The organism is Microbispora bryophytorum (assembly GCF_043197435.1).
Lineage (GTDB): Bacteria > Actinomycetota > Actinomycetes > Streptosporangiales > Streptosporangiaceae > Microbispora > Microbispora bryophytorum.
On the sequence record NZ_JBICTF010000008.1, the window covers coordinates 283573 to 324788 of the forward strand.

Consider the following 41216-nt stretch of genomic DNA (forward strand, 5'->3'; position numbering starts at 1 on the left):
AGGAGGCCCTGCTCGCGATCGCGGGAATCGGACGCGTCAAACTTGAGCGGTACGGCGACGTGGTCATCGAGCTCTGCCGCGGCGCCGATAGTGTTACCGACGAGTAATATCCGCGTGCGCTGGAGGCCCCCGTGAACTCGGCCCTGAAGGAGCTGCTGGACCTGCTCGACCTCGAACCGATCGAGCTCGACATCTTCCGGGGGCGCAGCCCGGAGGAGCGCTTCCAGCGGGTCTTCGGCGGCCAGGTGGCGGCGCAGGCGCTCGTGGCGGCCGGCCGTACGGTGCCGTCCGACCGCATGGTCCACTCGCTGCACGCCTACTTCATCCGGCCGGGGGACCCGGCCGTCCCGATCGTCTACAACGTCGATCGGGTGCGCGACGGGCGGTCGTTCACCACCCGGCGCATCACGGCCATCCAGCACGGCAAGGCGATCTTCTCGATGTCGGCGTCGTTCCACGTCCAGGAGCCGGGGGTGAGCCACCAGGCCGCGCGCATGCCGCGGGTGCCGGACCCCGAGACCCTGCCGACCTTCCAGGAGCGGATGTTCGACGTCGTGGGCGAGGAGCCGGGCTGGCGCGAGCTGCTGGCCAAGCCGCGCCCGGTGGACGCGCGATATGTGAACGCGCTGACGTGGGAGGCCGCCCACGACCCCGCCCTAGTCACCCCCGAGAACAACGTCTGGTTCCGGTACGACGCCGACCTGCCCGACGACCCGCTGCTGCACGTCGTGCTCGCGGCCTACGCCAGCGACTTCACGCTGGTGGACACCGTGCTGCTGGCCCACGGGCTCGCCTGGGGGTCCTCGGCGGTGTCCGGCGCGTCGCTGGACCACGCGATGTGGTTCCACCGGCCCTTCCGGGCCGACGAATGGCTGCTGTACGCCCAGGAGTCGCCCTGGTCGGGGGAGGCGCGCGGGCTGGCCCGCGGGCAGATGTTCACCGCCGCCGGCGAACTCGTCGTTTCCGTGGTCCAGGAGTGCCTCATCCGGGTGTCGCCCGCGTTGCATCCCGATGTCACGAAGTCGTGAAAATCGCAGGTAGAAAATAGGTTGCCCGCCCTGCTGCGGCGGTTTAGGGTCTTGGACAAGTCAGCCGGACGCTCGGGTCCGGCGCGAGCGAATTGAGATGGAGGTGAGTCCAGTGAGGAACATGACGACGTCCCGCACGCTGTGGCTCGCCTCCGCATGCCCGGCCGCCACTGTCACGCCGACGCGGAAACTGCGGCGTGACGAGGCCGCTCCTGCCCAGGCTCTGGTCACCGGAGTCGCGGGCTCGGCCGCCTTCGGCGTGCTCGCCCGTACGGCCCGCCACGGCAACCCCGCTCACCGCCCGGTTTATGTGAACCGGCCGATGAGTGATGAGCAGATCCGCACCGCCGCTCGCGGCGGTGCGCAGGGTCCGCACCACGCCTGGAGAGAACCAGTCATACCCTGACCGGTCTCCACCTCCAGGCCGCGGATCCACACCAGGATCCGCGGCCTTCTTGTTTGTCGGCCACGAATCCACACCCCGCAACGAGGACACCCAGACCAATCCATTCGAAGAGGTGACGCAGATGGCGGCCCCGGTCATGGACCTGATCGAAGCCGAGATCCCCTGCCGTACCGAGCCCGACCTGTGGTTCGCCGAGTCCCCCGAGGACGTGGAGTTCGCCAAGGCGCTCTGCGGCGGCTGCCCGATCCAGAAGGCCTGCCTGGCCCGCGCGCTGGAGCGCGAGGAGCCGTGGGGCGTCTGGGGCGGGGAGCTCATCCTGCGGGGGGTCGTCGTGCCCCGCAAGCGCCCCCGCGGGCGCCCGCGCAAGTCCCCCGTCGCTGCCTGACCAGCAACCACAGCAATTCCGGAAGGAACCGATCCAGATGAGCATCTCCCCGATCACCGCCCTGTATCTGCATCAAGAACTGGCGCATGAGCGAATACGAACCCTCCACCGAGAGGCGGCTGAGGAGCGGCTGGCCGGCCGGATCAGGAGCGTGCAGAGGGCACGCCGGCAGGCCGAGCGCGCGTCCCGGCGGCTGACTTCCGCGCTGGCGCGAATGTGACGCGAGCCTGACGCGCCACCAATGGTGTGATCCGATGACGAAGGCCCGGGCCGGTGAACGGCCCGGGCCTTCGGCCGTTCTCGTGAAGGCCGTTCTCGTGTGGCCGGTCTCGTATGGCTGTGCTCGTAAAAAGGAGATCACCGAACGCACAGAAGATCGCCTGTCGCGGGAGCCGGAGAGGATCACGGGGTATGAGCCGGGCGCCGCCGGGGTTTGCGGGCCACGGGCGGCGCTGAAGCGATGCGCGAGCGGTGGGTGGGACTTGGATGGGCGACCGGGCGTCAGGCGCGCTTGATCTCGTGGCGGCTGTGCGACGGCTCGCCGTCACCGCGCTCGTCATCGGACTGTGGGGTTCGGTCGTGCCGGGGGCCGAGGCCGCGGCGATTCCCGGGGCGTTCCGGGTGGCCCGCCATGGCAGCGGTCATGGCAACGGGCACGGCGGCGGAGCGACCCAGGTCACCGGGGGCACCAACACCTCGAACTCGCCCACGATCAAAAGCCCGCCCAAGCAGATATCGGCGGGCCGGCGCAACGTGAACGCCCCCGCGGCCAACAGCGCCGTCACGTTCGTGGGCGTCCAGCAGGTGTCGAGCGTCAGCGTCTTCACCAACACCCTCAACGGCAACTGCAAGAGAGGGATCAACCGCTGCGTCATCAACCAGAATCTCCGGACGGTCGAGAGCAGGGGCGGCGGCCGGTAGCCCCCGCCGATAGCCCGCCGGCAGCTCGCGGCGGGCCGGCTCAGGTCAGGGCGAGCGCGCTGTCTTCCGACTCGCCCGTCTCGTCGGCGAAGCCGGGAACCCAGCGCACCGCCTCGTCGCGGAAGCGGGCGGTGGCGCCGAGCTGGCACAGCACGCCGACGCCGGCCGCGTGCACGCGGTGGACCAGCACGTACGACGCGGGCAGGTTGAGCTGGCGGACCACGTTGTTCGGCCGCAGATCGGCCACGGTCGCCGCCTGCTCCCGCAGCCACTCCCTGCTGAAGGCGAACTCCTCGACCCGGGTCGGCTCGACGTACGGCGCGAGGAAGGCCCGCAGGGCGTCGACGTCGACCTCGATGTGCGGGCGGATGAACCCCTCCGCGCGCAGCCCGCGCACGACCGCGTCCATGTCGCCCTGGTTGAAGATGCGCGTGAGCCTGCCGAAGGCGACGGGGTAGCCGTCGGGCATGCGGTTGACCGCCCCGAAGTCCAGCACGCCGAGCCGCCCGTCCTCCGTCAGCCAGAAGTTGCCGGGGTGGGGGTCGGCGTGCAGCATCCCGACCCGGGCCGGGGAGCAGAACAGGAAGCGGACGAGCAGCAGGCCGGCGTGGTTGCGCTCCTCCTGCGTGCCGTCGGCGATGATCCTGGAGAGCGGGGTGCCCGTCATCCACTCGGAGACGAGGATCTGCTCGTTGGCCGCGATCACGGCGGGCACGTGGAAGTCCGGGTCGTCGCGGAACTCCTCGGCGAACGCGTGCTGGGCCTCGGCCTCCTTGAGGTAGTCGAGTTCCTCGGACACCCGCTCCTTCAGCTCCGCCAGCACTGACTTGATGTCCAGACCGGGCAGCAGCGCGCCGAAGAGCTTGCCGAGCCGCGCGAGCTGGTTGAAGTCGGAGATCAGGGCCTTGCCCGCCCCCGGATACTGGATCTTCACGGCGACCGGGCGGCCGTCGTGCCACACGGCGCGGTGCACCTGCCCGATGGACGCCGCGGCGCTCGGCCGGTCGTCGAACTCCAGGAAGTTCTCCCGCCAGTCGTCGCCCAGCTGCTCGGTCAGGACCCGGTGGACGGTGGCGGCCGGAAGCGGCGGCGCGGCGTCCTGCAGGCGGGTCAGCGTCGCCCGGTACGGCCCGGCGATCTCGGGCGGCAGCGCGGCTTCGAAGATCGACAGGGCCTGCCCGAGCTTCATGGCCCCGCCCTTGAGCTCGCCGAGCACCTTGAAGACCTGGTCGGCCGTGCGCTGCTGGATCTCCTGGGCGACGAGCTCCGCGGAGGCGCCACCGATTCGCCTGCCCAGTCCGAGCGCGGTGCGGCCGGCGAACCCGAGAGGGAGTGTCGCGAGCTTTGCCGAGCGGGTCACGGCACGGTGGGGAAGGTCACTCACATCACCCATTGTCGGCGATGAAGGGTGCTTTCGACCACAATTTCCGATCGGGTGACCGCTCGGGCTCCGGCGGTGGCGAGCCCTCCGGGGGAATAGGCCGTCTATGAGATTGGTCACACGGCCACCGCTGCGACGGGAGCGTCCGCCGCTGAGAGGCGTGATCGCGAGGCAGGGTCACGCCGCCTGACCGGGAGCGCGCGGCGCGACCGCGGCGCCGATCGGGTCGCTCCGGACGCAGCCGCAGTCGGGATGCGGCGTGCAGGCCCGGTGCCGCCAGCGCCATCCGGGCGACACTTCCAGCAGGCCGTCGGGCACGCGTCCCTCGTCGAGGTAGGCCAGAGCCTGACCGGCCGCCTGCGCGGCGACCAGGCAGGACAGCACCACGTCGCAGGCGATCTCGCCCGCCGGATAACCCCCGAGCCGGGCGCCCACGAGTGGCCAGGAAGGGTCCCGGTCGCGGCGGGTGAGATCGAGGCAGCGCAGGCAGGGGGTGAACCCCGGGACCACGAAGGGCCCCACCGAGCCGTGTCCCTCGAAGGCGCAGACCAGCAGGTGCGCAACGCCCTCGGCGACGATCTCGTGGACCAGCGTTGCGTCGAGGGGGTCGGCGGGCGCGAGGATCACGAGGTCGGGGCGCAGCCCGCCGTCGGACAGGCGGGAGGCGGCCCGTCCGGGCCAGGCGTTGACGGCGGGGAAGATCCGCCGGGCCGCGAGCACGGCGGCCTCCTCGCGGGTCATCCCGGCCTCCGCGCGGCCGAGCCCGCCGGGGGCCACGTCGCCCGCGGTGGCCGTGCCGGGATCGACCACGCAGATGTGGCCCACCCCGGCCGCGGCGAGCAGGGTGACTATCCGGGCGCCGACCCGGCCGGCGCCGTACACGCGGACCCTGGCCGTCCTGCGCGCCGACAGGGCGCCCATGCCGCCGTCGGCGGAGGTCAGCGACAGCCTGTCCAGATCGGGGCGGAGGCGGTCGCGCTCGGCCATCGGCAGATCGGCGAGGGGTTCCGGCCGGACCGCGGCGTCCTCGATGAGGCCGTGCGCGGCGAGCCGGGCGACCACCTCCCGGGCGGAGGCCTCGTCGAGACCGCTGCCGGCCACCGCCTGCCCGAGGGTGCGGGTGCCGTCCAGGCCGTCGATCAGGCGGCGTACGGGCGGCTCGACGCCGGTGAGCACGACGGCCCGCAGCGGATGGACGCCGAACTGCAGCGTGCGGCCGTCTCGTTCGACCCGGCGCAGCACGGGCTTGAGGCGAGGTCTCATAATGGCCAGACCTTGCCATACGCAGGGAATGCCCGGCGTCGGAACCAGCGGGGCTGTGGATAATTACCGGGGTGATCGTGGTCGGTGAATATCCGCAACCCCGTAGTTTTCACGCCCGCAAGGTCACGTTCGCCCGATTGACCAGGGAGAACGTGTACCACCCCCTGTGGAATTCGGCGCGTGTCGGCTACCTTTCATATGTGCCCCCCGAGACAGTCGAGGTTCGTCGGAGCGCACGACGGCGGCGAACCGTTTCCGCGTACCGCGATGGAGACAAGACCATCGTGTTGCTTCCGGCTGGTTTGAGCACGACCGACGAGGAGCAATGGGTACGCCGCATGCTTGACCGCCTTGCGGCCAAGGAGCAGCGAAGACGCCCGAGCGACGACGACCTGCTCGAGCGGGCGGCGGAGCTGTCGGCGCGCTACCTGGACGGAAAGGCCGAGCCGGCCAGTGTGCGCTGGGTGGAGAACCAGCTCCACAGGTGGGGCTCGTGCACCCCCGACCAGGGCACGATCAGGCTGTCGACCCGGCTGCGGGGCATGCCGGCCTGGGTCGTCGACTATGTCATCATGCACGAGCTCGTCCACCTGCTCGTGCCGAGTCACGGCCCGCGGTTCTGGGCCCTCGTGGAGCGCTACCCTCGGGCGGAACGTGCCAGGGGCTTCCTGGAGGGCTTCTCGATGGCCGCCAACGGCTCCCCGGAGGAGTGTTGACCCGGATCGCCGCGGTGCTGGTCACGCCGGATATGGCGCAGGCGGCTCCGCCCGGCGTGGACCGGGCCGAGTTCCTGACGGCGATGGCCGAGGACACCTACGAGATGGTCGCAGGGCTCGAACTCGTGCGCCCGGTGATCCTGTCGGCCGGCGTGCCGGGGCTCGAGGACATCGCCTGGCCGGGCACGCCCGTCCTGTCGATCGCCTCGCCCGCCGACGCCTTCGCCGCGCTGCCTCCGGAGGAGGAGGGCGTGATCGTCAGCGCCGACGCCCCCGATCTGCCGCCGCTGCTGATCGGGAAGCTCTTCCGGGAGCTCGGGCGGGCGCACCTCGCGGTCTGCCCGGCCGAGGGCGGCGGCGCCGTCGCCGTGGCGGCGCGCCTGCCGGTCCCCGAGTGGGCCGCGCCCGACTTCGACGAGCCCGACGTCGTCGCGGCGCTGCGCCGCAGGGCGCCGGGTCCCCGCATGGTCGCCACCGGTCCCGGCTGGCACCGGCTCAGGAAACCGCAGGACGTGGCCCGCCTCGACCCCGGCCTTGAGGGCTGGGACAACACCCGCGCTCTGCTGACCTGAGCCCCGCTCTCAGGGTCACACGGCGCAGGGGTCACGGGCGCAGGGGTCACACGGCGCAGGGTCACCGGCTCCGGGGCAGGCGAAGCTCGGCGAACAACGCCCGGTGGTCGCTACCCGGGACGTTGTGAACGCTTGTGCTCACCGCCGCCGCCCGCCGGTCGTACAGCACGTGATCGATGGTGATCAGCGGCGGGTAGCGCCTGTTGGCCGGCCAGGTGGTGGTCAGACCGTCGCCGGTCGCGTCGGCCGCGTCCGCGTAGCCCCGCCCGAGCGCCGCGCGCAGGTCCGCGTGATCGAGGCTCGCGTTGAAGTCGCCGGCCAGAACGCGTACGACGCCGGGCGACGCGGCCGGGAGCGCCGCCAGCTCAGCGGCCCACTGGACCACGTCATGACCGTTCCGCGGGGCGAGGGTGTGCACGTCGACGATCTCCACGGGCGGACCGGACGGCAGGGTGAGCCGGGCCCTCGGCATGTTGTGGCCGCCCTCGGGCGCGAAGTCGGGCGCCCCGAGCAGGGGGTGACGGGCGTAGATCCCGCTGCCCGAGGGGCCGGGCCCGTCCTCCAGGTGCCGGTACGGCAGCAGTCTTGCCACGCCCGCCGCGTCCAGCGCCTCCACGGCCCCGGGGGTGAGCTCCTGGGTGCTGAGCACATCCGGTTCCAGCCTGCGTACGAGGTCCACCACGGTCGCGGCGTCGCCCGCGCCGAAGCGGAGGTTGACCGTGAGGATCCGCAGCGACGGCCCGGTGGCCGTGGGGGCCGAGCCGGCCGCGCGGGGCAGCACCACCGCCGCCAGGATGGCCGACGCGACCACCGCCACCGCGATCACGGCCGCGCGGCGGGCGGCCAGCGCGATCAGCACCGCCAGAAGCGACGCGGCCGCGACGTACGGCGTGGCCGTCATCAGCGCGACGCCCACTCCCCAGAGGTGAGCGGCGCCGTCGGCCCCGGCGAGCCGGGCCGCCGCCCAGAGCGCGAACGGCGCCGCCGTGATCCACGCCGAAAGCGGGGAGACCCGGAGCCGGCGGCGCGGGGGAGAGACGATCTCGCCACCCACGTCGACCTCGGCCATGAACTCGACCGTAGCCGAGCCGGCCGAACCCGCCGTGCGACCAGGCCGGAAGGGGCCGGGGACCCGCGCTACCGCGGCAACGAACCCAACCCGGCGTCGCGCGCCCGCGCCACCGCCGCCGCCCGGTCGGCGACCTGCAGTTTGGCGAAGATGTTCGACACATTGTTGCGCACCGTCTTCTCGGTCACTCCGACGCGCACCGCGATCGTCCTGTTGTTCGCGCCTGTCGCCATGAGCGTGAGGATGTCGCGCTCACGGCTGGTGAGGTTGGGGAACGGCGTCATGGCGGTGCCGCCGCCGACCGCGAAGAACTGGGTCAGGCGCGACGCGATCGCGGAACCGAAGATCACCTCACCTGCCGCGACGACGAGGATCGAGCGCAGGATGGTCTCGGGTTCGGCGCCCTTGAGGACATAGCCCCGTGCGCCCGCGCGCATCGCCGCGAATATCGACGCGTCCTCTTCCACCATGGTCAACACGAGCACGGCGACATCGGGCAGCGCGGCGACTATCTTGCGGGTCGCGTCGACACCGTTGAGACCGGGCATCCGCAGGTCCATGACGACCACGTCGGGGCGCTGCTCGAGCGTGACGGCGACGGCCTCCTCCCCATCGGCGGCAACCCCGGCCAGCTCGGTCTCGGCCGAGTCGGAGATGAGCGACCGCAGCCCCTCCCGGAACAGCGGATGGTCATCCGCTACGACGACTCGCAGCGTCACAGCACCTCCTCGAACAGCGGGAACTCGGCGCGCACGATCGTTCCGCACGGCTCGCGCCGGCTCACCACACACAAGCCCCCGAGCTCCGCGGCCCGTTCCCGCATGGAGTTGAGTCCAACGCCGGCGCGATATCCGTCCGGCAGACCGGCGCCGCCGTCCGCGATCGACAGCTCAAGGCGGCTGTTCACCGCGAGCTGGACCGACACCGGCGCTCCCGGCGCGTGGCGCGCCGCGTTGGTCAGGGCCTCGACGGCGATGCGGTACGCCGCCACCTCCACCGCGGCGGGCAGCGACGGAAGTGTCTCGGGAATATCGATGCTCGCCACGCTCAGCCGCACTGCCTGTTCCCGTACGGCTCCGGCAAGGCCCAGCTCGTCGAGGATCGGAGGGCGTAGGTCATAGACGAGGCGGCGGATGTCGTCGACCGCCGACTCGGTGGCTTCGCGAAGTCTCCCCAGCAGTTCCGCGACCGACCCGTCCGGTGGCGTCGCCCGGCGCACTGTGTCGATGCCCAGCGCGATGCCGGCGAGTGTGGGACCGAGGCCGTCGTGCAGGTCGCGGCGCAGCCGCCGCCTCTCCTCTTCACGTGTCGTCACCAGCCGCTGCCGCGAGGACTGCAGCGCGTGGGTCAGCACCACCGCTCGGGCCGCGACGGCCACCTGCTTCGTCAGGTCCGACAGCAGCCGTCGTTCGTCCGCCGAGAAGTCGCCGGTGCTGCGGGTCTGCAACACCAGATGTCCGATCGTCTCGCCGGCGAAGGGCAGTGGCAACGCCTCCGTCTCGCCGGGCAGCGCCCGCCCGTGACGGCATAGAACCTCGCCGCCTACTTCGATCGCCACGTACGGGAGCCGAAGAGCTTCGGCCACCGTGCGAACGGCGGCCGGGAGGATTTCTTCGGGCGCCCCGGCCGCGTCCAGCCGGTCGCCGAGCCGGGCGAACGCGGCCGCCGGATTGTCTCGAAGCCCGTAAACAAGCTGATTTATCCGGCGTTGCACCAGGTCACGCAGTGGCAACACCACCAGGGCGGCCATGATCGCGGCAACGATCTGCGGCATGAGACCGCCGAAGAACAGGCCGAGTGAAACGACCACGATGAGGTAGACCGCGACGAGCGCCAAGCTCACAGACCCATACACCAGTGCCCGATTGAGCACCACGCGGGTATTCAACAGTCCGTGCCTGACGATGCCGATCCAGGCCGCGACTCCGACCGCGATCGCCGCGCAGTTCTCCAGGACTGCGATGGGCGCCGTGTCTCCGGAGGTGAATCCCGCGATGACACACGCGATATACGAGGCGGGCACGACGAACGAAACCCGAGCGGCCGTACGCAGGGCAGGTGTGTACGGGCCGGTGTCGCGCCGGGCGAAGCGTAACAGCGAGATACACGCCGGCAGGCTGAGCGGTCCGAGGAGAAGGATGCTGATCACCAGCGCGTCGGCGCCCGGCACTGCGATGGGGTTGTAGATCCCTGGCAGGTCGATCGGGTCCGGCGAGAGCAGCCCCCACACCAGAAGCACGAGAAGCTCGACGGCGTAGACCCGCCCGAGCACTCGTCGACGCCGCGTGTCCAGGCGGCGGTCGGGGAAGAGCAGGATGCCGAAGGTCGCCATCAGGGGCACGCTGAGAACGGCGAACGGAGTCTGCACCAGGTGAAGCCACGCCGCGGCGTCGATCCTGCCGATGCGCGCCCCGGCATCGGCGGCGGCATTGAGCCCGGTGCCGATCGGCGCCGCCGTGCCGGAGATGAGGAAAATCCAGCCGGTCCGGCTGCGCGGCTGCGTCCGCAGTATCGCCGCGCCGACGAAAGCGACCGCCAGGTACACCACCGCGGTTACCGAAATCAGGCTGGACAGCCAGCTCAGGTGACCGGTTCCGATCAACGACACGCCCATGGCGGCGAAGAGCACGGCCAGCGTCACCGCGGCCGAGACGACAAATCTGAGCTTCGAAGGCATCAGCGTTGATTGTGCGCCGGAGGCGGACCGTCGAAAAGTGTCCCGGAGCGTCGGTGTGCCGCTGAGTGAAGCGGTGGCACGACTCGCGATCAGGCCGGCCTGATCGCGAGCGCCGTGCGCCTCGGTGGGAGTGGCTTCGGGGGAGATCATCACGCCACCGCGCGGGCTACGCCGCCACCTCGGCGACGGACTCGGCCGGGGCGACGCCTTCGCCCGCCGGCAGGTCCCACTGCTGGTTCGAGGTGCGCAGGATCTTCGCTGCGATCGCCACGCCGCTGATCAGCAGGAGAACGCCGGAGAGCGTGTCGATGACCGGGCTGATCGCGTGTCCGACGAGGTGTCCGACCGGATAGGCGATGAACAGCGCGGCGACCCAGGGCGCGACCGAACGTGAGCGCCACAGCCCGATGCCAAGGACGATCATGCCGATCGCGTGTCCGAGGACGAAGACGCCCACGAGCGTGCCGTAAATCGGATCGCCGTTCACCTTGTCGATCAGTGCCGCCGTGCCCGCCTGGTCGGCGAGCCTGGAGCCCTGATAGAGCGCGATCTGTGTCGCGCCGATGGTGGTGAAGCCGGCGAGCCAGCCGAGCGCCGCCAGTCCACCGCCGAAGAAGGCCAGGTTCGGCGCACCACGGCGTGCCAGCCGGGCGGCATAGACAACCGCGGGAATTATCGCCATCAAGGGGAGGATGACGATGTTCGACAGCATCGCGAGAGTGGGGTGGTTCGCGTAGTCCTGGAGCTGGGCCGCGATCGGGGCGTCCTCGTCGGTGAACCCGATCGGGATGGCGAGGGCCAATGGTCCGACGATCAGTGAGACCGCGGCGGCGACGCGGGAGGTGGCGCGGATGTCCATGGTCTGTCTCCTGTTGGACGTGGGGCGTGACCGTGTCGTTGTCGCTCACATGGTCGATCGCCCCGAGTCCCGGGCGGCAGAGCTTGAGGTCCCGGCGCATGCGGGATGTCCGAGCGGTGGACCCGTCGCGGCCGGGCCCGGCCGTACGGGGAGTCAGGCGCGGCAGAGCGACCGGGCGCGGCGGGCGAGCCGCCGGGTGGCCTCGTCGCTCAGCTCCGGGATCTCCTCCACCGGGAACCAGCGCAGGTCGAGGGACTCGTCGCTGATCACCGCCTCCGCCCCCGGCGGCGCGACCGCGCCGTACTCGACGTCGAGATGCCAGCTGTGCGGGGGGTGGCACCAGACCTTGTGCCGGTCGAGGGCGAGCGGCCCGCCCAGCAGGGTGAGCCCGGGGATGCCCGACTCCTCGGCGGCCTCGCGCAGGGCGACCTGCGCGAGCGTGGTGTCGGACGTCTCGCAGTGCCCGCCCATGGGTAGCCACATCCCGGCCTTGGGGTGCAGGGTTAGCAGCACCCGCTCGCCGTCGTGCGACAGGACGGCCGTCGTCGCCGTGAGATGGCCGGGAGCGCACTCGCGCCACATCGCGTCCTCGTGGCCGCGCAGGTGCGTCAGGAAATCCTCGCGGAGCCGCTCCTCCTCGGGGGTAGGCGCGACCCATCCGGCCAGTACGGCTTGCGCGTCACGATGCAGACTCACCGGCGCAGCCTACCGACAGCCGGCGAGCCTCGCGGCCGGAGTCCTGCGGCCGGTGCTACTCCCCGTCAGAGCCGGGCTCCTTGGGCTCTTCCAGCGCCGACAGGTCGAACTCGGCCTCGCCCTTCACGAACGTCTCGGGGTTGTCCAGGTCGTCCGCGGTGGGCATCAGGTCGGGGTGCCCCCAGACGGCGTCCCTGCCCTCGACTCCGCGCTCGTCGCCCAGGGCCCGCCACAGGGCGGCCGCCTCACGCAGCCGTCTCGGGCGCAGCTCAAGGCCGACCAGTGTGGCGAAGGTCCGCTCGGCCGGGCCGCCCGTGGCGCGGCGGCGCCGCACGGTCTCGGCCAGCGCCGCGGCGGAGGGGAGCTTGCCCTCGGCGGCGGAGTCGACCACCGTGGCCACCCAGCCCTCGACCAGCGCGAGCGCGGTCTCCAACCGGGTGAGCGCGGCCTTCTGCCGCTCGGTCTCCTCGGGCTTGAGCAGCTCGCCGCCGCCCAGGACCTCCTGGATGCGCTCGGGGTCGCTGAGGTCGAGCCCCTGGAGCTTGTCCTGCAGGGCGGACACGTCGACCGTGATCCCCTGGGCGTACTCCTCGACCGTGCCGAGCAGGTGCGCCCGCAGCCACGGCACGTGCTGGAAGAGCCGGTGGTGCGCCGCCTCGCGCAGCGCGAGGTAGAGACGGATCTCGTCCGAGGGCGTCTCCAGGCCGCTGCTGAAGGCGGCGACGCCTCCGGGCAGCAGGGCGGCGGTGTCCGACAGGGGCAGGCCGATGTCGGAGGAGCCGACCACCTCACGGGCGAGCGAGCCGAGCGCCTGGCCGATCTGCTGGCCGACCATCATGCTGCCCATCTGCCTGAGCATGCCCATGAGCGGCCCGGCCATGGCCTGCGCCTCGGGCGGCAGTCCCGCACCGCCGAGGGTGCCGCCCATCGTCTCCACCATCTGGGCGGCGACGGGATCGCACAACTGTTTCCAGACCGGGACCGTCTTCTCGATCCACTCCGACCGGCTCCAGGCCTGCGGGGTGGTCACGCCGCTCGGCAGCGTGGTCACCTCGTTGAGCCACAGGTCGGCCAGATTGAGGGCCTCGACGATCTGACGTCGCTCGCCCTCCATGACGCTCGGATCACCCTCGGCGACCACGGCGTGCCGTGCGATGTTCTTCGCCATGTCCCAGTTGACGGGCCCGGCCTCCGGTGAGGCGGACAGCATGTCGGCGAACTGCCGCATGGCCGCGGCGATCTGCTCCGGGCTGCCGAACATGGCGAACGGATTGTCGTTGGGGTCGTTTTCGCGACCTGGCAGGTCAGTCACCGCGCCACCTCGTGCAGGATGGAGGAGTCCACATCCGCCACGTTATCCGCCGTGGGGCGGATCAGTGCAAAGTGAGGACCTCGTGCCTACCTCGAAACGCCTGCGTCCCCCCGTCGTCGCCGTCACCGGCGCCGCCTCCGGTCTCGGCCGGGCGTTCCTCGCGAAAGTGGCCTCGTCTGCGGATTTCCGCCGCGTGGTGGCCATCGACGAGCAGCGCGGCGACGTCCCGGACGTCACCTGGCGGGTCCTCGACATTCGTGATCCGCTCTTGGCGAACCGAATCTCAGATGTGGACGTCCTGGTGCATCTGGGCACGGACGAGTCGCTCGACAGCGATCACACCGAGCGCCGCCGCTACAACCTGCGCGCCGCCCAGACCGTGCTCACGGCCTGCGCCGCAGCCCGGGTGCGGCGGGTCGTGCTGGTGACGAGCGCGATGGTCTACGGCGCCGCCGCCGACAACCCGGTGCCCCTGCCCGAGGACGCCCCGGTCGCGGCCGAGCCCGACACCGGCCTGGTGGGCGACCACCTGGAGATCGAGGCGCTGGTACGGCGGTCGCTGCGGGCGCATCCCGGCCTGGAGGTGACCGTGCTGCGGCCCGCCGCCCTGGTCGGGCCGGGCGTCGACACCGTCATCACCCGCCACTTCGAGGCGCCGCGGCTGCTCGTGGTGAAGGGCTGCCTGCCGCGCTGGCAGTTCTGCCACGTCGACGACCTGGTGTCCGCGCTGGAGGCCGCCGCCCTGGGCAGGGTCGGCGGAGTCGTGGCGGTCGGCTCCGAGGGCTGGCTGGAGATGGAGCAGGTGGAGGAGATCTCCGGCCTGAAGCGGTTCGAGCTGCCGGCCGGTGTGACGTTCGGCACGGCGCAGCGGTTGCACCGGCTCGGCATTACGCCGACCGCGGCGACCGACCTGCACTACGTGGTCTATCCCTGGGTGGTCGACGGCGTGGCGCTGCGGGAGGCGGGCTGGAAGCCGACCTGGACCAACGAGGCCGTGCTGCGGGAACTGCTCGAACTGTGCGAGGGCAGGCACGCGGTCGTCGGCCGCCGCCTGTCGGGCAAGGAGGCCACGATCACGGCCGCCGGCGCGACCGTCGCGGTCATCGGCACGGCCGCGATCGTCCGCGCCGCCCGCCGCAAGCGCCGCACCTGATCGGGCTCAGGCATTACCCTCGGGAACGTGGACGTCATCCGATTGCTGGGCATCCGCGACACCCCGTTGTCCGTGGACGAGGTGCTGGGCGCGGTGGAGGACCATGCCGCCGGGGGCACGGCGGTCTTCGTCGGCACCGTGCGCGAGCAGGACGGCGGCAGGCCGGTGACACTCCTGTCGTACTCGGCGCACCCGAGCGCCGAGGAGCACCTGCGCAGGGTCGCGGAGAAGGTGGCGGCCGACCACCAGGCGACGGCGCTGGCGGCCGTCCACCGGGTGGGCGACCTGCGCCTGGGGGAGATCGCCGTCGTCGTGGCGGCGGCCTGCCCCCACCGCGGCGAGGCGTTCGAGGCCTGCCGCAGGCTGATCGACGACCTCAAGCACGAGGTGCCCATCTGGAAGCACCAGGTGTTCGCCGACGGAGACGCCGAATGGGTCGGTGCCTGCGATTAACACCCGCGAAATACCCGGAGCCCGGAACGCATAGAGTTCGTCCATGTCCCGACGCGCTCTGACCCTGCTGGTCGCGGGTTTCCTCGCGCTCGCGTTGGCCGTGATCGGCGCCATGCTGCCGGTGCCGTACGTCGTGCTGAGCCCCGGCCCCACGGAGAACACCATCGGGGACGTCAAGGGCAAACCGGTCATCACGATTTCGGGCCATGAGAGCTATCCCACGCAGGGCAGGCTGAGCCTGGTCACCGTCGCCTACCAGGGCGGGCCCGACAACCGTCTCGATCTGCTCACCGCGCTGCGCGGCTGGCTCGACCCGACGGTCGCCGTGGTGCCGGAGGAGACGCTGTTCCCGAAGTCCACCTCGGCGCAGCAGGTCGAGGAGCAGAACACGCAGGAGATGACCGACTCGCAGCAGTCGGCCACCGCCGCCGCGCTGAACGCCCTCAAGATCCCGATCGAGAAGGTGGTCACGGTCGCCGAGACCGACAAGGGGGCGCCCGCCGACGGGAAGCTCAAGCCGGGCGACGAGATCACGGCGGTGGACGGCACGACGGTGGGCGAGCTCGAGTCCGTCGCGGCGTCCGTGCAGGGCCGCAAGCCCGGCGAGCAGGTGACGTTCACGGTCAGGCGCGCCGGCGCCTCGACGCAGGTGCAGGTCGGCACCGTGGCGGGTAACGACGGCAAGGCCAAGGTCGGCGTGCAGATGCGTTCGGGCTACCGCTTCCCGTTCACGGTCGGCATCAGCGTCGGCGAGGTCGGCGGGCCGAGTGCGGGCCTGATGTTCTCGCTGGGCATCTACGACAAGCTGACGCCGGGTGCGCTCACCGGAGGCATGTCGGTCGCGGGCACCGGGACGATCGACCCGGCCGGTCAGGTCGGCCCGATCGGCGGCATCGAGCAGAAGATGGTCGGGGCGCGCAGGGCGGGCGCGACGGTCTTCCTCACGCCCGCCGACAACTGTGCCGACGCCGTCAAGGCCGCGCCCGCCGGGCTGCGCCTGGTGCGGGTCGAGACGCTGGACGGCGCGATCAAGGCGATCGACGCCCTGCGCGATCACAAGGGCGAGGCCCCCGCCTGCCCGGCCGGCTGAGCGTACGCCGGGGGCGCGGGGCCGTGACCTGCCCGTCTTGACGCGGGGTGTCACGAGAACGATCAAATCTGTTACCACGACCACGCCGGTCGCAGTGTAGGTTTCCTAGCACGGACCATTGCCCTCTGACAATCATGGCCCTGCCAATCTGAGACAAGGGGTTGAGCGTGAGCTTCCGGAGCCCCGGAGCCGGACGGGCGGTGCGCTTGCCCCGACGGCCGCGCCTTCTGATACCCGTGCTGATCGCCGTCGTGGCGATCGTCGTATTACTGCTCGTCTTCTCGGGGATCTACACCGACTACCTCTGGTACGACTCGGTGAACTTCTCCTCGGTGTTCTCCACGATGCTGCTCACCCAGGCGGTGCTGTTCATCGTGGGCGCCGCCGTGATGATCGCCATCGTCGGCGGCAACATGGTGCTCGCGCACCGCACCCGCCCGATGTTCGGGCCGGGGATGTTCGGGGCGCCGCAGGGCGCCGACCGCTACCGCGTCGCGATGGACCCGCACCGGCGGCTGGTCTTCCTGGTCGGCATGGGCGTCCTCGGCCTGTTCACCGGCTCGTCCACAGCGGGGCTGTGGAGGACCTGGCTGCAGTTCGTTAACCGCACGCCCTTCAACGAGAAGGACGCGCAGTTCGGCCTCGACCTGTCGTTCTTCGTGTTCACGATGCCGTTCCTGCGGATGCTGCTGAACTTCCTGTTCACGGCTGTGGTGCTGTCGATCATCGCGGCCACGGTCGTGCACTACCTGTACGGCGGGTTCCGGATCTCGTCGCCCGGCGGGGTGCACGCCACCCGGGCCGCCCGGGGGCACCTGTCGGTGCTGCTCGGCGTGTTCGTCCTGCTCAAGGCCGCGGCCTATTGGCTCGACAGGTACAGCCTGGTCTTCTCCGATCGCGGCAAGACCTTCGGCGCGTCGTACACCGACGTGCACGCGGTGCTCCCGGCCAAGGGGATCCTCGCGGTCATCTCCCTCATCTGCGCGCTGATCTTCTTCGCCGGCGTCATCCGTCCGGGCGGGATGTTCCCGGGCGTGGCGTTCGGGCTGCTCGTGCTGTCGGCCGTACTGATCGGCACCGTGTATCCCTCGCTGGTCGAGCAGTTCCAGGTCAAGCCGAACCAGCAGAGCAAGGAGCAGGCGTACATCCAGCGCAACATCGACGCGACCCGAAAAGCCTACGGAGTCGATACGGCGAAGGTCACGGAGTACAGCGCCAAGACCGACGCCGACGCCTCCGTGCTGCAGACCGAGGCGTCGGCCATCCCCGGCATGCGCCTGCTCGACCCGAGCCTGCTGTCGCCGACGTTCCAGCAGAAGCAGCAGATCCGCGGTTACTACCAGTTCCCCGAGCAGCTCGACATCGACAGGTATCCCGTCGACGGCAAGCCGCGCGACACGGTGGTGGCGGTCCGCGAGATCGCCCGCCCGCCGGACGGGCAGCGCAACTGGATCAACGACCACCTGGTCTACACGCACGGTTTCGGCTTCGTCGCCGCGCCCGGCAACAAGGTGGACAGCAGCGGCCTGCCGGAGTTCAGCGAGCGCGACATCCCGCCGGTCGGCGACCTCGGCGACTACGAGCCCCGCGTCTACTTCGGTGAGAACTCGCCCGACTACTCGATCGTCGGAGGGCCGAAGTCGGCCAGGCCGATCGAGCTGGACTACCCCCAGCAGGGACAGGCGGGCGCCGAGCAGCAGAACACCACCGGCCAGGTGAACAGCACCTACGAGGGCAAGGGTGGCGTCTCGATCGGGAACTTCTTCCGCCGCCTGCTCTACACGGTGAAGTACGGCGAGACCAAGCTGCTGCTGAACTCGAGCATCAACGACGAGTCCCGCATCCTCTACAACCGCGAGCCGGTGCAGCGCATCCAGCAGGTCGCGCCGTTCCTCACGCTGGACCGCGATCCGTACCCGGCCGTGGTGGACGGGCGCATCGTGTGGATCGTGGACGCGTACACGACCTCCGACTCCTACCCCTACTCCGAGCGCAAGAGCCTGGAGTCGCTGACCACCGACGTGCAGTCGAGCCGCCTCGGCGTGCCGCAGGTGCCCAGGGACGAGGTCAACTACATCCGCAACTCGGTGAAGGCGACCGTGGACGCCTACGACGGCACGGTGACCCTGTACGCCTGGGACGAGGCCGACCCGGTGCTCAGGACCTGGGAGAAGGCCTTCGGCGGGGTCGTCAAGCCGGCCTCGCAGATCAGCCAGGGGCTGCGCGCCCACCTGCGCTACCCGGCCGACCTGTTCAAGGCGCAGCGGGAGATCCTCACCTCCTACCACGTCACCGACGCCAATGCGTTCTTCAGCGGCCAGGACTTCTGGAAGGTCCCGGAGGACCCGGCGACCGGCAAGAGCAAGCAGCCGCCGTACTACGTGACCATGAAGATGCCGGGCAGCGAGACCGAGCGCTTCTCGCTGACCACCACGTTCGTGCCCAACCAGCGGCAGAACATGGCGGCGTTCATGGCGGTCGACGCGACGGCAGCCACGCCGAACCCGCCACTGGAGATCCTCCAGTTGCCGAGCACGACCGCGATCCAGGGTCCGCCACAGGCGCAGAACCTGTTCGAGTCGAACACCTCGGTGTCGACCGAGCTCAACCTGCTGCGCGGCGGCGGCACCGACGTGCTGTACGGCAACCTGCTCACGCTGCCCTTCGGCGGCGGCCTGCTGTACGTCGAGCCGGTCTACATCCAGCCGCGCGCGGAGACCTCGGGCAAGTATCCGACCCTCCGCCGGGTGCTCGTGCTGTACGGCGAGAAGGTCGGCTTCGGCCCCACGCTCAGCAACGCCCTGGAGCAGGTGTTCGGCGGCACCGTGGCCACGCCGCCGGATCAGACACCCGACCAGACGGCGAACCGGCCACCTGGTCAGGTCACTCCGCCGGAGAGCTCCTCGGCGCTGACGTCGGCCCTCGACCGGGCCCAGCAGGCGTACGACGCTTCGCAGAAGGCGCTGTCGTCGAACCCGCCCGACTGGAAGGCGTACGGCGACGCGCAGACCTCGCTGAAGAAGGCGCTGGACGACCTGGGCAAGCTCAAGGGCGGGACGCCCGCCTCGACGGCGTCCCCGGCCCCGAGCGCGAGTGTGAGCGCCGGCCCTAGTGCGAGCGGGAGTCCACCGGCCGGTGCGACTCCCAGCCCCGCACCGAGCGGCTGAGCCCTTCCGGAGCCCCGCGCCCCACGGCGCGGGGCTCCGGTTTGCCTTCCGGCCGGTGCCGGGATAGTCTCGTAGAGCCGACGCGGGGTGGAGCAGCTCGGTAGCTCGCTGGGCTCATAACCCAGAGGTCGCAGGTTCAAATCCTGTCCCCGCTACCAAAAGGTGTCGCAGGACATCGGGAACCCCCGGACTCACAGGTCCGGGGGTTTCTTTTTGCCGTGATGCCGGTAGCCGACCCCTCGAATCGACACGGGCGATTCTGACCGGCTGTGCTCCTTGGGTCGGTTGCGCTCCTGGGGGCGTCTGCGTCTCGATCCGGACGGGCGCCTGGATCTTGTGACTCGCGGGGCGGCGCACCCGCGTCGATCGATCGTCACGAGGAGTGCGGCAGGAGTCCTTCCGGCCGAGGACGCGGTGCCGTCGTAGGCCTCAGCCCGCCCGCCGGCCGGCCCGCGGGCGGAACCGATTTGGCACTTGTGCGCGGGGCGGGTAGGGTTGTGAACACAACGACGCGGGGTGGAGCAGCTCGGTAGCTCGCTGGGCTCATAACCCAGAGGTCGCAGGTTCAAATCCTGTCCCCGCTACCAAGAAACGAAGGCCCGGCCTCCGGAAACGGAGACCGGGCCTTCGGCCTTTCCCAGGGCCGGTCCGGTCCAGGTCCAGTCCAGCCCAGATCCAGTCCAGCGCGGCCGATACGGGCACAGCCGTCGGCCTCGGGCGGGAGTAGCGCATGATCACGTTGGATCGCCTGGTCAACGTGCTGGGCGCGTACGGCGTACGGCTGTGCGGGCGGCCCGAGAGGCGCTCGGCGCGCTTGCGCAGCGTGGCGATGCCGGACGCCACCGACGGCCGGGTCACCGGTGACGTGCTCGTGGCCGTGGGCGCGGGGTCGGTGACCGAGGCGGTGCGGTGGGCGGTCGCGGCGCAGGCCACGGTGGTCCTGGTGCGGGCGGGCGCCGAGACGGCGCGCGAGGCGACCGTGGCCGGCGAGAGCCACGACGTGGCGGTGATGCTCGTCGACCCCGCCGTCTCGTGGAGCCACCTCGTCGGCGTGGTCTACGGACTGGTGCTGGAAGGGCGGGAGACCGAGTCGGGGCGGGGGCCCACGGACCTGTTCGCGCTGGCCGACAACCTGGCCGACGCCGTCGGCGGCGCCGTGACCATCGAGGACCCGCTCTCGCGGGTGCTGGCGTACTCCCGCTCGCAGCAGGCGGGCGACCCGGCCCGGCTGGAGACGATCCTGGTGCGGCAGGTTCCGGAGCGGCTGCGGGAGACGTTCCGCGCGCGAGGGGTGTTCGCCCGCCTGGCGGCGACGGACGAGCCGGTCTTCGTCGAGCCGGACCCGTCGCACGGCATGACCGGGAGGATGGCCGTGGCGGTGCGGGCCGGGCGGGAGCTGCTCGGGTCGGTGTGGGTGACGTGCGGCAACCCCCTGACCGGGACGCGGCACACCGCGCTGGCCAACGGCGCGCGCGCCGTGGCGTTGCATCTGCTGCGCTCCCGGGCGAGCGCGGACCTGGAGCGGCAGGTGGAGTCCGATCTGGTCGTCCGGCTGCTGGAGGGCACCGCCGACGCGGCGACCGTGGTCAGCCGCCTGGGGCTGGCGGAGGCGCGGATGCGGGTCGTCGCGGTGCGCACGCACACCTCCGAGGAACCGCACGCGATGCTCCTGCTGGCCTTCGAGCGGGCCACCACCGGTTTCGGCTGGTCCAGACGCGGGAGGAGCACGCTGCTCGGCGACACGCTCTACACGATCCTGCCGGACGCGGGGGCGGCGGCGGCACGGGAATGGGTGGCCGCGCTGGGGGCGGGGCTGCCGCCACGAGTGCGCGTCGCGGCCGGGATCGGTGCGGCGGCCCAGGCGGCGGAGCTGCCGGCGAGCCGCCGGGAGGCGGAGGAGTGCCTGGCGCTGCACGAGACCTCCAACGCCGTGCCCGCGCGCGAGGTTTCCCACGCCATGCCCGCCGGCGGGCCACCCGCTTACGACGAGTCCTGGGACGACATCCTGCTGCACCGGCTGCGCGCCGCGGCGCGCGCGGGCCGCGTCCCCGCACGTGGCCCGGTGAGCGCGCTGCGCCGGCACGACGGGCAGCACGACACCCACTACGTGGCGACGTTGCGGGCGTGGCTGGAGGCGCAGGGCGATCTCGCGGCCGCCGCCGAACGGCTCGGCGTGCACGCCAACACCGTCCGCAACCGCCTGCGCAGGATGAGCGAGGTGACCCCGCTGGATCTGGACGATCCGCGCAAGCGCCTCGCCATGCTCATCACCCTGGCGGCCGAGGACGAATAGAGGGTTGTCCGTAATCCACAACAGGGGCGCCGCGATTGTGCGGCCACTACAACGTTGCGCGGCCCCGCGCGGGCGATGCTGACCGGGTAAGCAGTCGCCTGGTGTGGAGGTAAGGCATGTCCGGACGCGTTGACGACTGGCCGCGGTCGGTCATCGTGGTGGGCGCGGGGATCGTGGGCCTGTCCACCGCGTGGTTCCTTCAGGAGCGCGGTGTGGAGGTCACCGTGGTCGACCGCCGGGGCGTGGCCGCCGGCGCGTCCTGGGGCAACGCGGGCTGGATCGCGCCCGGCCTGGCCATCCCCCTGAACGAGCCCTCCGTGCTGCGGTACGGCCTGCGCTCGCTGTTCAACCCGGCCGCGCCGCTGCACGTCCCGGCGACCGTCGATCCGGGACTGTGGGCGTTCCTCACCCGTTTCGCCGCCAACTGCCGGTGGTCGTCGTGGACCCGGGCCGTGCGCGCCAACCTGCCGCTTAACGACGAGTGCATCGAGGCCTACGAGGTGCTCGCCGCCGACGGCGTGGCCGCCCCGGTCGAGGACGCGCCGATCACCGCGGGCTTCCGGACGCCGCGTCAGGCCCAGGGCCTGCTCCACGAGCTGCGCAGAATGGCCGAGGCCGGGCAGCCGGTCGATCACACCGCGCTGGACGCACGGCGACTGGCCGAGGCCATGCCGCTCGCCTCCGAGGCACTGACCGCGGGCGTGCGGATCGACGGGCAGCGCTACGTCGACCCGGGCCGCTTCGTCCACGCGCTGGGCGAGGCCGTCGTCGCCCGGGGGGCCGCGATCGAGAAGCACGAGGTCACCGACGTGCGCACCGGCGCCGGGAAGGTCGTCGTCGTGGGCCGGGACGGCGCCGTCCTGACCGCCGACGCGGTGGTGCTGGCCACCGGCGCCTGGCTGTCCCGGCTGGCGGGCCGCTGGGGCGTGCGCGTCCCAGTGCAGGCCGGCCGCGGCTACTCGTTCACCGTGCCGGTGGACCACCCCGTCCCCGGGCCGATCTACCTGCCGGACGTACGGGTGGCGTGCACGCCCTACCAGGGTGGGCTGCGCGTCGCGGGCACGATGGAGTTCCGCGACCCGGACGCTCCGGCGGTCGAGGCCCGGCTGAAGGCGATCATCGCCTCGGCCCGCCCCCTGCTGCGGGGCGTGCGCTGGGAGGACCGCACCGACGTCTGGGTCGGTCCCCGGCCGGTCACGCCGGACGGGCGACCCCTGATCGGCGCGACCGACGCCCCGGGCGTCTACGTGGGCGGAGGGCACGGCATGTGGGGCCTGGCCCACGGCCCGGCCACCGGACGGCTCCTCGCCGAACAGATCACCACCGGCAAGCAGCCCGCCGCCCTGCGGGAGTTCGACCCGCTGCGCTGAGCACCGCCTTTCCGGCCTTGTCGTGGGGCGACAACAATTGCCCGATAGATGTCGCACAGTGACATTGAGGCCGGACCGTCCGGTGGTGAAGGCTCCCCGCATGCAGGCTCGCATCACACTGGAGGACGTCGCAGCGCTGGCTCGCGGCTGCGCCGTGCTCGGCACCGGCGGCGGCGGGGACGTCCGCCCCGGCGCCATCGCCGCCCGGCGCGCGATACGTGAGTACGGAGAGGTGCCGCTGGTCAGCCTGGACGAGTTACCCGACGACGCCCTCGTGCTGCCCCTGTCAGGAATCGGCGCGCCGACCGTCAGCAACGAGATGGTCCACGGCACGGACGAGCCGGTCAGGATCGCCGAGGAGATCGAACGGATCTTCGGCCGTCGGCCCGCCGCGGTCATGTCCTCGGAGATCGGAGGCGGCAACGGCGTCGCCCCGGTGGCCTGGGCGGCCAGGCTCGGGCTGCCGCTGCTCGACGCCGACGCGATGGGCCGGGCCTTCCCCGAGGTCCAGATGGTCTCGATGTACGTGGCCGGGATCCCGGCCAACCTCGTGGTCATGACCGACGTCGTCGGCAACGTCGTGACGATCCGTCCGGTCGACGGCCTGTGGGCGGAGCAGATCGCGCGGGCCGTCTGCGTGGCGGCGGGGTCGAGCGCCCTGATGGCCGACTACGTGCTGACCGCGCGCGAGTGCGCGGGCGCGGTGATCGAGGGCACGGTGAGCCGGGCGATCGCGGTCGGCCGGGCGACCGAGGGCGCCGCGGACCCGCTGGCCGCGCTGACCGAGGAGCTCGGCGCCGTACGGCTGATCACCGGCAAGCTGACCGACCTGGAGCGCAGGACCACCGGCGGGTTCGTCCGGGGCACGGCGACGGTCGAGGGCACCGGCGACGACCGGGACAGGACGCTGACCCTGGAGATCCAGAACGAGAACCTCGTCGCCGTCGAGGACGGGCGCGTCAGGGCCATGGTGCCCGACCTGATCACCGTGGTCGACAGCCAGACGGCGACGGCGATCCCGACCGAGGGGCTGCGGTACGGCCAGCGGGTGACCGTGCTCGCCTGGCCCTGCGACCCCCTGTGGCGCACGCCGAAGGGCCTGGAGACGGCGGGCCCGCGGGCGTTCGGCTACGACATGGACTACCTGCCGGTGGAGAAGATCGCATGAGTGGGACGCTTCGGGTCGGCATCGACGTGGGCGGGACCAACACCGACGCGGTGGTGCTGGACGACGACGACCGGGTCCTGGCCACAGCCAAGCGGCCCACCAGCCCCGACGTGACCGGGGGCCTGCGTGCGGTGCTCGACGCGGTCCTCGCCGGGCTGCCCGAGCCGGGCCTGGAAAAGCTGGTGAAGCGGGTGATGCTCGGCACCACCCACGCCACCAACGCCATCCTGGAGCGACGCGCTCTCGGCAGGGTGGCCGTGCTGCGGCTCGGCGCCCCGGCGACCACCTCCGTGCCGCCGCTCAGCGAGTGGCCCGACGACCTGCGCGACACCGTCGCGGCGGGAACCGCGATCGTGCGGGGCGGGCACTTCGTCGACGGGCGCGAGATCGCGCCTCTCGACGTGGACGCGGTCAGGGAGTTCGTCGCGACCACGCCCGCCGACGCGATCGCCGTCGCAGGGGTGTTCAGCCCGGCGAGCGCCGATCAGGAGAACCGGGTCGCCGAGATCATCCGCGCCGAGATCGGCGACGTGCCGGTGAGTCTCAGCCACGAGATCGGCTCGCTCGGCCTGCTGGAGCGCGAGAACGCGACCGTGCTCAACGCCGCCCTGTACGGCGTGGCCCGCGACGTCACCGTCGCGCTGCGCGAGGCCCTCGACGCGCGGGGCCTGGAGGTCGAGACCTACTTCGCGCAGAACGACGGCACGCTGATGGCCGTCGACTACGCGGCGCGCTACCCGGTGCTGACCATCGGCTCGGGCCCGGCCAACTCGCTGCGCGGCGCGGCGTACCTGTCGGGCGTGACGGACGCGATCGTGGCCGACGTCGGCGGCACCTCGACCGACCTCGGCGTGCTCGTCGGCGGCTTCCCCCGGGAGTCGGCCGCGGCGGTCGAGATCGGCGGGGTCGTGACCAACTTCCGGATGCCCGACATCCTGTCCATCGCTCTCGGCGGCGGCACGATCATCGGGGCGGAGCCGCGTTCGGTGGGCTACCGGATCGGCACGGAGGCGCTCGTCTTCGGCGGCTCCACCCCCACCATGACCGACGCCGCGGTGGCGGCCGGGCGGGGAACGGTGGGCACCCGTCCGGTCCCCGAGGAGTGGCACGAGCGGCTGGCCCGGGCCGTGCGGGCGGCCGACGAGGCCGTCGCGGACGCGGTGGACCGGGTCGCGCTCGGGCGCGCCGACCGGCCGCTCGTGGCGGTCGGCGGCGGCGCGTTCCTGCTGGCCGATCAGGTGCCGGGGGCCCGCGAGGTGATCCGCCCGGCGCACGCCGAGGTGGCCAACGCCGTGGGCGCGGCCATCGCCCTCGCCAGCGGCAGGCTCGAAACGATCGTGCCTGCTTCTGGAAGCGGGAGCTCCAGGGCTAGATTGATCGACAACGCCAAGGAGGAGGCGGCCGCACGGGCCGTCGCCGCCGGGGCCGACCCCGCAACCGTTCAGATCGTCGAGCTCAGTGAGATCCCTCTCAGCTACCTTCCTGAGCCCGCGGTGCGCCTGCACGTCAAGGCCGCCGGCCCCCTCGCCCGGCAGGCCGGATAGGAAAGGAACTCCCTCACATGCGCTGGCACAAGCGTCTTCTCGCCGCGGGGGCCGTGGCCGCCGTGACCGTCACCGCCGCGGCCTGCTCGGGCGGGCAGGTCCGCGGCGCCGCTGACTCCGGTCCGCAGTCCGGCTCCTCGGCGGGCTCGGCCGCAGGCACGGCCGACAACACGTTCGTGTACGTCCCCAACCTGGACGTCGTCACCGACTGGGACCCCGCGAGCTCGTATTCCAACGAGAACATCGCGATGGAGAACATCTACGAGTCGCTGACCCGGTACAACCCGCAGACCAAGAAGGCCGAGCCGCGGCTGGCCGCCTCGTGGACCTCCTCGTCCGACGGCAAGCAGTGGACGTTCAAACTGCGTGAGGGCGCGAAGTTCCACACCGGCAAGCCGGTGGACGCCGCGGCGGCCAAGGCGGCGATCGAGCGCACGATGAAGGAGGGGCAGGGCGCGGCGTATATCTGGGGCGCGGTCAAGAAGATCGAGGCCAAGGACGCCACGACGCTCGAGTTCACGCTCAAGTACCCCGCGCCGCTCGACCTGATCGCCTCGGCCGGCTACGCGTCGTACGTCTACGACACCACGGCCGCCTCCGGCGACCTGAAGAAGTGGTTCGGCGAGGGCCACGACGCGGGTTCCGGCCCGTACACGATCGACAGCTGGCAGAAGGGCAAGGAGACCGAGCTCACGCTCAAGGCGTTCGACGGCTACTGGGGCGGCTGGGACGGCCAGCACTACAAGAAGATCGCCTACCGGGTCACGCCCGAGCTGACCACCGCCTGGCAGCTGCTGCAGCGCGGCGAGGTGTCGTTCGTCCAGCGGCTCAACGCGCAGCTGTTCGCGCAGGCGGGGAGCACGGACACGGTGCAGACCTCGCAGACGCCGTCGTTCCAGAACCTGCTCGTGCTGTTCAACACGGCCGCCGGCCCGCTTGAGGACGTGAAGCTCCGGCAGGCCCTGCAGAAGGCGATCGACTACGACGGCCTCGTGGCGGCGATGAAGGGTGCGGGCGTGGCCGCCAGCGGCCTGGTCCCCGAGGGCCTGCTCGGCAACATCCCCGGCAGCACGCCCAAGCAGGACCTCGCGGGCGCCGAGGCGCTGCTCAAGGAGGCCGGATACGGTCCCGGCGGCAAGCAGCTCGACCTCACGCTGACCTACGCCCAGGGCGACGCCGACCAGGAACTGCTGGTCACGCTGCTCTCCTCGGCGCTCGACAAGCTGAACGTGAAGCTGTCGGCCAAGCCGCTGCAGTGGACCACGCAGTGGGACCAGGGCAAGGCGAAGGACCCGTCGAAGCGCCAGGACATCTTCGTCATGTACTGGTTCCCCGACTACGCCGACGCCTACTCGTGGTTCATCAACGTCTTCCACGGCGAGAAGGACGTGCAGTTCAACCTCTCCTACCTGAAGGACGCGGCGATCGACAAGGAGATCGACGAGCTGCCCGCGCTCACCGCGACCGACAAGGCCGCGGCGGAGAAGGCGTACGCCGACCTCCAAAACACGATCATCAATGAGCAGGCGGCGGTGGCCGTGCCCTACGTGCAGAACTACCAGCGGGCCTACGCCAAGTCGATCCAGGGGTACGTGGACAACCCGGCCTACCCCAACGTGGTGTTCGTCTACGACCTGAAGCCCGGCGCCTGATCATGCCGAGGTACCTGATCCGCCGCCTCGGCCAGGCCGTCCTGGTCGTGGCGGGCGTGATCGTCCTCACGTTCGCCATCATGCGCCTGGTGCCGGGTGACCCGGCCGTGGCGTACGCCGGGCCGAAGGCGACGGCGGCCGAGCTCGCCCAGGCCCGGCAGCGGTTCGGCCTGGACGACCCGCTGCCGGTGCAGTTGTGGAACTACGTGCGCGACCTGCTCGGCGGTGACTGGGGGACCAGCCTGCACACCCGGCAGCCCGTGCGCGACGACCTCCTGCAGGCGTTCCCGGCCTCCCTGGAACTCGTGGGCGCGGCGCTGATCATCGCCCTGGTCGCGGGCATCCCGCTGGGGATCGCCGCCGCCCGCTACAAGGGCCGCCTGCCCGACCTGTCGGTGCGGCTGTCGTCGATGCTGGCCGTGTCGGTGCCGGTGTTCTGGCTGGCGCTGGCCCTGCAGACGGTCTTCGCCAGCGGGCTCGGCTGGCTGCCCGTCGCCGGGGAGTACGACGCGTCGCTCGACCGGACCAGCCCCCTGCACCTCTTCACCAACATCACGGCCGTGGACGCGCTGATCACCGGCAACTGGCCGATGCTCACGAGCACGCTGGCGCACCTGGTGCTCCCCGCCCTGGTGATCGCCGCGTACCCGGCCGGGGTGGTGGCCCAGATGACCAGGGCCGCCCTCATCGACGAGTCGGCGCGCGACCACGCCCGGCTGGAGCGCGCGCTCGGCTTCGGCGAGACCGCGGTGCTCACCCGGTTCGCCCTGCGGCCCGCGCTGAACCCGGTGCTGTCGCTGATCGCGCTCGTCTTCGCGTACTCGATCGTGAACGGCTTCCTCGTGGAGGCCGTGTTCAACTGGCCGGGCCTCGGACGGTACGCCGCCGACTCGATCCGCTCGCTCGACACCCCGGCCATCGCGGGGGTCACGCTGCTGGTCGCCGTGCTGTACGTCGTCGCCAACCTCGCCGTGGACCTCCTCCAGGGCGTGGTCGACCCGAGGGTGAGGGCCCGATGACCGCTCCGGCCCTGACCACGCTCCGCCGTACGCCGCTGCGGCGCCTGGCCGGGGTGGACCGCCTCGCGGTGGCGGGGGCCGTGCTGCTGGGCGTCGTCGTGCTGGCGGCGCTGCTCGCGCCGTGGATCGCCCCCTACCCGGGGGACGGCGGTTCGGCCACGCACCCCCTGGAGGCGCTGCTGCCGCCCAGCGGCGCCCACTGGTTCGGCACCGACCAGGTCGGCCGCGACGTGTTCAGCCGGGTCCTGTTCGGCGCCCGCACCTCGCTGCTGATCGCCGTCGCGGTGCTGGCCGTCAGCGGCGTCGCCGGCGTCGTGCTGGGAGTGGTCGCCGGATACGCCGGCGGCTGGGCCCGCGACGTGATCATGCGAGTGACCGACATCTTCCTCGCCTTCCCCGCGCTGCTGCTGTCGCTGGCGCTCGCCGTGGTGCTGCAGCCGAGCGTGACCACCGTGATCGTGGCGATCGCGGTGACGTGGTGGCCGTGGTACGCCCGGCTCACGGCGTCGGTCGCCGCGTCCGTGGCCACCCGGGGCTTCGTCGACTCCGCGCGCTGCCTGGGCGTGCCCGCCCCGCTCATCGTGCTGCGGCACGTGCTGCCGAACTCGCTCACGCCGGTGCTGGTCCAGCTGTCGCTGGACGGCGGCGGGGTCATCCTCACCGCGGCCGCGCTGTCGTACCTCGGGCTCGGCGCCCACGAGCCGACCTCGGAGTGGGGGCTGATGGTCCAGCAGGGCCAGTCGCTGTTCACTACCGACTGGTGGGTGGTGACCTTCCCCGGCCTCGCCATCCTGGTCACCGCGTTCTCGTTCAACGTGCTCGGCGAGGGGCTGAGGGCGAGGCTGTCGCGATGAATCTGATCAGCGTGAGGGACCTCGTCGTGAGGATCGGCGACCGGGTGATCGCGTCGGTTCCCGAGCTCGACGTGGCCGCGGGGGAGTGCGTGGCGCTCGTCGGCGAGAGCGGGTCGGGCAAGACGACCACGCTGCTCAGCACGCTCGGCCTCGTCCACGGCGCTGACGTCCGCGGCCGGATCATGGTGGGCGACGTGGACGTGCTCACGGCGAGCCCGGCGCGGCTGCGGGAGATCCGCGGCTCGCGGGCCGCCCTGGTGATGCAGAGCCCGCAGGCCGCGCTCAACCCCACCATGCGCCTGGGCACGCTCATGCGCCGCGCGCTCGCCCGGCACGGCGTCAAGGGCGCGGACGCGCGGGAGCGGGCCGAGGAGGGGGTCCGCGCGGTGCTGCTCGACCCCGAGATCCTGCGCCGCTACCCCCACCAGGTGTCCGGCGGCCAGGCCCAGCGGTTCGCCATCGCGCTGGCCCTCGCGCTCGGCGCGCAGGTCGTGCTGGCCGACGAGCCGACCAGCGCGCTGGACGTGACCGTGCAGGCCGAGGTGGTCGCGGTGCTGCGCCGGCTGCGTGACGAGCGCGGCCTCGCCGTGCTGCTGGTCTCCCACGACCTCGCGCTGGTCTCCACGATCGCCGACCGGGTCGTGGTGATGCGCGACGGCGCCGTGGTGGAGAGCGGCTCCGCCGCCGAGGTGTTCGCCCGGCCGAGCGATCCCTACACCCGCGAACTGATCGCCGCGGTCCCCGAACTGCCGGAAGCGGCGCCGGAAGCGGTGCCCGCACCACCCGAACCTGCTGATCTCCACGAGGGGGAGGGCCCATGACTCTGCTCGCCGCCGAGGGGGTCACCCTCGCGTACGGCGCGACGGCGGTGGTCCACGACGTGACGCTCGCCGTGGACGAGGGAGGGGTGGGCCTGATCGGGGAGAGCGGCTCGGGCAAGACCACGCTCGCCCGCGCCCTGCTCGGCCTCATGCGCCCGCGCTCCGGCGTCGTCCGGTACGGCGCCGGCGACCTGGCCGGGCTCGGCAGGGCCGGCCGGGCCGAGTTCCGCCGGGCCGTGCAGCCGGTCTTCCAGGACGGCAGCGAGGCGCTCGACCCCCGCATGACGGCCGGGGCGTCGATCACCGAGGCCCTGACCACCCACCACCGCATGTCCGGGGCCGAGCGGCGGGACCGGGTCGCCGCGCTCCTCGCCGACGTGGGGCTCGACCCCGCGCTCGCCGCCCGCAGGCCGCACGAGATGTCCGGCGGCCAGCGGCAGCGGGTGGCCATCGCCCGCGCCCTGGCCGTGGAGCCCCGGCTGCTGGTGCTCGACGAGCCCACCAGCGCGCTCGACGTCACCGTGCAGGCCAGGATCCTCGACCTGCTGGAGAGGCTGGCCGCCGAACACGGGCTCGGCTACCTGCTCATCACGCACAACCTCGGCGTCGTGGGGCGGCTGTGCCGTACGTCGTCGGTGCTGTTCGCCGGGCGGGTCGTCGAGTCCGGCCCTACCGGGGAACTGCTCACCCGCCCGGCCCACCCGTACACCCGGGCGCTGCGCGACGCGGTGCCGCGCCTCGGCGGCGAGCCGCCGCGCGCCGCCGGGCGTACCGAGGCGGCCGCGGCGGCGACGGGGTGCCCGTTCCGGCTGCGCTGCCCTCTCGCGGTGGACCGCTGCCGGGAGGCGACGCCGCAGGTGCGCGAGGTCGAGGGGCGTAAAGTGGCATGTCACCGCGCGGAGGAGGTGCTGCACACCCCGGCCTCCTCGGCTCCGCGCGTCCCCCACGGAGGTGAGACCCCCGATGCGCCGCGTCAGTGACCTGCTCAGGACGCCCACGGGCCGCAGGCTGACGCTCGTCGCCGGGCCCTGGGACGCACGGGAGGTCGGCAGCGTCGTCCTCGTCGACGAGATGCGCGAACTGGCCACGGCGGCCCCGGGCGCGCTGGCGATCCTGTCCCGCCACGCCATGCGGTCGTGCGACGTGCTCGACGCGCTGCGGCTGGCCGGACGCGGCGGCCTGGCCGGGATCGTGCTGCCCGGCCCCTCGGGCACCACGCCGGAGACGGTGGAGCTGGCCAGACGGGAGCGGGTCGCGCTGCTCGCCGGCGCCTCCGACCATTCGCTGTCGGACACCGTGCTCGGCCTCAGCGCGGCCGTGCGCGCCGATCCCGGGCTGCTGCTGCGCCGTACGCGTGAGGCGATCGACGGCCTCGGAGCGATGGAGGGCGCGGGCGAGGACGACATCCTGCGCGCGGCGTCCGCCTCTGTCGGGGTCGCGTACGTGGTCGCCGACCTGGCCGACCCGGCGGCCAACGCGACCGTGATCCGGGTCGGGGGCCGGCCGGACGGCTACGTGTGCTGGGAGGGCGAGGACCCGGCGGCGGCGATCGTGGCCCAGGTCGTCGCGACCACGCTCGGCCGGGTGCGGGCGGCCGCGCGGGAGGCGGAGGCGGCGCGCGAGCGCGCGCTGCTGGCCCTGCTCGGCGCCAAGGACACCCGGACCGCCGCCCGCCGTGCCCGGCACGAGGGCGTGCCGGTGGACGGCTGGCACGTGGCGGTCTTCCTGCGCGACCCCGGCGGCGGGGCGGCCCCCGGGGCGGCGGACCCGGTGCTCCGCGAGGCGCGCGGGACCGCCGCCGCACTGCCCAGGGGACTGGGACTTCGCGACGAGCGGCTTCACGACGGGCGGCTTCACGACGAGGGGCTCGGCGATGCGGGTCTCGGCGATGCGGCCGAGCTGTCGGCGCCGCCGCTGGTCACCCGGTGGCAGGACGGCGTGCTCGTGCTCCTCACCGCCGACGAGCGGACGACCCTCGTCGGCACCGGTGTGCCCCACGTGCCGCGGGCAGCGTCGTGGCCGTCGATCGCGGGGGCAGGGGTAGGCACCTGCCAGGCGGGGCCGGACGGGCTGCGCCGTACGGCGTCGCAGGCGCGGGCGGCCGCCGCACGCGCCGCGGCCGGGGAGGTCGTGCGGTTCGACCGGCTCGGGGTCCACGCGCTCCTCGCGGAGCTGAGCGGCAGCGACAGCGCGCTGGTGGCCGCCCGCGACATGCTCGCCCCGCTGGAACACCTCGGGGTGCTCAGCGCCCAGGCGGTGCCCACGCTGAAGGCCTACCTGGACAGCTGGGGCTCCCGCACCAGGGCGGCCGAGCTGCTCAGCCTGCATCCCAACGCGGTCGCTCACCGGATCAGGCGCATCGCCGAGGCGCTCGACGCCGACCTGTCCGACCCGCAGACCCGCTTCGCGCTCCAGCTCGCCTGTCACGTGGTGCTCGACCACGACTGTCTCCCGGAGACAACAACGACGATCTCGTCGTCGTGAGGACACATCGACGCGGTGCGCGGTCGCATCTACGTTGCCAGGCATGACAACGGTCATCGGAGTGGACGTCGGTGGGACCTTCACCGACCTCGTCCTGCACGACGCCGCGACCGGCGAGATCAGGGTCGCCAAACAGCCCACCACGCCGTCCGCGCCGGAACGCGGGGTCCTCGCCGCGGTCGACGCGGCGGTGCCGGCGGATCTGCTCGCCCGCTGCCGCCACTTCGTGCACGGCACCACGGTGGGGCTGAACGCGCTGCTCGAAAGGCGGGGCGCGACCGTCGGCCTGATCACCACGGCCGGGTTCCGCGACGTGCTGGAGATCCGCCGGGGCGACCGCGACGACCCCTACGACCTGTTCTGGACCCCGCCGCCGCCGCTCGTGCCCCGGCGGCTGCGCCTGGAGGTGACCGAGCGGGTGGCCGCCGACGGCTCGGTCGCATGTGACCTGGAGCCGGAGGACGTGCGGCGGGCCGCCGAGGCGTTCGCGGCCGAGGGCGTGGACGCCGTCGCGATCGTGCTCGTCAACTCCTACGCCAACCCCGCACACGAGGCGCGGGCGGCCGAGCTGCTCAGGCAGGCCGGGTTCGCCGGGCCGGTCTCGCTGTCGCACGAGGTCTCGGGGGAGTACCGGGAGTACGAGCGCACCTGCACCACGGTCGTGGACGCCTTCGTCCGCCACCGCATGGGCCCCTACCTGCACAACCTCGACCGCGAGCTGCGAGCGAGGGGTTTCGCCGGCGAGCTGCTCGTGACCCGGTCCGGCGGTGGCGCGCTGGCGCTGGCCGAGGCCGCGGCCCGGCCGTTCGAGACGATCCTGTCCGGCCCGGTGGCCGGGGCCGCCGCCACCGCCCGCCTGGCCGCCTCGCTCGGCCCCTCCCTCGGCATCGGCACGGCCGTCGCCGCCGACGTCGGCGGCACCAGCTTCGACACCGCGCTCATCGAGGACGGGCGGCTCCCGCTGCTCTACCAGGGCGAGGTCGTCGGCCTGCCGCTGCAGAGTCCCTGGGTGGACGTGCGGTCGGTGGGCGCGGGCGGCGGCTCCGTGGCGTACGCCGACGCGGGCGGCCTGCTGCGCGTCGGCCCGCGCAGCGCGGGCGCCGACCCCGGGCCCGCCTGCTACCAGCGCGGCGGGACCGAGCCCACGGTGACCGACGCCGCCCTGCACCTCGGCATGATCCCCCGCGGCCACATCTCCGGCGGCATCGAACTGTCCGAGGACGCGGCGGCCCGCGCGCTGGCGCCGCTCGCGGGCCCGACCGGCATCGACGGCGTGGACGCGGTCGCGGTGGGCGTGGTCAGGATCGCCGCCGCGCACATGGCCCAGGCCGTGCGCGGCGTGACGGTGGAGCGGGGCGTGGACCCGCGCGGCACGGCCGTGGTCGCCTTCGGCGGCGCAGGGCCGGTGTTCGGCTGCCTGCTCGCCGACGAGCTCGACGTGGACACCGTGGTCGTGCCGCCCAACGCGGGCAACTTCTCCGCCGTCGGCCTGGTGCAGGCCGACATCGTGCGGTCGGCCGCCCGCACGATGGTGCGTCCTCTGGACGACGAGGCGCTGCCGCTGGTCGACCAGGTGACGCGGACGCTGTTCGAACGGCTCGCGCAGCCGGGGGCCGTACGCGAGGTGGACCTCGACCTGCGCCACCGGGGGCAGGAGCACACGCTGACCATCCCGGTGCGGCTCGGGGAGGACGACCTGGCGGCCGTGTCCGCCCGGTTCTCCGAGGCCTACCACCGGGCCTTCGGCCACACCCTGCCCGATCCCCTTGAGATCGTCACCGTACGGGCGACCGCCAGGGTGGTCCTCGACGCGGACCGCCCGATGGTGCCGGCCCCGCCGTCCGGCTTGGGCGGGCGGGGGACGACGCGGCTGTGGTCGTTCCGCCGGGGCGCCTGGACCGAGGCCCCGGTCGTGCGGCGGGAGGACCTGGACGGCGTGACCGAGGGCCCGCTGCTGGTGGTGGAGCCGACCGCGACCACCTACGTGGACGCCGGATTCGCGGTGGACGCGCACGAGAGCGGCTGTCTCATGATCACACGGAAGGACCGCGCATGACCATCGTCCGCACCCGATACGCGGAGGTCCACCCCGGCCTGGGCGACGGCGCCGACCCCGTCACCACCGAGATCATCCGGCAGGGCCTCAACGCGGCCGCCGACCAGATGAAGCAGTCGCTGATCCGCACCGCGTTCTCGCCGATCATCTACGAGGCGCTGGACTTCGCCGTCGCCTTCTACGACGCCGACATGTGCATGCTGGCGCAGGCCCCGACGCTGCCGGCGTTCATGGGCACCCTCGGCTTCTGCGTGCGGGAGGCCGTCGAGGGCGTCGGCGGCCCCGCCACCCTCAGCCCCGGCGACGTCATCCTCTACAACGATCCGTACGGCACCGGCTCCCACCCCCAGGACGCGGCGATGGTGGTGCCGATCTTCCACGACGACACGCTGGTCGCGTACTCGGTCATCAAGGCCCACTGGCTCGACATCGGCGGCAAGGACCCCTACTGCACGGACACGGTCGACGTCCACCAGGAGGGCACGATCTTCCCCGGGGTCAAGCTGTACGACGCCGGGCGGCTGGTCAGCGACGTCTACCGGATGATCCTGGCCAACAGCCGGATGCCGGAGATGGTCATCGGGGACATCAACGCGATGGTGGCCGGGGCGCGGACCGGGGCGGAGGCCCTCGGCGCACTGGTGCGGCGGCACGGCCTGGACACCTTCCGCCGCTGCGTCGCCCGCATGTACGCCCACGGTGAGGCGCTGGTGCGCGGCTGGTTCGAGCGCCTGCCCGACGGCGTCTACGAGGCCTCCAGCGTCATCGACTCCGACGGCGTGAACGGCACGCCGATCCCGTTCGGCGTCCGGGTCGTCGTGGACGGGTCGTCGGTGACCGTCGACCTGACCGGCTGCCTCGACCAGGTCGGCGGGCCGGTCAACTGCCCGCTGCCGTCCACCGTGGCGGCCGTCCGGATCGCGGTGGCCTTCCTCGCCGGGGCCGGCGAGCAGCCCAACGAGGGCCACTTCCGCCCGCTGGAGCTGGTCACCCGGCTCGGTTCGCTGTTCCACCCGGTACGGCCCGCGCCCTGTTTCATGTACGGCATCCCCTCCGACCACGCCATCGAGCTGATCATCAGGGCGCTGGCCGAGGCCGTGCCGGAATCGGTGCCGGCCGCCAGCGGCGGGGACATCAACGCCCTGGTGTGGTGGGGCAACCGCGAGGCGACCGGAGAGCCGTGGGCGGACGGCGCGCCGCATCCCGTGGGCCAGGGCGCCTCACCGTCGGCCGACGGCGCGAGCGCGCTCATGTACATCTCGGAGTCGGCCACCCGCTTCACTCCCGCGGAGGTGTGGGAGGCGCGCAACCCCTGGAGGATCGAGCGGCTCGCCCTGGCCGAGGACTCCGGCGGGCCCGGCCGCCACCGCGGCGGCCTGGGGCTCGACCTGTCCTTCCGCATCCTGGAGGACCAGTACCTCACCGCGGGCCTGGCCAGGACCGCGCTGGAGCCCTGGGGACTGGAGGGCGGCCTGTCCGGACGGCCCAACCGGCTCACGGTGGAGTATCCCGACGGGCACGCCGAGGACTTCTCGCTGAAGACGCGGATCTTCCTGCCCAAGGGCGCGGTCGTGCACCTGCGCACCGGCTCGGGAGGCGGGTACGGCCCGGCAGCCGAGCGCGACCCCGAGGCCGTGCGCGCCGACCTGCGGGAGGGCTACATCACGCCCGAGCACGCCGCACGGCACTACCCGCACGCGCTGTGATCCGTCGCCGGTAGGCGAAGGAGGGTCACAGCGCGCGAAGGCCGCTGATCACCTCGGTCAGGATGCCGGGGGTGGGGAAGCGCGCGACGTTGGCCGGTGGGCGCACCTGCAGGAGACCCTGCTCGTGGAGGTCGCCCACCAGCACCCGTACGACGCCGAGCGGCAGGTCGATCGCCGCGGCGATGTCCGCCAGCGACGCCGGGCGGGCGCACAGGCTGAGGATCATCCACTGCTCGGGACCGAGGCTCACCGGCGTGGGCCCACCGGTCGCGGTGACGATGGCGACGAGGTCGATGTCCTGGCTGGATGGCCGCACGCGTCCGCGGGTCAGGGCGTAGGCCGGCACGACCGGCCCGGCCTCCTCGTCCAACCACTGGTCGTGCATGCGTTCCGTCACTTTCGGTCCTCCTCGCCGGTGTTCTCGTTCTCCTGCGGTCCCCGTTGCAGCGAGGCGAGGATGATGTCCTCCGGGGTGACCTCTCCCGCGGCGAGACGGGCGAGATCGGGATCCTTTGGGCCAACCATGAGCACGGATGGGATCAGCACGATGGCGGTCGTTCCTCCGTAGGGCGAGGGCCGCAGGGTCACGCGGATGTCCCGCCGTGTGGCCAGGCGCGCGACGACGAACAGCCCCATGCGGTCGGTGTCCGCGAGGTCGAACTCCGGCGGGTTGGCCAGACGCTCGTTCAGCTCGGCGAGCCGCTCGTTGGTCATACCGAGCCCGCGGTCCTCGATCTCGACCGCGAACCCCATGCCGACGATCTCGCCGCGCACCGACACCGTGGTGTGCGGCGGCGAGAAGACCGTGGCGTTCTCGATCAGTTCGGCGATGAGGTGGATGACGTCGGCCACCGCGGCGCCGTCGAGCCCGTGGTCCTCCATCGGCAGCACGTTCACCCGCGCGTAGTCCTCCACCTCGGCCGCGGCCCCGCGTACGACGTCGTACATCGGGATGGGCTTGCGCCAGGCACGGCCGGGGGCGTTGCCCGACAGGATGATCAGGCCCTCGGCGTGGCGGCGCATGCGGGTCGTGAGGTGGTCGAGCCGGAACAGCTCCTCCAGCATGTCCGGGTCGGTCGCGTGGCGCTGCATGCCGTGCAACTGGGTCCGCTGCCGGTGCAGCAGCGTCTGGCTGCGCCGCGCCAGGTTGAGGAAGACCTGGCTGACTCCCCGCTGCAGGCGGGCCTGCCCGATGGCGGCCTCCACCGCGGTCTCCTGCACGGTCGAGAAGGCGCGGCCCACGTCCTGGATCTCGGCGGTTCCGCCCTCGGCCTGCAGCGGGGGCGCCTCGGTGGCCAGGTCGACGTCGTCGCCCCTCTTGAGCTTGACCAGCACGCCCGGCAGCCGCTTGTTCGCGAGGTCGAGCGCGGCCTGCCGCAGGTCGGCCAGCTCGCGGGCCAGGCGTCCGCCGACGCGCAGTGAGATCAGGATCGAGGCGACGACCGCGAGGAGACCGAAGCCCCCGACCAGCACGGCCCGGCGCAGGATCGAGTCGGCGATCGGCGCCGCGCGCTCGGCGAGCAGCGCCGCCGCCTCGGTCTGCGCCTTCTGGAACGACTCCGCCAGGTCGTCGGAGGTCGACTGCCACACCCGCTGCGTACGGGCCGAGAGCCGGGGGGCCTCGATGATCTGCTCTTCCTGCAGCCGCAGGCGCTGGTAGAGCGGAGTGGTGATCAGGTTGACGTGGAGCTGCCGCAGGCCGGCGTCCAGCTCGGGCAGCGCCTGGTCGATGAGGAACCGGCGGTTGCCCACGAGCTGCGTGAACAGCTTGCGTTCCTCGTCGGTGAGGCCGGAGGCGCCGGCGGCGGCCTCCAGCGCCTGCTCCCGGGTCAGCAACTCCTTGGCGTACCCGAGCGAGATCACCACGCGGGACTGCTGGTAGATCGGGATGTCGTCGATCAGCGCCAGGCTGTAGTGCATGCGGTAGATCGAGTCGCTGACCAGGTTGTAGGTCTCGATGGCACGCAGGCGCTCGGAGAGCCCCTCGTCGATCTCCGCCCGGATCTCGTCGATCCGGCCGAGTCCCGCCAGCATCTCGTCGACCTGCGTACGCATGGCCGGAGTGGTGGCCGAGCGGGAGTCGGAGGAAAGGGCCAGCGTGCGGAGCTTGTCTCTGGTCCTGTCGGTCCGCTGGCGCTGCAGGACCATGATGTCGCGGTCGTCCGTCCGCTGCGAGGCGAGGTATCGGGCCGTGGTCAGGCGTTCGGCCTGCATGTCGACGATGAGGGAGTCGGCGGGCCGCCGGAGCGTGGACCACAGCGTGTTGTAGGTGCGCAGGCTCAGGCTGTCGCCGATCGCGACGCCCGCGGTGACCGCCCACAGGGCGATCAGCGAGAAGAGCGGTACGAGCAGCAGGCCGATGAGCCGGGACCTGATCGGCCGGTCACGCCTGCGCGGACTCATGGCACCTCGCCCAGTGAGGGACAAGCCTCACATAAAACCTTTTTGCGACAGGGATAGAGAGTAGCAGCGAGGTGGGTCGCATGAGGGGCCTGTGATCGATTAGCCGGAAATATCGTGTCTGATCGTGATCTTGCAGTAGCGTCGATCATGGTAGACACGGAAAGGACCCGCACGCATGCGCCGTTTACTCGTGCTGGGAGTGATGGCCGTGCTGGCCCTCGCGGGCTGCGGCGGGGGTGAGGTTCCGTCGACGTCGGCCGCGAACCTTCCCTCGGCGAAGGACTCCACCTTCGTCTACCTGTCGAATCTCAACATCGTCACCGACTGGGACCCCGCGAGCTCGTATTCCAACGAGATCATGTCGATGCAGAACATCTACGACTCGCTGACGATGTACAACCCCCGGACGCGCAGAGCCGCGCCACGCCTGGCCGAGCGCTGGCAGGCCTCGTCCGACGGCAAGGTCTGGACGTTCACCCTGCGTTCCGGCATGGTCTTCCACACCGGACGGCCGGTGGACGGCTCCGCCGTCAAGGCGTCCATCGAGCGCACCAAGCGGATGGGCGCCGGCGCGGCCTACGTCTGGGACTCGGTCCAGCAGATCACGGTCAAGGACCCGCTCACCGTGGAGTTCCGCCTCAAGTACGCCGCACCGCTCGACCTGATCGCCTCCGCCGACTACGCCGCGTACATCTACGACACCCAGGCGGCGGGTACGGGCGACCTCAAGAAGTGGTTCCAGGCCGGCCGGGACGCGGGCTCGGGACCGTACACGGTGGCGAGCTGGAAGAAGGGCCGCGAGAAGGAACTGGTGCTGCGCGCCTTCGACCGCTACTGGGGCGGATGGGAGGGCCCGCACTACCGGAACGTCGAGTTCCGCGTGACGCCCAACCTCGACAGGGCCTACCAGCTGCTGCTGCGCGGCGAGGCGAGCTTCGTGCAACGGCTGAACCCCGCGCTGTTCCGGCGGGCCCGCATGACCGCGGGCGTGCGCACCCTCCAGGTGCCGTCCTTCCAGAACATGCTCGTGCTGTTCAACACCGCCTCGGGCCCGTTGGCGGACGTACGGCTGCGCAAGGCGGTGCAGAAGGCCATCGACTACGACGGCCTGATCACCGCGCTCAAGGGAGCCGGGGCGCCCGCCTCCGGTCTTGTGCCCGAGGGCCTGCTCGGGCACGAGACCGGCCTCACCCCGAAGCAGGACCTGACCGGAGCCACCGCGCTGCTGAACGAGGCGGGGTACGGTCCGGGCGGCAGGCCCCTGCGCCTGACACTGACGTACGCGCAGGGGGACGACGACGAGAAACTGCTCGTAGGCAAGCTCAGGAGCGCGCTCGCCGAGCTGAACGTGCAGCTCGACGCTAAGGCGATGCAGTGGACCCAGCAGTGGGACCAGGGCAAGTCCGCCGACCTGGCCAAGCGTCAGGACATCCTCGTCATGTACTGGTGGCCCGACTACGCCGACGCGTACTCGTGGTTCCTCAACGTCTTCCACAGCGCGGAGCCGGTGTCCTTCAACCTCACCTACCTCAAGGACAAGGACGTCGACTCGAAGATCGATCGGCTGCCGTCACTGCTGACGAACGACCGTCCCACCGCGGAGAGGGCGTACGTCGAACTCCAGAAGAGGCTCATCGATGAGGAGGCCGTGGTGGCGGTGCCGTGGGTGTCCAACTACCAGCGGGCCTACCTCGGCAACGTCCAGGGGTACACCGACAACCCGGCCTACCCCAACGTCGTCTTCGTGCACGAGCTCATCCCCGCGGGCTGAGCCGCTCAGCCCCGCAGACTGCGGCTGACTCCGCCGCACAGGGGGGCGCGGGCGACACGGGACCGCCGGGGTCCCGCGGGCTCGTCGAGGTGGGCCAGCATGGACTGCGCGGCCACGGCGTCCGACAGGATCCGCTGCGCCTGCTCACCGTCGGGAAGCTGCCCGTGCTCGGCCAGCTCGTGTTGCAGGAAGGTGAGCGGTGCCGGGTGCCCGGCGGCGTCCGCGGCCATGGTGGCGCGAGCGGCGGTCAGCAGAGCGAGGTAGTGCGAGCGCAGGATCGCCTCGCGGGTTCGCAGCTGCTCCAGGTCGTCGAGCAGTGAGTGCGCGAGCTCGAGCAACTCGCTCGGCCGCGGCGGCTCGGCGGTGATGTGGGCGCGGATGTCGTCGAACTCCGACCGCATGATGATGGCCACCTCCAGCGACGGAAGTCCGGGCGGCCGGGTTGGCGCCGTAAGGGGACTTCCGCATCGTCTTCGTAGCGCGGGGCGATTGCGAGCGGCTTGACGTTCGGTTGCGTGGGACAACGACGGCCATATGGAGCCGTCGCGGAGCGCGGGGACGCCGGCCATGCGCGGCTGTCGTCCCTCACGTCGTTCCTCCCCGATCGTCTGCGCCGTGCCGGCTGATCGCCGCGGCGCTAAGTAGATGCCTGAGAGACGGATCTGGTTGTCCCCGCTCGCCCGCCCGTTTTCCCGCGTACCGGAGACTGAGCGGGCTTCGGTCCGTGACCTGCGGGAACACCGGACACGGGCTGGTGTGTCCGACGGCCGGACGCCTGCAGCCGGGACGGCCTCACGGGAATAGCGCGCACCGAGGCGGCGTTGTTCTCCAATCGGGTCATGGCGGTGCCGGACCCTGGTAATCTTCTGGTGTCGGCGCGGTTCGGCGCACTTCTCTTCGATCACTTCGGTGGTTGTCTTGCGTGTG

General features: G+C 71.9%; 35 protein-coding genes and 2 tRNA genes (1 of these 37 running past the window's edge). 26 read left to right on the top strand and 11 right to left on the bottom strand.

Features of this window, described 5'->3' with window-relative positions; translation table 11 throughout:
* The 5 genes from ACGFIB_RS27215 to ACGFIB_RS27235 form a co-directional block, all read left to right on the top strand.
* Positions 1-107, top strand: the 3' end of a protein-coding gene (locus ACGFIB_RS27215; RefSeq protein ID WP_357023577.1) for an ATP-dependent DNA helicase UvrD2. It extends 1990 nt beyond the left edge of the window; only the last 107 of its 2097 coding nucleotides appear in the window; its start codon lies off the left edge, out of view; its stop codon occupies positions 105-107.
* A 24-nt stretch (positions 108-131) separates the two neighbouring features.
* Entirely contained in the window at positions 132-1028 is an 897-nt protein-coding gene (locus tag ACGFIB_RS27220) for an acyl-CoA thioesterase (RefSeq protein ID WP_142571386.1), read from the top strand.
* 121 nt (positions 1029-1149) lie between these two features.
* Positions 1150-1434 carry a hypothetical protein gene (locus tag ACGFIB_RS27225; RefSeq protein ID WP_142571387.1) on the top strand — a complete coding sequence of 95 codons (285 nt, stop codon included), beginning with the start codon at positions 1150-1152 and terminating at the stop codon, positions 1432-1434.
* A 121-nt stretch (positions 1435-1555) separates the two neighbouring features.
* Entirely contained in the window at positions 1556-1819 is a 264-nt protein-coding gene (locus ACGFIB_RS27230) for a WhiB family transcriptional regulator (RefSeq protein WP_030507395.1), read from the top strand.
* 528 nt (positions 1820-2347) lie between these two features.
* Positions 2348-2740 (top strand): hypothetical protein, encoded by a 393-nt coding sequence (locus tag ACGFIB_RS27235; protein ID WP_393375970.1) that lies wholly within the window; start codon positions 2348-2350, stop codon positions 2738-2740.
* Between the two features lie 40 nt (positions 2741-2780).
* On the opposite strand, the gene ACGFIB_RS27240 is transcribed toward ACGFIB_RS27235, so the two are convergent.
* Both ACGFIB_RS27240 and ACGFIB_RS27245 read right to left on the bottom strand, forming a co-directional pair.
* A complete protein-coding gene (locus tag ACGFIB_RS27240) occupies positions 2781-4124 on the bottom strand; it encodes an ABC1 kinase family protein (protein ID WP_142571389.1) in 1344 nt (447 codons plus the stop codon).
* A gap of 174 nt (positions 4125-4298) precedes the next feature.
* Complete coding sequence (locus ACGFIB_RS27245) at positions 4299-5384, bottom strand: ThiF family adenylyltransferase (protein WP_393375973.1); 1086 nt, start codon at positions 5382-5384, stop codon at positions 4299-4301.
* A gap of 200 nt (positions 5385-5584) precedes the next feature.
* Between ACGFIB_RS27245 and ACGFIB_RS27250 the strand changes: the two genes are divergently transcribed.
* Together ACGFIB_RS27250 and ACGFIB_RS27255 are read left to right on the top strand one after the other, a co-directional pair.
* Positions 5585-6100, top strand: a complete 516-nt coding sequence (locus tag ACGFIB_RS27250) for a M48 metallopeptidase family protein (RefSeq protein ID WP_393375976.1) — start codon at positions 5585-5587, stop codon at positions 6098-6100.
* Complete coding sequence (locus ACGFIB_RS27255; protein ID WP_142571392.1) at positions 6097-6672, top strand: glycosyltransferase family protein; 576 nt, start codon at positions 6097-6099, stop codon at positions 6670-6672. Before ACGFIB_RS27250 ends, ACGFIB_RS27255 begins: the two co-directional genes overlap by 4 nt.
* Before the next feature lie 61 nt (positions 6673-6733).
* Here ACGFIB_RS27255 and ACGFIB_RS27260 read toward each other — a convergent pair whose 3' ends face one another.
* The 6 genes from ACGFIB_RS27260 to ACGFIB_RS27285 all read right to left on the bottom strand — a co-directional run bounded on the left by ACGFIB_RS27260 (position 6734) and on the right by ACGFIB_RS27285 (position 13285).
* A complete protein-coding gene (locus ACGFIB_RS27260) occupies positions 6734-7741 on the bottom strand; it encodes an endonuclease/exonuclease/phosphatase family protein (protein ID WP_393375979.1) in 1008 nt (335 codons plus the stop codon).
* Between the two features lie 68 nt (positions 7742-7809).
* On the bottom strand, positions 7810-8460 hold the full coding sequence (locus ACGFIB_RS27265; RefSeq protein ID WP_208762219.1) for a response regulator transcription factor: 651 nt from the start codon (positions 8458-8460) through the stop codon (positions 7810-7812).
* The gene (locus ACGFIB_RS27270; protein WP_393376011.1) at positions 8457-10568 is read right to left on the bottom strand and encodes a sensor histidine kinase; all 2112 of its coding nucleotides are present in this window, start codon (positions 10566-10568) and stop codon (positions 8457-8459) included. The genes ACGFIB_RS27265 and ACGFIB_RS27270 overlap by 4 nt, the downstream gene beginning before the upstream one ends.
* Positions 10569-10584: 16 nt before the next feature.
* Complete coding sequence (locus tag ACGFIB_RS27275) at positions 10585-11277, bottom strand: hypothetical protein (protein ID WP_357250026.1); 693 nt, start codon at positions 11275-11277, stop codon at positions 10585-10587.
* A 153-nt stretch (positions 11278-11430) separates the two neighbouring features.
* Positions 11431-11973 (bottom strand): NUDIX hydrolase, encoded by a 543-nt coding sequence (locus ACGFIB_RS27280; protein WP_393375983.1) that lies wholly within the window; start codon positions 11971-11973, stop codon positions 11431-11433.
* 55 nt (positions 11974-12028) lie between these two features.
* Entirely contained in the window at positions 12029-13285 is a 1257-nt protein-coding gene (locus ACGFIB_RS27285; protein ID WP_393375986.1) for a zinc-dependent metalloprotease, read from the bottom strand.
* Between the two features lie 82 nt (positions 13286-13367).
* On the opposite strand from ACGFIB_RS27285, the gene ACGFIB_RS27290 reads away from it, so the two are divergent.
* From ACGFIB_RS27290 to ACGFIB_RS27375, 18 genes are all read left to right on the top strand, one after another.
* Entirely contained in the window at positions 13368-14438 is a 1071-nt protein-coding gene (locus tag ACGFIB_RS27290) for an NAD-dependent epimerase/dehydratase family protein (protein ID WP_229689743.1), read from the top strand.
* Positions 14439-14465: 27 nt separating this feature from the next.
* Positions 14466-14891: a molybdenum cofactor biosynthesis protein MoaE gene (locus ACGFIB_RS27295; RefSeq protein WP_191052396.1), complete on the top strand. Its 426-nt coding sequence runs from the start codon at positions 14466-14468 to the stop codon at positions 14889-14891.
* A gap of 43 nt (positions 14892-14934) precedes the next feature.
* On the top strand, positions 14935-15981 hold the full coding sequence (locus ACGFIB_RS27300; RefSeq protein WP_357250024.1) for a YlbL family protein: 1047 nt from the start codon (positions 14935-14937) through the stop codon (positions 15979-15981).
* 236 nt (positions 15982-16217) lie between these two features.
* Positions 16218-19148 carry a UPF0182 family membrane protein gene (locus ACGFIB_RS27305; protein ID WP_357250021.1) on the top strand — a complete coding sequence of 977 codons (2931 nt, stop codon included), beginning with the start codon at positions 16218-16220 and terminating at the stop codon, positions 19146-19148.
* Between the two features lie 81 nt (positions 19149-19229).
* A tRNA-Met gene (locus ACGFIB_RS27310) sits at positions 19230-19306 on the top strand.
* A 352-nt stretch (positions 19307-19658) separates the two neighbouring features.
* Positions 19659-19735 (top strand) — tRNA-Met (locus ACGFIB_RS27315).
* A gap of 143 nt (positions 19736-19878) precedes the next feature.
* Complete coding sequence (locus ACGFIB_RS27320; RefSeq protein ID WP_393375988.1) at positions 19879-21441, top strand: PucR family transcriptional regulator; 1563 nt, start codon at positions 19879-19881, stop codon at positions 21439-21441.
* A gap of 116 nt (positions 21442-21557) precedes the next feature.
* A complete protein-coding gene (locus ACGFIB_RS27325) occupies positions 21558-22811 on the top strand; it encodes an NAD(P)/FAD-dependent oxidoreductase (protein WP_393375990.1) in 1254 nt (417 codons plus the stop codon).
* A 100-nt stretch (positions 22812-22911) separates the two neighbouring features.
* A complete protein-coding gene (locus tag ACGFIB_RS27330; protein ID WP_142571404.1) occupies positions 22912-23979 on the top strand; it encodes a DUF917 domain-containing protein in 1068 nt (355 codons plus the stop codon).
* The gene (locus tag ACGFIB_RS27335; RefSeq protein WP_393375992.1) at positions 23976-25523 is read left to right on the top strand and encodes a hydantoinase/oxoprolinase N-terminal domain-containing protein; all 1548 of its coding nucleotides are present in this window, start codon (positions 23976-23978) and stop codon (positions 25521-25523) included. Before ACGFIB_RS27330 ends, ACGFIB_RS27335 begins: the two co-directional genes overlap by 4 nt.
* A 17-nt stretch (positions 25524-25540) precedes the next feature.
* Positions 25541-27175, top strand: coding sequence for an ABC transporter substrate-binding protein (locus ACGFIB_RS27340; RefSeq protein ID WP_357250010.1), 1635 nt, complete (start codon positions 25541-25543; stop codon positions 27173-27175).
* Positions 27176-27177: 2 nt separating this feature from the next.
* On the top strand, positions 27178-28194 hold the full coding sequence (locus tag ACGFIB_RS27345; RefSeq protein ID WP_357250007.1) for an ABC transporter permease: 1017 nt from the start codon (positions 27178-27180) through the stop codon (positions 28192-28194).
* Positions 28191-29048, top strand: a complete 858-nt coding sequence (locus ACGFIB_RS27350; RefSeq protein WP_142571408.1) for an ABC transporter permease — start codon at positions 28191-28193, stop codon at positions 29046-29048. Before ACGFIB_RS27345 ends, ACGFIB_RS27350 begins: the two co-directional genes overlap by 4 nt.
* Positions 29045-29869 (top strand): ABC transporter ATP-binding protein, encoded by an 825-nt coding sequence (locus ACGFIB_RS27355; RefSeq protein WP_357250004.1) that lies wholly within the window; start codon positions 29045-29047, stop codon positions 29867-29869. Before ACGFIB_RS27350 ends, ACGFIB_RS27355 begins: the two co-directional genes overlap by 4 nt.
* Positions 29866-30849, top strand: coding sequence for an ABC transporter ATP-binding protein (locus tag ACGFIB_RS27360; RefSeq protein WP_357250001.1), 984 nt, complete (start codon positions 29866-29868; stop codon positions 30847-30849). Before ACGFIB_RS27355 ends, ACGFIB_RS27360 begins: the two co-directional genes overlap by 4 nt.
* Positions 30833-32353: a helix-turn-helix domain-containing protein gene (locus tag ACGFIB_RS27365; RefSeq protein ID WP_357249998.1), complete on the top strand. Its 1521-nt coding sequence runs from the start codon at positions 30833-30835 to the stop codon at positions 32351-32353. Before ACGFIB_RS27360 ends, ACGFIB_RS27365 begins: the two co-directional genes overlap by 17 nt.
* A gap of 43 nt (positions 32354-32396) precedes the next feature.
* Positions 32397-34409, top strand: a complete 2013-nt coding sequence (locus ACGFIB_RS27370) for a hydantoinase/oxoprolinase family protein (RefSeq protein WP_357249995.1) — start codon at positions 32397-32399, stop codon at positions 34407-34409.
* Positions 34406-36115 (top strand): hydantoinase B/oxoprolinase family protein, encoded by a 1710-nt coding sequence (locus ACGFIB_RS27375; protein ID WP_393375997.1) that lies wholly within the window; start codon positions 34406-34408, stop codon positions 36113-36115. Before ACGFIB_RS27370 ends, ACGFIB_RS27375 begins: the two co-directional genes overlap by 4 nt.
* A 25-nt stretch (positions 36116-36140) precedes the next feature.
* Here ACGFIB_RS27375 and ACGFIB_RS27380 read toward each other — a convergent pair whose 3' ends face one another.
* Together ACGFIB_RS27380 and ACGFIB_RS27385 are read right to left on the bottom strand one after the other, a co-directional pair.
* The gene (locus ACGFIB_RS27380) at positions 36141-36512 is read right to left on the bottom strand and encodes a DUF742 domain-containing protein (protein WP_229689741.1); all 372 of its coding nucleotides are present in this window, start codon (positions 36510-36512) and stop codon (positions 36141-36143) included.
* A complete protein-coding gene (locus ACGFIB_RS27385) occupies positions 36509-38518 on the bottom strand; it encodes a sensor histidine kinase (RefSeq protein WP_393375999.1) in 2010 nt (669 codons plus the stop codon). Before ACGFIB_RS27385 ends, ACGFIB_RS27380 begins: the two co-directional genes overlap by 4 nt.
* A gap of 175 nt (positions 38519-38693) precedes the next feature.
* Between ACGFIB_RS27385 and ACGFIB_RS27390 the strand changes: the two genes are divergently transcribed.
* Positions 38694-40289, top strand: a complete 1596-nt coding sequence (locus tag ACGFIB_RS27390; RefSeq protein ID WP_393376002.1) for an ABC transporter substrate-binding protein — start codon at positions 38694-38696, stop codon at positions 40287-40289.
* 5 nt (positions 40290-40294) lie between these two features.
* On the opposite strand, the gene ACGFIB_RS27395 is transcribed toward ACGFIB_RS27390, so the two are convergent.
* Positions 40295-40690: a hypothetical protein gene (locus tag ACGFIB_RS27395; RefSeq protein WP_357249986.1), complete on the bottom strand. Its 396-nt coding sequence runs from the start codon at positions 40688-40690 to the stop codon at positions 40295-40297.
* Positions 40691-41216: the final 526 nt, after the last annotated feature.

Excerpts from the sequence above, each read along its gene's own strand:
- ACGFIB_RS27225 (WP_142571387.1), top strand. The coding sequence starts at position 1,150 with ATGACGACGTCCCGCACGCTGTGGCTCGCCTCCGCATGCCCGGCCGCC.
- ACGFIB_RS27230 (WP_030507395.1), top strand. The coding sequence starts at position 1,556 with ATGGCGGCCCCGGTCATGGACCTGATCGAAGCCGAGATCCCCTGCCGT.
- ACGFIB_RS27245 (WP_393375973.1), bottom strand. The coding sequence starts at position 5,384 with ATGAGACCTCGCCTCAAGCCCGTGCTGCGCCGGGTCGAACGAGACGGC.
- ACGFIB_RS27260 (WP_393375979.1), bottom strand. The coding sequence starts at position 7,741 with ATGGCCGAGGTCGACGTGGGTGGCGAGATCGTCTCTCCCCCGCGCCGC.
- ACGFIB_RS27270 (WP_393376011.1), bottom strand. The coding sequence starts at position 10,568 with ATGATCTCCCCCGAAGCCACTCCCACCGAGGCGCACGGCGCTCGCGAT.
- ACGFIB_RS27275 (WP_357250026.1), bottom strand. The coding sequence starts at position 11,277 with ATGGACATCCGCGCCACCTCCCGCGTCGCCGCCGCGGTCTCACTGATC.
- ACGFIB_RS27300 (WP_357250024.1), top strand. The coding sequence starts at position 14,935 with ATGTCCCGACGCGCTCTGACCCTGCTGGTCGCGGGTTTCCTCGCGCTC.
- ACGFIB_RS27320 (WP_393375988.1), top strand. The coding sequence starts at position 19,879 with ATGATCACGTTGGATCGCCTGGTCAACGTGCTGGGCGCGTACGGCGTA.
- ACGFIB_RS27325 (WP_393375990.1), top strand. The coding sequence starts at position 21,558 with ATGTCCGGACGCGTTGACGACTGGCCGCGGTCGGTCATCGTGGTGGGC.
- ACGFIB_RS27330 (WP_142571404.1), top strand. The coding sequence starts at position 22,912 with ATGCAGGCTCGCATCACACTGGAGGACGTCGCAGCGCTGGCTCGCGGC.
- ACGFIB_RS27335 (WP_393375992.1), top strand. The coding sequence starts at position 23,976 with ATGAGTGGGACGCTTCGGGTCGGCATCGACGTGGGCGGGACCAACACC.
- ACGFIB_RS27340 (WP_357250010.1), top strand. The coding sequence starts at position 25,541 with ATGCGCTGGCACAAGCGTCTTCTCGCCGCGGGGGCCGTGGCCGCCGTG.
- ACGFIB_RS27345 (WP_357250007.1), top strand. The coding sequence starts at position 27,178 with ATGCCGAGGTACCTGATCCGCCGCCTCGGCCAGGCCGTCCTGGTCGTG.
- ACGFIB_RS27350 (WP_142571408.1), top strand. The coding sequence starts at position 28,191 with ATGACCGCTCCGGCCCTGACCACGCTCCGCCGTACGCCGCTGCGGCGC.
- ACGFIB_RS27355 (WP_357250004.1), top strand. The coding sequence starts at position 29,045 with ATGAATCTGATCAGCGTGAGGGACCTCGTCGTGAGGATCGGCGACCGG.
- ACGFIB_RS27360 (WP_357250001.1), top strand. The coding sequence starts at position 29,866 with ATGACTCTGCTCGCCGCCGAGGGGGTCACCCTCGCGTACGGCGCGACG.
- ACGFIB_RS27365 (WP_357249998.1), top strand. The coding sequence starts at position 30,833 with ATGCGCCGCGTCAGTGACCTGCTCAGGACGCCCACGGGCCGCAGGCTG.
- ACGFIB_RS27370 (WP_357249995.1), top strand. The coding sequence starts at position 32,397 with ATGACAACGGTCATCGGAGTGGACGTCGGTGGGACCTTCACCGACCTC.
- ACGFIB_RS27375 (WP_393375997.1), top strand. The coding sequence starts at position 34,406 with ATGACCATCGTCCGCACCCGATACGCGGAGGTCCACCCCGGCCTGGGC.
- ACGFIB_RS27385 (WP_393375999.1), bottom strand. The coding sequence starts at position 38,518 with ATGAGTCCGCGCAGGCGTGACCGGCCGATCAGGTCCCGGCTCATCGGC.
- ACGFIB_RS27390 (WP_393376002.1), top strand. The coding sequence starts at position 38,694 with ATGCGCCGTTTACTCGTGCTGGGAGTGATGGCCGTGCTGGCCCTCGCG.
- ACGFIB_RS27395 (WP_357249986.1), bottom strand. The coding sequence starts at position 40,690 with ATGCGGTCGGAGTTCGACGACATCCGCGCCCACATCACCGCCGAGCCG.